A 57,671-nucleotide genomic window follows, 5' to 3' on the forward strand; every position below is an offset into this window, starting at 1 on the left:
AACATCCGCACTATCAGTTCCCTTCCGCAGAAGTTTCCGCAGGAGAAACCATTGTATACCACTGGCGTTCCGTCGAAGAAGGTATCTGCGATGAACTGACCGCTAAAACCGTTTCCGGCGGAACGCAAGCATGTCCGGCTGCACGCGATTTTTGGGGGCCGTATACGAGTATTCCCAAACGGAACGCAAATGTCATTCTGATAAAAACCCGAGCGGACGGAGATATTCAGGATGCGATTCTCTACTGCACGGAAAAAGAATTTGCCAAGCGAGAGGCGGCTCCTACATGGAATGATGAAGAGCTGGTACGGGAAGCGGAAGCAGCGGTTGCAAGCGGTGTATGGCGAGGCGGCGCCGTCTTAAAGGCTGCCGTTATAGCACCGATAACCGCCTCGAAATCGCTGGCGCGCGATGCAAAGACCGGCGTCAATAAAGCCGGCAGCTGGACACTGCGGGATTCGAAGCAAGTTACGATGGGGAAACCGTATTAATTGGTTACCCTTGCATAAACGCATACAGACCCGTAAAATTAAAACCGTGATAAGGGTATCCGTGTGCTGAATTTTCAACGACCGCTTTCTTTTTTCCTCTTGCTGTTACTGCCGACTTTTGTACTGCTCCGGCGGACGGGAAGATTGCAAGCCGTATCGATATCGCTGCCGCTTGGAAATTGGAACGGGTTTGTTCCCGAAAAAAATCTGCGGGTGTATCTTGCGCACCGTATCTCTCAGTACACCCTTGCGGCAGCTTTTGTATTCGCCGTCGCTGCGCTTGCGGAACCGGTACGGCAAACTTCCGAAGCGATGTATGCCGGTTCGGGACAGGCGCTGATGTTTGTCATCGACACCAGCCCCTCGATGGCGGCACAGGACATGGGAACACAGACACGGCTTGAGGCGGCGAAGCGGATTATCAAGTCTTTTGCGGAAAAATATGAAGGCGACTCGTTAGGGCTTACCGCGCTGGGAAGTTCCGCCGCCGTACTCATTCCGCCGACAATCGATCGGCACACCTTTCTGACTCGTTTGGATCAACTGCAAGTCGGTGAATTCGGAGACGGGACAGCAATTGGGATGGGGCTTGCCTCTGCCGTGCTGCATTTGACGCAGTATTCCGCGATTCCCTCACATATCATTCTCTTTACCGACGGAGATAATAACACCGGCGAGGTGCATCCCCGCGCGGCCGCGGATATCATCAAACATAAAAAAATCGGATTTTACGTTATCGGGTTGGGGAAGTCGGGATATGCGCCGGTTAAGTATATTGATCCTATTCAAAAAAAAGAAATTTCCGGTACGCTCAACACCGTGTTTAACGAAGCGGAGTTACAAAAAATCGCCGGTTACGGTAACGGCCGCTATTTTTCGGCACAGTCGCCCGAATTATTAACGGATATTTTTAATCGATTTATTCAAAAGATACCGGCGACGCCTCCTTCAATGACGATGCGTAAATACGCGTACCTTGACGGGCTTTTTTTATTGATTGCAATGAGCTGCGCGGTAGGATCATGGCTACTCCGCAGAATTGGAATGCAGGCGGTGTCATAATGATTGAATTTGAAAAACCGTTTTTCCTGTTGTGCATCATCGGTATTCTGCCTGCCTGCGCCGTTACGTTGTACCGCATAAAAAAATTAAAAGAAAGCTACGCGGCGGCGGGAGAGATTCACGCCATTATACGGACACTGCGAATCCGAACGGCGCTTTGGAGCATCGGATGGCTGTTTCTCAGTATTGCCGCAGCCGTACCGCTCTGGGGCACAAAACAAACCACCGTAGTTAAACACGGAAATGCGGTCATCTTTGCCGTCGATATTTCGCGCAGTATGACCGTCGCCGACATCACACCGAACCGGCTCGAATTTGCAAAGCGCTATGTTTCCTTTTTGATAGAACGCTTACCGGAAACAGCCTGCGGACTTGTTACGATAAAGGGACTGGGTACGCTTGCCGTACCGTTGAGTTTTAATCATCAGAGTGTACTGACCGCAGCGGAAACGCTGTCGCCGTTCAATGCAACCTCGGCGGGAAGCAATCTTGAACACGGGCTGCGTGTCGCATTGGAGGCATTCCCCGAAAATCGATTGACCGGAAAAACGGTTGTGTTGTGTACCGACGGCGGTGAAACAATCGGTTCGGTGCCGCGTATTCTTCCGCGGTATCGGCAAGAAAATGTTCAACTGATTATCATCGGCTTTGGAACGGAAACAGGCGGTACGCTTTCCATCCTGAATGAAAAACACGAATCGGTCGTACAAAAAAGTGTGTTGGAGGAATCTATTCTTAAACGCTATGCGGAGCAAGCCTTGAACGGAAGTTTTTATATTTCCGCTGCCGACCTCGGTTCGGCACAGAAGGTGCTGCAATCGCTGACGGAAGGCGATGCCGAAAGTGAGAAAATACGATATGTGCAAAAACCGGTACGGCGGACATTCGAGTGTACGGCGATGGCGCTCCTCTTTTTTTGTCTCGGTCTTTGTGCGGGAGGTATCCGTGCTAAAAAAATATAGACGTCCGGCTGCCGTCATATCACCCATGTCATCATTTTCAACATTATTATCATCGTTATTTAGATCATCATTTTTGTCGGTGAGTTTTATTTTTTTACTGATGACGATGTTTGTCCTATCGGGATGCAGCGTTGAGCAACAAACAAAACTTGCACACGTAAAAGGAACACTCGCATGGATGCGGAGCGATTGGAACGATGCCGTGTTGTATTTTTATGAGGCTGAAAGTTTAGCGGAGGAATTACCCGATGAGACCATAAAACCGTACACGGATTTTGCGCTTGCCTCTTCATATCTGATGCAGGGAGAGGATGAGGCTGCATCCGGAAAATTACAAAATGGTTTCGAAACCGCTCCGGATATTTTACGGGCGCATCGATTTTATCAACAAGGCATTATTGCATTTCATTCAAAGGATTATGCGGAAGCGGCGGCATTGTTCCGAAAATCATTGGAGCTGTCCGGCCGCGATACGGCAGCTAGGATTAATTACGAGTTGAGTAAAAAATTGAGCGACACACAGCGGGAGATGCAGCATCAAGCTCCGCAACAGACGTCCGAAGATCCCGAAGCCGATCTGACGGATTCGATTATCTTAGATATTATTCGCAAAAGAGAGCAAACCGAATGGAAAAAAACACAACGCGAATCGGAACCGGCGATAAACGATTATTAGATTTCTTACCATGCAGGCTAGTCGCGAAGACGGCAACAATCTTTTTTTTCTTTTGTGCAGCCGTAATCCTCTATGGGCAGCAAAACGATTATGCCGAGCATTTTATTGAACTTAAAATAGACGGTACCGAATTATCAATTGATCGTGAATTTGAAATTGAAGTAATCATCAAACGAGAGGCTCCGTATTTGCAGAAGAATAATGGCGATACGCCGCGATTTATCCTCGAGCGGGAGAACGAGACGGCAGAGGTGATACAAAGCAGTGCAATTCCCGAACGGGACGGCCTGCATTTGCGCTATCGGTATCGGTTTAACAAAACCGGTAGATTCCGATTCGAACCGGAGCTGCAATGGAAACGGCAAACGGTCGAGCTGACACCGCTGGATATAACCGTACACCGGCCGCGGCTTTCGGAACATACGCCGTTTGTGTGGACGCTGTATTCTGTAAGCGGTCTGCCGGTTGCGGACGGCGCAGCCCTTGAACAAGGTACGGAATACATCCTGTGTTTAACCGCAGCCTTTTATTCGGCAGGATATACCGAGCGCTACCGGCATGCTTTACAAACCGCCTCTGCTCAAATCGAAGCCGTCCTCCTCGAAGCCGGTCGATCAAAAGTTTCCGGTTCTGCAGGACTCGGCTCCGAATCAGCCCAAGCCCAAGATGGCCGAAGCGGCGCTGCTATTCGGGATACTCACAGTGAGCTGCCGTTACCGGCTGAAATAGTCCGTATCGAATGCGCGCCTTCCGAAAGCACCGCGCTGAAACCGCTCACTCTTGCCGAACTGCCGTTCGATGCGGCTGTTTTGATAAACTCGTCAGACTTGTCAAATACGGCAGGTTTGCCGGACACCGGTATTTCCAGCGCCGTCATACCGGCTGCGTCCATTCCATACGAAGATTCGGGCAACGAGCGCTATGTTCTTGCAATGTTCAGCTTAATACCGCTGCGGATAGGTGTTCAAAGCCTTCCTCAAGCGCAGATATTTTTTACAGCGGGCGGAAAATCATTCAGCGCTCCTTCTGCGTACCGCATTGACCGGCAGGCAATTACTGAGGCTGCCGATAAAAGCGGCGCGGACGGCTTCACCGCCGCTGCGTTTCAGGCGCTCCCGCCTGAAACGCAGTACAGCGGCAGCACTATGACCGAGCAAGAACAAAGCGCCGCGGCAAAGCAAATAGCCGACTACCGCAAACAGGAAGCCGCGGCGCTTTTTTCTCCCGCAATCCGCCGTGAACGCAGAAAACTGGAAGCTGCGTTGGAGATTGCGCATCCACTGCCGCTGTATCCGCGCCTGCTCGGCATTCTAACGGCGGTAATCTCCGGCTTATTACTGATCGGTGCGGCAGTGTGCGGTTTCCGCAATAAAAAGCGGTTTATGCTGCTTTGTATCATCATCGCATTGTGCAGCGGAACTCTCGCCGCCGTACTGTTCCGGCTCATACTGCGGCCGCAGGGCGTGTGCATTGAGGATGCCGGCGAAATAGCGGTGCGGCGTATCCCGGAAAATACCGGCACTATTATACACCGGCTTTCGGCAGGTGAAAGCGTTATTATCATACGCAAAACACCGCAATGGTATTATATCAAAACCGCCGGCGGAGTTATCGGCTGGATACCGCTGCAGTCGGTCATACAGTACAATTAAGTTAGGATAACCAAGTTGTCTTGAGCCATAGGGATGTTTTAATACCTTGTTGCAGTACGACCTTCACTCTGCATCAGGGTTGTTGATTTCTCTCATAAAAAATGATAAAAAGAAGGAGTATTGCTTTTTACAGGAGTTTTTTATGAAATGTAGATTTTGTGAGCAAGATATAAAACCGGTCGGTCATAATTTAGCATCCGCAACCGGCGATATGGTTTGTACCAGGAACCCGACAAAAAAGCACGTTGCCGTATATGACGGTGTTCACTGTATCCACTGTGGACGTCAAGTAAGCATTCTTGGTGATAGAATTGTTACCTCAGCCGGAATAAGCTGTCCGGCATCCCCATCAGGGCGGCATGTTGTAAAATAGCGAGGAGCTATCTAAAATAAAATAGAGACAAGCCGCAGAATGTATACAGCCTATACATTCTGCGGCTAGAAGTTTGGCTTACCCCTAAGCTCGTTTCTGCCGGGAAACGCAGTCCGCCTGTCAGAGCAGTAAATACCCACATATATTTTTAAAAGAAATATTGACAGCCCTATAAACTCCTTGTATCATACTATATATAATTTTTTTTATAGTTTTATTAAAAAAACAAAAACTGGAGGAGTGAAATGAAAAAACATTTCATGGTAGCACTGACAGGCGTATTTATCGGTATTGCGGCTGTCGTATTGGTTAAATTCGGAAACCCGGGGAATATGGGCTTCTGTATTGCCTGTTTCTTGCGCGATATTGCGGGCACCTTAAAACTGCACAATGCAGCCGTCGTACAGTATATGCGCCCCGAAGTCATCGGACTTATCGTCGGTGCGTTTGCAATCGCGCTCATAAAAAAAGAGTTTAAGCCCCGCGGCGGTTCGGCTCCTTTTACCCGCTTTGTGTTAGGCTTTTTTGTAATGATCGGTGCGTTGATGTTCTTGGGATGCCCGCTTCGTATGTTCTTGCGTTTAGGTGCGGGCGACTTGAATGCGGTATTCGGCCTTGTAGGGTTCATCATCGGTATCGCTATCGGAGTGGTATTCCTCAACAAAAACTTCTCATTGAGCCGCGCGTATCCCCAATCCGGACAGGAAGGTATGTTTGCCCCCATCGTGATGATCGTATTCTTCATTTTATTGGTTGCATTCCCCGCCGTTCTTGCCTTTAGCGAAAAAGGCCCCGGTTCAATGCATGCGCCGATTGCGCTCGCACTCGGTATCGGTCTTGTCGGCGGCGCATTGGCACAGCGCAGCCGACTCTGTACCGCAGGCGGTATCCGCGATGCGATTATGCTCAAAGACTTCCACCTTTTAACGGGCAGCATTGCTATTTTAGTTGCCGTGCTTATCGGAACGCTCGTAACCGGGCAGTTTAAGCTCGGACTCGCGGGACAAGCAGTTGCCCACACCGATGGGTTGTGGAACGCGCTCGGTATGGTGCTGGTCGGATGGGCGAGTGTTCTGCTCGGCGGCTGCCCCTTACGCCAGCTCATTTTAACCGGTGAGGGTAACACCGACTCGGCTGTAACCGTAACCGGTTTGATTGCAGGCGCCGCTTTCGCTCACAACTTCGGCCTTGCTTCTTCCGGTAAAGGCCCGACAAGCGCGGGGATGATTGCCGTTGTTATCGGATTAGTTGTAACAGCCTGCGTCAGCGTATACTACGCAGCAAAAAATAAATAATGTTTTCGCGGCATCCCTAATCATCGACCTCTTAGGGATGCCGCTTTTTTTAACATAGAAAATATTTCAGAAGGAGACAAAAATGGCAGATTATACGGTAGATGCACGGGGACTTTCTTGCCCCGAACCGGTGGTACGGACAAAAAAAGCATTCGATGCACATCAGAATTTTACGGTACTTGTTGATAATGAAACCTCAAAAGAAAATGTTATTCGCTTTTGCGATAAGATGAAGGCAAAAACCTCCGTTTCAGCCGACGGCAGCGACTGGAAAATCACTGTTTCAAAATGATTGACGGCTACGTAATAACGTTTCACACTCATTACGAAGCGCTCGTTTGTATGCGCAGTCTCGAAAAGAGCGAGGCTGTGCAAAACGGCGTGATTACCGTTAAGCTTATTCCCGTGCCGCGCGAACTCAGCTCCGCCTGCGGTACGGCGGTTAAAGTTATGATAAAAGACGGCGCTGTGTTCGGCGCAGAGAACTTTGCAAACATTGAACGCGATGAAGTGTTCAGCTTTGACGCCGCCGGCACATATACCGCAGTGGACAATTAAGAGGCAAACATGAGCTGTGCAATCCCGGATAAAAATTTCAGTTTAATTAAATCTTCGTCCTATTCCGGATGAGGGGCAAAATTAAGTGCGGGTGCACTGGACGGATTATTAAAAAGCTTTCCTATTTGCTCCGATCCCCGGCTTTTGGTCGGTTTCGATACATCGGATGATGCGGCTGTTTATAAAATCAATGACGAAACGGCATTAATTTTTACGGCTGACTTCTTTCCGGCCATTACGGATGATCCGTATATGTTCGGGCAGATTGCTGCCGCGAATGCGCTCAGCGATATTTACGCAATGGGCGGCGTTCCGAAACTGGCGCTCAATCTTCTTTGTATTTCGGAAAAAATGCCCGAACCTGTTATCAAAGAGATACTGCGGGGTGGCGCCGACAAGGCGTTTGAGGCGGGGGCAATTATCTGCGGTGGGCACACCATTTACGACAGCATTCCGAAATACGGTTTAGCGGTAACGGGTTTTGTGCATCCCAATAAAATACTCCGAAATTCAGCATGCAAAACGGGCGATGTACTGATTTTAACCAAGCCCATCGGCTCCGGTATTTTAACGACGGCAGCGAAAGCTGATATGCTCGGCGCGGATGAGCTTAAAAGCGTGTATGACGTTATGGCCTTTTTAAATGCCGCCGCCTGCACTGTGATGACCAAATACGAGGTTCACGCCTGTACGGATATCACCGGCTTCGGACTGTTGGGGCACTTGTATGAAATGGGAAAGGGAAGCGGCCTTAGTATTGAGCTTACCTGTAAATCGCTGCCGATTTTTGACGCTGCCGTTGAATATGCCGAAATGGGCTTTGTTCCCGCCGGAGCGTATTCAAACAGAAGCTTTGTCGGCGATAATGCTGCGCTGGACGGAGTGCCGCGCGCCTATCAGGATATACTGTTTGACCCTCAGACGTCAGGCGGGCTTGTTATTGCGGTAGCGCAAAAAGATGCGCAACAGTTATACACAGAACTCTGCACCGTCCTTGAAAATACCGTCTGCGGAAAACCGGCAATTATCGGCACGGTTGTAGAACGCACCGATAAGGTTGTCCGAGTAAACTATTAACTTAAACCGCACAGATAGTGCGATTTAAGTTAAGTTCAAAAGCCCGACGATAAAAACTTTTCCTAATACGCAAACTCTGCGCTTAACCGAATATAGTGGTTGAACTGCTTGCCGATAGCTTTGGCACGCCAGTCTGCAAGCTGTCTGGCGGCTTCTTTCCGAATCGCAACTTCTCCTGTATTGCCATCATCATCAGTAATGTTACTAAGTTTTTGGCCATACCAATTGGTTTTAGTTGCCTTATAGATATTTTGCCCTACACCCGGGTTGATATTTGCCTCAAACACATAGCCGAATTTAAACAGCATATACCCGCCTGATTTTAAAATCGGTAAATGGCAGCTGATATCCAATGCAAGCTGGTTAACATATTGGATGGTCTGTTGTCGCATAAAGGGCGTGGAATATAAGAAGGCATGATTTTTCCAGTCAGTACCGCCATTTTGAGCCCTGCCTGTAATCGTAGGATGATTAAATACCGATCCATCCGTTGTATACTGTCGTGCAAGGTAGTCTTTTATCATACTGATATCCGTAATACTTTCAGTTATATTAGCATGGCGGATAAAGGTATTGGAAAGGTTGATATCAAGCCCATGGAGCGGACGAAATTTAAGTTTAAGATGAATTCTATCAGAGTTCGGGTCGAGGTTTGTTCCAAGCGGAGAACCGTGATGCGTATAATTTTGATAATTTGGTTTATTATAATCATCATCGTCAACATGTGTATACATATACGGCATCACAAACGTGTAATTTAAATCGACAAAAGAGAACCAATGAGTATTCGGCATGGTATATGAAATTCCAAATTCTCCTGCTAAACGCCATTTTGCATCTTTAAACTTTAGTATTTCATTTAAGCCGATATCATCAACATAAAACGCTGAATCAATACGTAAACCTCTTATAGGTTTGACAGTTGCGCTAAGCCCTATTAAAGAATTATCAGGGAAGCTATAGACACTTTGTCCAAGAAAAAAAGCTGAGAAAGGAATTAAATACATCGGCTCAAATCGCCCGCCATAACTCATTGTATCAATAATAGAAAAAGAGAGCCAGGTCAACGGCCGAATATCAATAGAATGAGATGCTAAAAACTTCTGCGGTCCAATAGAGCCTTTATGATCATTGGTTGCAGCAAGTAACAAAAGAACTTGATTATATGCCCACTTTTTCTTGTTAATCGTTAAAATAAAATGCCCTGCATGGAATGCATCACGGGAAATAAAAATACCGCTGTCATGGAAGGGACCATAAGAAGTCCGCCCTAAGCCGGCAGTAAAATAATATTCTGCAGTACCGAATGTTGCCGAAGTATTAAATGCAGGAAGTAGTTTGAGTTTACCGATATTTCCTGCATCATCGGCAATATCTTTTTGCGAATAGGAATATGCAGGTAACAAACTTTCATTATCCAGCGTATTCATAAGATTAACACTCAGATACGCGGACATAGTTAAAAACTTCATTAGCGAATAGTTAAGCGTACCGAAAGGCGTTATAAAAAATTGTTTTTGGTTATCGGGTGAAGCAAAGTTAAACTCAGCTTTTCCACCAAAGTGAAAAGGCCGCTGAAAAAAACGTGCTTGATATTCAGCAGCTTTTCTACGCTGACCGGCATCTCCTTTTTCCATAACTATTTGCAGTAAGCGCTCAATTTCTTGCAGCGGATATGGTCTGATACTTGGTGCATCATTGATTAAACCACTTCCTTCCCATATCGATAAATCTTCATAGAACGGATCGAACAAATTAACTGGAGCTTGCGCCTGAATACATACCGTATGGAACGCGACGAGTAATAATACAATGCATAAAAGTTTTTTCATACACACCTCATCTTTTTCATAATTATTTCTATAACAAGTGCGAAAGGTATCAAAAATCGGCGATATGCTCAAGCAGGAGCCTACCATATAAGCACATATTACCGGATTGTATATTTAACCGAAGAATAAATATCCACCGCGTGTCCGTTTTTTCTACCGGATACAATTGTCCAGTTCAGCCCTGCATTCAGTTCAAGCTGTTTAATCACCCGGTATGTGCCTTCCAACGAAATCGTATGAAAATATGCAGGGTTCCCATACGGGGTCTTTGCCTGTGCTATTGCTTCATAGTGATCGGCATCAGGGTAATAGATCCCAGGCTTTCCTGGTTTTTCTTTACTGGGATCAAAAAAATTATCTTCGTTTTCTCCCTTCGCCAAAAAACGGTACCCAAGCTTTGCACGGTATTTTTGGGGTTCCGTTAACGTAATCTGTAAAAAAGCCCCGATTGTATCAGGACCATACGGATTAGCAACCCATTGCCGGATGTACGAATCCGTCATTTCCTTGCCTGCAACAGTATCCTTCCGGCGGTGGTAGAGGCTGATATGCTTATTTTCCATTATATACATCCACGGGTTTGCGTATAAAAACTCACCTGTTACGGAAAGATGTCCAAAACTGAACGGATGGATATACTCAATACCGGCTAAACCGCCGAGGCTGTTAGGAATATTCCGGGCTTTAGGATAGTTTTTCAGCTCAAACGAGGTCTGAAATTGATTTTGACCGTATTGACCATATAACCGCAAACCTCGTATCGGAACTATATCAACACCGACACCGAATTGGCAACCGAGGCTTGATTTGCCGGCTTCTTCAGAAGCATTTCCATTAAAAGTCTTCTCTCGCCAGCCGAAAAAATTATGAAAAATCATCATCGGGTTTAAGTATTTAGGATCAAACGGAGCATTAAGCACGATTCCTTCGTAAAAGCGGAGTGTAATCCAATTAATTGGGCGAAACGAAGCTTCGTGAGAAAATACAAATCGAGTAGGCTCTAATTCCAATACATTCAGTGCTAATCGCACCTTCTTATAGAAAAATGAGGCGGTTATGTAATCCATTCGGTCTACGGTATCTGCAAGCAGCATACTACCTGCTAGCGACCTGCCAATATTTAAAGCCCCACGTCCGATGGTAAGATTAAAGATGCGTCCTCCAAGAGACAGTCCGGCTTGCGTAGGAACGGCAGCCTCAAAGGCATTGCCTTCCAACGGCAGATTGGTATATGGATAGGATAATACCGCCGCCCAGTAATTTTTCTTTAAGCTGAGATTAGCAAAAAAATCAATGTATGGGGTAAACATCATATGCATTGGGACAGAAACAACAGCAGGCGTTCTATTATACCGTAAAAAACTATCCAGCCGCACTTCATTTTCACGGTTGTGTACATATTGCCCTTGCAGCGCAAAAATACCGTTCACATCAAATGCAAAATATTTACGAGTAAATAAAAACGAATGCCCGGAGAAATAATCGTGCATCATACGGTACAGCGGTTCACTCGCCTGAGGTATAGCAGCATTCTCAAAAGTAGAAAAGTATTCAGTAAGTTCTCCTTTAGAAAGCGGCTGACGATCTGCAAGTGTTGTCTGTCGCGATTCGACCGAAAGGATGTGCATTGCATCATAAATCCAATGATCATTTTCTACAAATAGCGCATAAGACGTGTCTGCAAAACAAAATAGAGCAGGCATTAACGATAATAATAGAACAATGATAGAGCGTTGCATTTTTTGACCCTGAGAAATAATTGGTAAATAATAATAGATAAAACAAAGAAAGATGTCCACAGAGTATATCAACAGCTCAGAAAATATTGGATGTATACTACAAGCTCTCACAAAACAATAGGTTTTCCTTAGATTTATTTGCGATGTCTGCCTGAGGTTTCGATATTAATTTTGACATACTTTTGATTTTGCTTGCTTTTACCGCCTAACTGTGCTAGAGTGCCGGAATACAAGCTAACTTATAAAGGGCATATCTATATGCGAATTGCTATTATCGCCGAATACTACCTGCCCGCGATCAATGGTGTTGTATACCACATGGAAGCCTTGAGGACGGGCCTTATAGAAGCAGGACACGAAGTATTAATTGTAAAACCGGATTTTAACACAAAGCATCATCATATTACCGACGGTATTTTATATAGTCCCGCAGTAAAATTACCTAATCTGTATGATTACTGTGTCTCGTATCCATACAGTAAAAGTGAATTAAAACTCTTACAGGAATGGAAGCCGGATATTCTTCATATCCACACGGAGTTTAGTCAGGGTATGTTTGCTCTTTATGCAGCACGCAGGCTCAATATACCGATTGTATACACCTGCCATACCATGTATTACGACTATATGCATTATTTAGGGATATTTAAGAATCTTAAAGCGGCAAAAAATTTTATTAATTGGAGCATTTTAAAATATACCAATGCCGCTAAAGCGGTTATTTGCGCATCAACAAAGATGGAAGATTTTTTAAAGCAATGCAAAGTAACGACCCCTATTTATAAAATCCCAAATGCGTGTATTACATCCGACTTTTCCGAAGAAACACTCAATCAAGAAGTTATTAACAATCTTAAAATCCAGTACGCCATTAAACCTGAGGATTTTATTGCCTGTTTTTGTGGGAGACTTGCCTCCGAAAAAAATCTTTCACTCACACTAGAATATTGGAAACAGTTTGTAGACAGGATGCCGAATGCCAAATTATTTATAATCGGGAACGGTCCTGCCAGAGCAGAACTTGAACAGCAAGCACAGGATTACGGTCTTACCCATTCGGTTATCTTTACCGGTGCGATTCCGCATGAAACCGTTAAATATTATTATCACTTATGTGATGCATATATTATGACCTCGCTTTCGGAAAACCATTCAGTTTCGGCGTTGGAAGCGATGGCCTGCGGTCTTCCCGTTGTCCATTTGTATGACAAAGACAATGAAGATCAATATATTGAAGGATTAACAGGGTTTGCTTTTAAAGATTCAGCGGCATTCGTTAAAATCCTGCATGATATCTATGATAAAAAACAACATGCCGAGGGCGGCGAAACACTCAAAGAAGAAATAAACTCGGCTATGGCCCAAGACAATTATCAAACGATGGCACAAAAAATTGCAGAGGTTTACCAACGGGTATTGGCAGAAACCCATAATCCGTAACAGCCCTTCTGTGCGAAATTTTATCTAAAATTTCGCACATTTTTCCCACAAATGGATAAACGCATCAGGTAGACTAGATAAAAACCGCGGAAAAACTGAGACTGTGAGACCATTTGAACCGCGAAGAGGTTCAACTCTGGTCGAATAGTCTCAGTTTTTCCGTGGGGGTGTTAAAAAACGACCTGATGCGTTTATTCATCCATCCCGTTCACTCTTTTTTTCTTTTAGGCTATACTATCCTTTATGATTACAGTAAGCGATGTTAGTTTAAAATTTTCGGAAAAACCTCTTTTTAAAGATGTCAATTTAAAATTTACCCCCGGGAACTGCTACGGCATTATCGGAGCAAACGGGGCAGGCAAGTCAACATTCCTCAAGCTGCTTTCCGGCGAGTTGGAGCACGACAGTGGAGAAATCAGCATTACACCGGGTGAGCGGATGGCGGTACTGCGGCAGGATCACTTTGCTTTTGATGAATATTCCGTCAAAGACACCGTATACATGGGACACCCGCAGCTCTACAAAATTATGAAAGAGCGGGAAACCATTTACGAAAAAGAAGATTTCAGCGAAGAGGACGGTATCCGCGCCTCGGAGCTCGAAGGTGAGTTTGCCGATATGGGTGGCTGGGAGGCAGAAAATCAGGTAGAACAGATGCTCTCCGGGCTCGGCTTGGAAGAGGCAAACCACGAGCGCATGATGAGCGAGCTTGACGAAAGTCAGAAAGTGCGTGTGCTGCTGGCACAGGCGCTGTTCGGCAATCCCGATATTCTCTTGTTGGACGAACCGACGAACGGTCTCGACCTTGAATCCATCAGCTGGCTTGAGGAGTTTTTAATTGAATTCCCGAATACCGTGATCGTGGTATCGCACGACCGGCACTTTCTAAACACCGTGTGTACGCATATTTGCGATATCGACTTCGGAAAAATCCGTATGTACAGCGGTAACTACGACTTCTGGTATCAGATGAGTCAGATTATGCAGCGGCAGGCACGCGATCAGCAGAAAAAACGCGAAGAAAAGATGAAAGATCTGCGCGAATTTATCCTGCGCTTTGCTTCTAACGCGGCAAAAAGCCGGCAGGCAACCAGCCGCAAAAAAGTGTACGACAAACTTGCCCTGGAAGAACTGGAGGTTACCACTCGGAAATTCCCGTATGTCCACTTTAAACCGGATAGAGAAATCGGGAATAATGTTGTCCGCGTAGAAAAGCTCAACTATATTTCTAAGGAAGAAGGTTCGGGCAACGGCATTACGCTGCTCAAAGATTTCAGCTTGACCGTGAACCGGACGGACAAAATCGCCTTTGTCGGACAGGAGCATAACTCAAAATCGGCTTTCTTCGATATTATCGCCGGTGTTAAAACCGCCGATTCGGGGGATGTGTATTGGGGACAGACCGTTACGAATGCCTACCTCAGCAAAGATAATTCCAGCTACTTTGAAACTGATTTGAACATTACCGACTGGCTGCGGCAGTTCTCTACAGAGCAGGACGAATCATACGTGCGCGGCTTTTTGGGCCGGATGCTTTTTACCGGCGATGAATCGCTCAAACCCGTTAAGGTGCTTTCCGGAGGTGAGAAGGTACGGTGTATGCTCAGTAAGCTGATGCTTTCCGGCGCCAATGTGCTCATTATGGATGAGCCGACTAATCACCTCGATTTGGAAGCGATTACCAGTTTGAACGAGGCGCTCATCGCCTTCCCCGGCGTCGTTCTGTTCAACTCGCATGACCATGAGTTCATCTCGTCTATCGCAAACCGCATCGTAGAAATTACTCCCGGCGGTGTTATCGACCGGATGATGCCGTTTGACGACTATATCCGCGATGAACACGTCCACGAACTCCGCAATGAATATTACGGCGGCACAGCAAAAAAGATATTGATTTGAGCAATTTGTCTATGGAAAAATGTGATAAATCACCATAAAATATCTGGAAAAATGTGATTTTTACCTCAAATAATGCTGGAAAAATGTGATAAAACGTGATAGTATACGGTCATGGATTACAAACTCCGCCGTAAAGATGCCGGAATTGTAAATGTGTGTTACAATCTTGCGCAGCCGGAACTTCCTTTAAGAGGCAATTATAATCCGACGGAATATAAAATCTATTATCACGATACGGGAATTTTGATTGCAGCCCTGGATGAAGAGGCGCAGGCAGATTTACGGCAGAACAAAAATTTCAACACATACAAAGGCGCAATCTTTGAGAACATTGTCGGCGATATGCTGGTAAAACAGGGATATGAACTCTTTTATTACAAGAATGAAAAATCTACCGTTGAAATGGATTTTTTTATCCGCGATGCCGAATCTCTTGTTCCTGTAGAAGTAAAGGCAACTGACAGCGCTACGGCTTCGCTTAAAAATCTGATAGAAAAATATCCGGATATTCATTACGGGATAAAACTCGGCGCAAAGAACATTGGATTTAATGGTAAATTTTATACATTCCCGTATTTCTGCACATTTTTATTAAAACGATATATGCTGGAAAAAATCGGTTCAAAATAAAAATATTTAAAGGCGCAATACTTGACATAGCACTTAATATCCTATATACTCGTCCTGTTATTTCAAGATATGGGCTATTAGCTCAGTAGGTAGAGCAACGCCCTTTTAAGGCGTGGGTCGATGGTTCGAATCCATCATAGCTCAAAAGACTGCAAGGGTACTTGCAGTCTTTTTTTTTACGCTATTACTTTCGCTATGATAAATCACAAGGAGGACAAAAATTATGATAGCCCCAATAGAAGTAGAAGTTCGCAGCTACGAGCTGGACGCATATAATCACGTAAATAACGCCATATATTTAAACTACTTGGAATACGCCCGTATGGAATACCTGCGCCGTATCGGCTTTGATTATGTAGGGCTTATCGAAGAAGGCTATATGCTCTATGTAACTCATATCGATATTCACTACAAATATTCTGCGCGGCTTTACGATAAGCTCCGCATCGACGTTACGCCTATCAAGCTTGGCAAACTTTCGGGAACATTCCGGCAGGTAATCACAAATCCCGAAGGATATGTCTGCGCTGAAGCGGAAGTATCATGGGGCTGTGTAGATAAAACCGGTAAGCCCGCAAAACTACCGGACAAGTATTTAGTCGAAGGCCTTGCGCCTGAGAAACACTAATACAAAAGGCTTCTTTGCACGGCAGATTTAATATCCCGAGACATTGAAGCAAGGCATGTCAATTTTATCTTTCATAGTATTTATTGTTGCTCAAGTCTTACCTAGACACCGCGGAACAAAAGGGTTATACTTTTTTTGTATATAAGCAATATACGTGCGGATCCGCTTATTTTATCTTTCAAAGGCGGACAAGATAGGCGGATGTCTTTTTTATTCATTAAAAGGAGACTTGACAAAATGAATGAAAAAAGTATAATACCCCAGCATACCCACCACCTACCGTTTAATTGGTAATACTGAATGGGTGATTGGTAATCGAAATTCCTACAAAATAATCTACTCTTTAGCTTCCTTCTCTGGGAAAGAATTTTATATGCGGTTGTAAGGTTACCACAACCAATACCCTGCAGCATCATCTCAAATTACTATATCCATTATTTTATTGGGAGGTTTACAATGAAAAAACGTTTTTCGTTAAAAAAGAAATTCATTCTTATTTTCGGGATTCTGATTGCCGCCGCGGCTGTAATCGAAATTGTATTAGCTGTCGTAATTGCCAGAAAAGCCGTAACCGAAAAAATCGAAGACCATCTTATCGACAAAGCAAATGATACGGCCGAAATTATAAACGGAAGGGTCACATCACTGTTACAATTTATCGAAGGCATTTCCCGTATGCCGATCCTTCGAGATACAACCGCATCACCCGCTGCAAAACTGGCTTTTCTTGCTAACGAAGTGTCTTTTAATGAAAAAATAATAGAATTGAATATGACGGACGCACAAGGACAGTGTTTACTTGCCGATGGAAGCGTATTATCCGTTGTTAACAGAGATTGGTTCCGTGCCGCCATTGAGGGAAAGTCTTTTTTTTCGGAACCATACATTTCGCGTGCAAACGGCCAATTAATCAATACACTTTCCGTGCCTGTATACGATGACAACAAAACCATCGTAGGCGTGCTATCTGCCGATATTTCAGGCTTGTTCCTATCCCAGAATATTGCCGATATTGTCGTAGGAAAAACCGGTAACTGTTATATCATGGGGTCGACCGGAATTATTATCGCAGATAGGGACACCGATTTAGTACAAAGCCAAGATAACATTATCGAACAAGCAAAAACAAATCCCTCGCTTGCATCAACTGCTGCCTTTTTACAGTATGTCCTTGATAGTAACGAAGGCGAAGTCTGCTACTATGACTATCAGGGAGTGGATTATATTGCATCATTTTCTGCAGTTAAAACTACTCATTGGTCAATCGTTATCCGTGCACCCGTCAATGAATTCATGGGAACTATCAACACGCTCCGTAATACGATGATAGGAATTGGCATCAGTGTGTTGATTGGAGCACTGATCATTGTCTATTTTGTTGCTCGTACAATGGTAAAACCGATCCAAACGACTGTTTCCACACTACAAAATATTTCGCAAGGGGATGGCGATTTAACGGTACGTTTACCGGTCGGCGGTAATGATGAAATTACCGATATGTCCGAATATTTTAACAAAACGATCGATAAGATCGGTACATCGATACGGACTGTCGGAATCAATAGCCACACTATGGAAGAAATCGGGAACGAACTTGCCTCCAATATGACCGAAACGGCAAGCGCAGTAAACCAAATCAGCACAAACATTGACGGCGTTAAACAGCAGGCATTAACTCAAGCAGCCAGCGTTACCGAAACAGCAGCAACTGTTGAGGAAATTGTTCGAACCATTAAGCAACTCAATACCAGTATTGAGAATCAAGCAAGTAGTGTTGCGCGATCTTCCGCTTCGGTAGAACAAATGGTAGCAAATATCGCTTCCATCAGCCAGACACTCGGTAAAACCGACAGCGTAATCGGAAATTTAACAACAGCAACCGGAGATGGCAAAGCCACACTTGTTACCTCAAATACCGTAACGCAAAAAATTGCAGAAGAGTCCGGTTCATTAATGGAAGCGAGTAGTGTTATTCAGCATATTGCTTCGCAAACAAACCTTCTTGCAATGAATGCTGCAATAGAAGCTGCTCACGCAGGTGAAGCAGGCAAAGGGTTCGCCGTCGTTGCGGATGAGATACGTAAACTTGCAGAGGAATCCTCAATGCAAGGCAAGACCATTACCGCTACCTTAAAAAACTTGAGCGGAGAAATAGAGATGCTTTCCAGCTCATCAAAAACCGTAGAGGAAAAATTCAATACGATTTTTAACTTTGCCGAACAGGTAAAAGAGATGAGCAATAGCGTTACCGAAGCGATGCGAGAGCAAGAAAACGGAAGCCGGGAAGTATTAACCGCAATTAAAGATATCAATATGATAACGGCCGAAGTACAGGCAGGTTCCGAAGAAATGCTGAAAGGCGGTGAAAGTGTTGCAGAAGAAATGCGAAAACTTGATGAGCTTACCCGTAACATTACTGACAACATGACCGAAATGGCGTCCGGTGCAGTACAGATTAACAATGCAGTGCAGGAAGTGAGCGAAATTACGCAGAAAAATAAGCATAGCATTGAGAATCTGGCAAAAGAAGTCTCAAAGTTTAAAGTGTAATATGTAAAACATAAGGTACCGCCACCGGATTGTTTTACTACATCCTGACATAGAGGTGTTTGAAATGTATAGTCAGAAAATTGATCTTAAAAAGACGAGTGTCCTTATATATGCACTGGTCTGTATTATGCTGTTGGGAAATGCCTGTACAGCGCAAGAAGGCAAAAGCGATTCCAAGGGCACGACAGCTATCACGAACATGAAAGGCGCCGAGCTCGACACCATTATGAACGACAAGACGGAAAAAGAGCAGTATCTTGTTATCGATGTGCGTGAAAAATACGAGTATGAGGCAGGGCATGTCCGCTATGCAATCAACATCAGCCTTAACGATATCGGTAACAGACTGAGTGATATTGCCGACCTCAAGGATAAAAATATTATCGTTATTTGCAGAAGCGGAAGACGGAGCCGGGCAGCTGCAGAAATCTTACAAAAGAACGGATTTAAAAAACTGTTCAATGCGGATGGAGTCGGCAGCTACTCTTATAAATCGCTCACCAAAGTCGCAAATGTACGGGGAAAGCAGATGCAGGAGTTGGTAAATACCGGAAGCTATTCGGTGGTCGATGCCCGGGAACCTGCGGACTATGCCGTTTCGCATTTAAAGGGCGCAATATCGGGAAATGTGGATACCCTTGCTGAATTACTCCCCAAACTGCCTAAAGACAAACCGGTACTGACTTACTGTTATTCCGGCAACCGCTCTTTTGCCCTTGCGGAAAAATTAGCGGCTGCAGGATACACAGTGATAAACAGTTTAGACGGAACCAACGAATACTCAGCCTTTGAATTGGTAAAATAACGAAAGATTCCTTGATAGCCGCTAAAAATTTTACCTTTTAGCGGCCTTTCCTCTGTTTAACTTACAATTAACGTATGGTAACTATGCGCTGCGTTTATTTACACTTCTCCGGGGGCAAGTTGAGTTAAAATTTCGGTGTGGTCTTCAAAGATGGCAACCGTGTGCTCCATGTGGCAGGAACAGGACTTGTCAGCGCTGACAACCGTCCATCCATCGGCGCGGGTTTTAACATCCGCCGTACCGAGGTTAATCATCGGTTCAATCGCAATCACCATACCGGGTACCAGCCGCGGATTTGGCCCGCCGCGCTCCGGTACGTTCGGAATATTCGGTTCTTCATGTACTTTAAGCCCGACCCCATGGCCGCAGTATTCGTATACGACGCCGTATTTATACTGCCGTGCCAAATCGTACACCGCGCGGGATATTGCATTTACACGCTTTCCCGCCTGACAAGCAGCGATACCCGCATAGAGGCAGTCCGTGGTAACCTTTAAGAGCTGGGCTCGTTCAGGGCTTACCTTTCCGACCGGTACCGTTACGCACGAATCACTGATGTATCCGTTGAGGTCAATACCGATATCCAACGATACGAGGTCTCCTTCCTGCACGATTTTCTTTTTGCTGGGAATGCCGTGAATAACTTCTTCGTTGATGGAGATACAGGCTGCCCCCGGAAAATCTTCTGCATACCATGCGGGAACGCCGCCAATGCTCTTAATGTACTCAACACAAAAGTCATCCAGCGCTTTAGTAGTTACGCCCGGCTGCACGCGAGGTGTCAGCTCTTTAAAGAGCCGCGCCAATGCCTTACAGGATAGGCGGATACCGTCTATCTGTTCCTTTGTCTTAATCCGTATCATATATTCCTTACCTTTTGTGCAGCCTTATCGTCTTAGGAGGATACACCGGTTATCTTGTGTTAAGGATATCCGGCACACCGTTAACGCCAAAGCTGCTGCTGATAGTTTTTTTTCAACTTCGTTATACCGCGGATACGGGGATTCATACGCACAGACGCCGCCGCGCATCCGTCACCGGTGCTAAAATCACCCATCCGGTAATAAATTTCCGCCATCTTTTTTAATATCTCTGCATTATCCGCTTTACTCAACCCAAAATCCAGCGCGGCTTCGCAGCAATCGAGCAGTAAATCATCGGCAAGAGTATAGATGAGTTTCTCGCGGATAAGCTTGCGGGCTAAGATAAGCACTTCGGGAAAAAAATGGCGGAAATATGCCTGCTTCTGCTCTTCGCGGATAATCCGGTCAAGCAGCAAAAAAGACTCATAATAGTGATCGCGGAAATACAATTCCTCTGCAAGAACAAAACCGCAATCCATAAAATCTCCCCTGCTAAAGTAATGGCGGAGCGAAAACGAAGGCTGTACCGACCGGAGCCGTAAAAACTCCTGTACTGCTTCGTCTTCTGCATTATGGAAAAGGTCAAAAAAAATCAGCGTAGCTCTGCTTTCAGGATCCGCCCGCTCTTTTAACCATGTGCGGTAATCAAAACTTTCACCTTTTTTGGCTGTCTTATTATAGAAAAAATCAAACTCCGCCCGACGTTTTACATCAAGCAATGCTTCATAGGCGCGGATAAGCCGCATCAGCGCCTGCTCATTTGCTTTTTTACCGCCGGTATTCCGAATATTATGCGGAATATCGGGATGCAATTCTTTAGCTTTTTTTCTAAATGCCCGTTTGATTTCTGCGGTCGAAGCAGAAGGAGAAATATCTAAAATCTTATAATAATCTTCTATTTCTAGAACTTGATGAGCTGATCGATTTCTGCGTCCTTCTTCGCTATCCTGCTGTCCGCTTTCCGCCTTACTACCCAATATTTGCCCCCGCACGGCGAGCATCCGCAGCATTCCGCAATGTATCGAAGTAGTCAATCATAAAACCGCAGCTTTCCAATGCATTCATCACATTCCGGGTAAATTTATCCGAAAACAAACCGCGGCTTACGGTCAGAACACAGCCCTTACAGCCTTCTTTTAGGCCGTGTTCTTTTAGGATAGTTACAACAGCAGGATCGGGTTTGGAGGTAAAAAGAGGTTTTTCGGCACAGAAAACGGCAACATACCCGTACATATTAAGCCGATCGGTATCGGTCAGTGCATATCCGTCCAAAATATGGAACTCATCGCACCGACTATGAGCTCCCTCTTTTAAGGCTTCCAGAAAAAGCTTGGTTTGTGCTGTTTTCCCTTTATCAAAATATACCAATACTGCTGTCATAAGCGATATAATAAAAAAAATAAATCTCTTGTGCAAGCAACCTTCATTATCCTGCGATTTTTATCTACTCTGCCAGATACGGTTGCTTATCGTATATCAGCGTTTACTTGCTGCGAAGGTAGGCATCGCGGATTTCGCAGAAATAGACATAGTGAAAATCTTTCTTGGGATAACAGTCGATAATAACCTGCGGATCTAAAAACAAGTCCATATCGAATTGACTTCGATAGAGTTTCCGGCATGATATGGTAAGCTTGGCTTCCTCAAATCCGATAACGGTATTGTCATGGAATACCGGCGTAAGCCCTGCACGCGCTGCCTTGTCTTCATCTCTTCCCGAAACAGTGCCGCAAATTTTAAGGGCTTCGCACATTTTTTCATCGGCAGTATCCAAAAAGGACACGCTCAAGTAATCTTCTTCTTCGGCAAATACCGCGGTATGCCGCTGAGGTCTGATAAACAAAGCAGCCATCGGCCGGTTCCATAAATGCCCCATCAATGCCCACGATGCGGTCATAGTATTCCACTCGCCGCGCTCCGTTCCATGTCCGGCACTGACCAATACACCGTGCTCCGCTAACGCAGAAAAAGGTTTGATTACCTTGTCTACTAATTCAGGTGTTACTTGTAAAGATTCAAACATACATTCCTCCCACTCAAAAAGATATACGGTTATTACTCATCGGTGACATCTTCTTTCTGTTCCATTGCTTCCCCTCTTTTAGAAAAGAATGAGACGATTATATAACCGATAAGAAATACCGTTCCGGAAACAAGCCGCATCGTAAAAGGCTGACAGCTGGTACTCGAATAAAGATAGAGTATTGAACCTGCAACCAAGCCAAGAATAAAAGCATACATCGGTGCAGGAAAGCGTTCCAGCAATACGGCAATCAGCTGTGCTCCGACAACGAGCCCTGCTCCAACGCCAAGCGCAATAGGTATAAGCAATAGCATATTAAAATCCGCGACCGCTTGCAGCACTGTCGGATATACGCCTAAAATCAACAACACAAATGAGCCGGAAATACCCGGAATCAGCATCGCAACCGCAGCCAAAGCTCCCATTAGCGCTAATTTAACCGCAAACGGCAGCGAAAAAACAGTAACAACGGCAGCGGTCTGTACACCGCGGCGCTGTAAGAAAAACATGCCTAGCATCAGCGCAAAACCGGCAGCTCCGCAGCATAGCGTTCCATACAACCAGCCGGATTTTAGGGAACCATTCTCTGCAACTGCTGCAGCGGGAATGCCGGCACGAACCTTGCGGAACAAAAACGGTATACTCCCAGCCACAATCCCGATAAAAAAGGCACTGGTCTGCGCCGGATACGCACGGTATAGCAGTGTAATCACCTTTGCAAACAGCACAATTCCCGCACCGATTCCCAAGGCAAGGCAAAGGATATCCTGCCACGCCTCCTTTATCCGTTTAAAATTAAGCGAACTCAATATAATTAGTTTATCGTAGACATTACAAATTACCGCAATCGTGCCGCCGGAAACTCCGGGCACAACATTGGCAATTCCAATGAATACTCCGATGCAGAAAAGTTTTAGTAGTGAAATCATACCGTATAAACCTCCTTATATTTTTTCATATTGATACGAGAGCAGCACATTTCTACTGTGCTAAGCCGTACATACACGGTTCCGGCCTTGTTCTTTTGCACAGTACAATGCTTCATCGGAATGCTTGAGTATATCTTGCACATTATCGTTATGGGTACAAGGAACTAAGCCGATTGAACAGGAAACAGCTAGCTCAGGATGCTCGTTAAATCTGATGGCGTTTACACCCTCGCAAACATTTCGGCAAAGCGTTTCGGCACGTTCAAATTTTCCTCCGACAATAAAACAGAACTCATCGCCGCCGTACCGTATCAGTGTATCCTGATGGTCAAAGGTTTTCTTAAATACATCGGTAATTGCAAGTAAAATGTTGTCGCAGAATACACTCCCATAGGTCTTATTCAAAGTGCCGAAACGGTCAACATCCACCATTGCAAAACTGGCGCCGGTGGTTTCAGTGTTCCGGCGGATAAGGTTTCCGATATTGTCATCCAGATAACGGCGGTTAAAGAGCCCGGTAAAGGGATCAGTAATAGCGCGCTTTTTGGCTTCGTCACCCCACTGGATAACCTGCGTTAAAAAGCTGTTTGTCCGCAAGAGGCGGGAAACCGTACTCGACAGCATTTGCTGTAAGATGGAAACGGCAATAACAGGATCGTTTACAATAATCTGAGAAAAGTCACGTGCTTTGAGCATAAAACAGGAGGTGTTTTCCACCGCCGTACAAGAAGCTGAACGGGCTGTTTGCTCCAACAGCGACATTTCACCAAAAAAATCACCGGAACGCAGCCGTCCCAGTTCGATGTTTTCTTCTCCCGATTTTACCGAAATCGATATACACCCCTGCGCTATAATAAAAAGCTCCGAACCGATTTCGCCCTCATATACGAGGGTCTGACCTGCTTCCACCTCACAATAAAAGAGGGAGGAAAGAACAACTGCCATTTGATTGGGGGTTAAGCGTGAAAAAATAGATGTTTTGCGCAAAACTTCAAGCCACCGCTGTTTTACTTCGAGCATTATATATCCTCCGGAAATAAAATCATCGAACCGCCGCGTTGTCTGCCTATGAGCGGTATACCGGAACATCGCGTTACAATATCGGTATAAATTTTACCGTGCTGGGGGAAAAGAACAACACCGAGGCTCATACTTAAAAAGATTTTCTCCCCGTTAAAAATATGAGAAAGATCCAATGTTTCCAGCTCATTTTTAATTTTCTCTGCAAATGCTCGCGCAGAGTCCTTATCGGTATACACATGGGTAAGAACCGCAAATTCATTCCCTTCGTAACGCACTAAAACGGTATTTTCCGAAAAAGCTTTTTTTAGATGGCCGGCAATAAAGATAAGCGCAGTATCACCTGCTTCATGCCCGAAACTGTCGTTGATCTGCTTAAAGTTGTCCGGTTTCATCATAATGAGCGCAAAAGGTTCTTTGCAAAATTCTGCAAAAGATTCTTCTAAATATGTACGGTTAAAGAGACCTGAAAGCTTATCGCTATAGACCTGATTCCTCAGTTCGCGTACAACCGGCGAATTCTCTTTAATGAGCATATTAGCGGCTCTGGTACGTTGAGAGGTAAAAATCAACAATGATTGAAAGAGATGAGCAAGTATCCGCGGATTATCGTGGAATAAGGCTTCGAGCGGAACCCCATCTTTGGGAAATTCCAAAACACGGGCTTGTTTGTGTGCTATTGCATACGCATCATGCGGTTTACCGGTAAGCAAGGTGATTTCACCGAATAATTCCCCGGCAACAAATTCAGCCAATGCGGTCTTTTTATCGGGAGAAAGCACTTCCGCACTGCCGTTCAGCAACAGATAAACCTTCGATCCGTTCTCTTCGGGGGTGAATATTATGCTGCCGTCCTCAAACTCATTTGCCTGACAATGCATCATAATTTCGTCTAATTCTTCATCAGTCCACCCTGAAAAGAAAGAAGTCTTTTGTAAAAAAGTTTTTGCTTGAAGAGCCAAGTCCGCTGATAATGGTATTTCTTGCATACCCTGTACTATATCACAAAACGAACAGGGAGTCATTAATAAAGCACGCAATTTTTTTATTGTAACTACGTTTTCCAATTTATCGGTATGGATTATAACCTTATTTCCGTACCTGAAGCGTCATGCCCCCCCTACTGTACAGATATCAAATATATGTTACAATGCGTTTACAGATATTTCTAAAACCGTGGGAAGTTCTTTGGAGATTTTCTTTTCTTTAACTTATCTTAAACCCTGATAAAAAAGGAGCATTATATCTTTATGGATCACTTTGGAATGTGGGGCATCATACCGCCCGTTTTAACTATCGCGCTTGCTTTCATCACAAAAGACGTTATCGTTTCGCTTTTTTTGGGGATTTTATCCGGTTGTATTATTGTTGCCGGCGGAAATCCTGCTGCGGCGCTTATGAGACTAACGGATCTACTCGCCGGTTCCTTAGCTGACGGCTGGAATATCCGCATCTTCCTATTTTGCGGATTGCTTGGGGCACTGGTCGGTATGCTATCAAAAACGGGAGCAGCCCAGGCGTTTGGATTGTGGATGTCTAAAAAACTGAAAAACAAAACTGCTTCTCAGTTTGCAACGTTTATATTCGGTCTAATCGTTTTTATAGACGACTATTTTAACTCTTTAACCGTTGGAACGGTGATGCGCCCGATAAATGATCAGCATAAAGTACCGCGCGCAAAGCTTGCGTATATTCTGGATTCCACCGCAGCCCCTGTGTGCATTTTAGCGCCTGTTTCAAGCTGGGTTGTTACCGTTATGTCCATCGTGAGAAATTCCGAAGGATTCGGTAAACTCGGCATGAGCGATTTTGAATTTTTTATCCGCGCTATTCCGTACAACCTTTACGCGCTGACGACGATTCTGATGATTCTTGTCATCATCTTTTTTAAATCGGATTTCGGTGCAATGAAAAAATCCGAGGACTTAGCAAGAACATCCGGTCTCCTCTGGAACGAAGAGCTCTACGGCGTTATCTCCGGTGATATTCCCGAAGAGCAGACGACCCGAGCAAAGCCGATCGATATGCTGCTGCCCATTTTGCTTCTTATTGTTTTTGCCATTGCCTTTTTTCCTGCCGTTTCGTGGATTAACGCTATAGACGGCACGACAATTACCAATATATCGCAAGCAGCCGCATCGATGAATCTCCGCGACGCTTTCATTAATACCGATTCATCCTATGCGCTTTTTTATGCCATTATCTTTACCTTAGCCGTTACATACCTTTACTATCTTGCACGCCGCCTTATGAATCTAAAAGAAGCCAGTGAAGCTGTCCGCGACGGTATAAAATCTATGGTTCCCGCCCTCATTATTTTGACGATGGCGTGGTCAATCGGAACGGTTATACGCTCATCTCCTGCAGACGGCGGTTTAGGGCTGGGGCGCTATCTTTCTGAGCTGGTTGTGAGCAGTTCCTTCCCGCTGTGGATACTTCCCGCCATTGTCTTTGCGTTATCAGCGGTTATTGCATTTGCAACCGGCACGAGCTGGGGTACGTTCGGTATTATGATTCCGATTATTATGCCGATCGCCGTCGGATTGACGGAAAACGCCGGATTAGCGCAAAACGCCGCGTTTAATGCCGTCTTTATTTGTATTTCAGCTGTTCTCGGAGGAGCCGTCTTCGGCGACCATGCATCCCCGATTTCAGACACAACGATTTTATCTTCCACCGGAGCAGCCTGCCCGCATCTGGAGCATGTCGCAACACAAATGCCCTATGCGCTTTTTGTCGCAACGTGTTCGTTAGTAGGATTTATCACCGGCGGAATCTTTATGAACATTCTTTCCGCATGGCTCGCCGTTTTAGTGGTATTTATCGGTGGCATGATTCTTCTACCTAAGATAACGAAAGCATAAAGCAGCAAGCAATATGCCGGACTAAGCTTGGGGATGGCTATAACTACTTCCCCAAGCTCGCCGATGGAAAAATCAACACACCTCGATGCAACGTGTCGGGGTATCAAACTCTCCTTACAAATAAAGGAACCGCAAACAGGAGCAGTATCATATTGATCCTGTGATTATTCAGCCTTCCCTGCATAAAGCTGTTTTAAAATCCGATATCGTAAAGATCAATGTACTGTCACATATCATGCTTTTTACTGTTTATTTGCAACGCACTTATTGGAAGCCTTGTTTCATTTAATGAAGATAGGCCTAATCTGTCTGTCAATGATATGTTCCGGCGGATATTATGGTAGAAAAATATTATTGTTTTAATTCCCAATAGTTTAGATTGCAAATAGGTCGTTCTCATGATATTATAAGGAAAGGTCGAAAAGGCGTTATGCTCACACGCCACTGGCGTGGTTGTTGGAAAGAGAGTATTTAATTATTATGATTTAGATTTAGGAGAAAACTATGGAAAACGAAATTATAATTAGAGATCCAGACAATAAACGAATTAGAAAAATTATAAAAGTTGATATTTCGAGAGAAATTCAGAACGAATGCAAAAAAAACATGGAATTGATTCTTTTTAAACAATCTCAACAAATTACACAGCTCTTTTCTTTATTAGATGTTAAGCATTCATGGGGTATTATTTCTGAATTGGGAAGTGCCGCTCTTGGTATCGATGAATACGATCAAATTGATGAAAAGCAATTTAAAAGATATTCAACACAATGTCAGAGGTGTTATGACAAACTAAATTATGGTTTAACTAATATTTCTAATCAATTGATATTTACATTAGAGAATCTACCTGATAATTGCTTAGACCAACCATTTATAAAAAAAACGATTGAAACAATTATATTTTTACAAGAAAAATATATAAATAATACTAAAAACAATATTTTGCCAGTGCAAAAGGAACTCTTAAATGGATATATAAAAAAGCTCATTGAAGTATATAACAAGAGACTTGATAATGCAATTTATTTGTGTGAACAAAATAACTCATGGTGGTCAAAAGCTATTATTTTTAGCCAGTCAATAAATAGTGGTTATTCTTGGTTACATGCTTGCAATAATGTTTTAGTTTATTCAGAAAATCAAAATCAGTTTAAAAACTATTTAATAGCTAATAAGTTAAATATAAATTTTATTGAAAGTCCTAATTTAGAATATGATAAAAAACATCAAATTCCTAATACAAAAATTTTATATTAAAGAACCTAAAAGCGTAAATTTAAAAGAAACAAGAAGAATTGCATTACAAAAACATGCTACAGAAGTAGAGAAATATTTAAAATATGATGATAACAATAATTTTCTTGATTTAGTATATGATTAATAATATTGTAATTTTTTAGCATAACACCCACTTCAACCTGACATTGCGGACGAGCCGCAAATGCAGGTTAAGCGGTAGTTAAACGGACACCCCTGTGGGGTGCATTATATTTTAATGGAAAATTTATGAATAAAAGTGTAAGGGTATATATTTTTTTATTGTTCAGTTTGTTTTCTCTAAATTCAAAATTATTTGCAACAGCACAGGCTTCTGACATATTGATTCTTGAAAATGAAATAAAAGAATTGTTTACAAATCCATTGGGGCAGCTGTTTTTACAAAAAGAAGAGGTAAGCAATAAATTTAGTAAAATTTTTTCTAATTACAAAGCACTGATTTCTAGTGCTTGTTGGCGTGGATATATCGCAAAATTCGTGATAAAAAATGATTGTTTATATATCATTGATATTTTTATAACGATTCCTATATCTCCAAAAGATAAATCTAAACTGTTTGATACGGAAGAAATTTCAATTTTTTCAGAACTATTTGAAGCAGATATACCGGTTGTATGTGATTTTTTTACTGGAGTTCTTACTATACCTCAAGGTGATATGATAAATTATATTCATGATGGGTATCTTTCAGAATTTGAAGAATACATCTTAATAAAGGTAAATAATGGGAAGATAATTGAACAAGGAAAATATAATTTAGAAAATTATAAAAATAAAAAACACCAAGCATTCGAAAGATTTTATGGTTCTGCTAAGTGTAACGAATCTTGGAATTTCATAAAAAATAATTTTGAAGATATTGTTGAAGAAAATTCTAAGAAAGAAATACTGAAGGATTGTGAAGATTTATATTTATATGATTTTTATGAATTTTGAGATTAGCGTCGAACACGCGCTTCAACGCTGACAAACGGGAAATGGTTTTTAATGGTTTTTAATAATTTTTTACTAATATCATTTTATTTTTTCGTATTCATTCTTCCTGGAATCGGAATAATTTTTGGTATTATAGAACTTAAAAATAGAGTCTCAAATAAGAACGCTGTTTCTAAAAAGAAAAATAATAGATTTGGTATTTATGGTATTGTTTCAATTCTTTTTATAATTTTTCTTCTTTTTTTTCCTATCCATACAGTTCTTTCTTTAAAATATTCAAAACCTGAATCTTTATTAAACTATTTTGAAAAGAACTTTGATTATTTTGAAAAATACAGTTTTGGTTATATGCCATATACCGCAGGAATATCATGGTGCCGTCTTGGAAAAGAAAGAACTCCCAATGAAAAATATGATGGATACATGAAAATTGAATTGGAATATAGAGTAGGAACATTATTTAATATATATCCGGATAAAAAGTTTAATAATATAATCGTTTATTCTGAAAATGATATAATTACAAATAATCCAAGACCTGAATTATTCAAGAAAATCGAACCGACAAGTCATGAGAATTGGTATTTTGTTTATGTAACTGATGCCTATATTTATTTCTAATGAAAATTTGTTTTAATTAGAAAATGAAATTGAACTTTAGAGTTTGAACGAAGTTATAAAAAGACTGGAAATTATGATAAAACTGCGATATTATTATGATAGTGATAATTGGTGATAGATGGATTTCGTATTCATCTTTGCGGCAATGCAGGTTAAGCAAGTATTATGTACATGCCCCGAAGGTTTAGACAGAAAGAGAAATGGAAAAAATATCCTTACAGAATAGAACATTTATTTTAGGATTGATAAGCTTTTTATTAAGTTTAACCTATATATTGATATGTATTTATGTTTTTCTTATTAGTAAGAAAAACAGTGTTGTTATAACTATTTTAATAAGAGTAAGTGTTGTATTGATGTTATTTTCATTTGTTTTTGGAACAATTGGACTTATAAAAGCAAAAAAAGGATTGCTAGGAAAAATATTATGTTCTATTTCTGTAAGTTTAGCAGGTATAATTATACTTTCCTGTATTTTAATGTTCTTAGAAATAGCATATCCTCATAAAATATCAAAGAAAAAAGACTTAGAAAGAACAGGAAAAATCATTGAACTTGATCTTACTGATGGAAAGTATTTACAAAGAATTGAAACACATTGTGGACTTTTATATAAAGGAGACTATTATGCTAAAATTAAGTTTTCAGAAAACAGTAATATTTTGAAATTAATAAAGGAAAATCCAAATTGGAAAGATTCCGATTTACCAAAGAGTCTGTTATTTTTATTTTATGATACAGAGCCGGAAGATAACATTAATTTTATACATGATAAAAGAATGGTTTTCCCTAAAACAAAAAACTATTATTATTATTTCATAAATCGTTTAGATGAATTTGAGAATCCTGAAAATAAAAATCCAGATTTTATATTACATTGGAAATACTCATTTAATTTTACAGTGGCTTTATTTGATTTAGATAGTAATGTTTTATATATCTATGAATTAGATACATAAATAATCACATAATATCGTTTTCGAAGCCGATATTTTTACGTATGCGGCAATGTCAAATCAGATTATGGAACCGGAGCAGATAAATGAATAAATTAACACAAAATAAAGTTAGTATTATTAGCATTTATTGCTTTATTTTTTTATTCTTATTTGTATTATCCTTATGTATTTACAAAATATCTGATGGATCAATTACATACATCGAAATGTTACAAGAGGACTATTTAATAATTTTACTTGGTGTTCCATTATTTATTCTTTCAAAGCATAGTTTACTTGATAATTTTGTGAGTATTATTATCATTTTAGGTACAATAATTCCAACCGGGTTTTCAGTTAAGAAAAAGAAGTTACTGCCATTTATTATCATTAATATATTATCAGTAGCGTTATGGTTCTTTATCGGAATGATTGCGTTTGGTATTAGAAAAGGAGAATGATAAAACTTCTAACACTTGCTTCAATACTAACATTTCAGATAAGCCGTAAATGCAGGTTAAACGAATGTTAGACGGACACCTGTAGTACAGGATAAAAAAATGAAATCAACTGAAGTATATAAAATTATAAATCTATAGCACAAAGGGATAAAAAGAAGAAAATAAAAAAAGCTATTTCCATAATAGGAACTATTTTACTATGTATTTCTTGTCAAGAAGAGCAAAGAATCATTGATTATATTTCTAAAAATATTATGAATAATGCTCAATCTGTAATTGTAAAAACCACAAATGAAAATTATGATGCATCTAAAATAAAACTAAGTGAAAAATTTGGCGAGGTTGAAGATCCTTTTACAGGGAAAAAATATTTTAGAAATTATGTAGCATATCCATATTATAGTATTAAAGAATTCTGTTCCGTTCTTGATGGAGAAATTATTCAGATTAATAAAAATAAATCTGAAAAAGGAAATACTTCTATAATTATAAAAACAGAAGAATTGGAAATTGAATATTTTGGGTGGATAAACTTAAATACAGAATTAAATATTGGAGATAAAATAAAAAAAGGAACGTTTCTTGGGATATTATTCGGTGGAGGTGAATCAGGAATGAAATTACATATAAGAATGAAATATAAGAATAAAATTATAAATCCATCTATTTGGTTGGAAAGTTATTAACTAAAAGTATTAAAAAATTTGCTTAAAATACTATACTTTTCACACCCAACAATGAAGTCTGACTTACGTCGCGCGTCAAAGTAATGTTAGTCCAATATCAGTGTACATTTGATACCACTTTTATTCGTGCGGAGGCTTTAATATCCCGATGCTCTGCGCCGAGGTTGTTGATTCCAGCAAAAACCATAAATACAGATTTACTCCCGTTACCCTTTCCTTCTGCCGTAATATGCAGCGTTTTCTCTATCTTTAAGAGGAACGGTATCGCTTCCGTTTTACCGACAGCATCTTTGGAATTATCTACGGGCACCTTTATTTCAAACGGATTATCATTTGACCACACCACAACCGAAAGTGTAAGGGCAGCATCTTTTTTACCTGAAAAATGAATAACAACCGGAAAATTCGGGCGAGGAGAAGATACAAACGTTGCCGTATCGCCGGAAGCATTTTGTTCAAATCGAACATCGGATTCAAAAATTGCAATATCATTCACTGCGCTCAAGGTTACGGCAAATGCTTCAATTTTTAACGGCGAATCAATGGTAATAGCCCCGATGCTGCGCTCAAAGTAATTTTCAAATGAGGTACGAACAGTTAAAAAACTATCCGCAGTTTCCGCTGTACCCTGTGTATTGCCACGGGTATAATCCGTTATGCTTTCTTCCGCCGGAGAATCGATATATTTTTTTACAACACTGCTTTCATCACCGTTAAGGTGTTGAATCAACATCCAGCGATTATGAACGGTATTCCTTGTTGCCGGCATAATAAATACCCAAAGCACTAACACAAGAAACAGCCCGCCCATAACCTTACATTGAATCGGTATCCTAAAAAACGGTTTAGTAATTTTTCTTTTCTTATCAATACTGAGACCAAGCCTGATTAAAAACAGATCAAACGGAACAAAAATACATGCTGATGCAAGGTTGATAAAAAATATGATATGAAACATATATTCGCGATAAAGAATAATATGCGTTACAAACGGCATAAGCGGTAAAAAAAGACATACGATAAATATAATTTGCAGTACAATATTTTTAAAATGATAGGCAGCTAACGATACAAAATAAATGGCCATAAAGATGATTGAAAACGAAAGGTTAAAAAATGAAAAAATAAAAATATTTAATAAACAAACCGCGTGCGCAATAAATCCGTAAATAAAACGATTTGCCGGAAGTGGAATAAATTTATTAAATGCGGTAACGGTAAACATAAAAAACAATGCAAACACATATTTAATCAATAGCGCTGTCAACGGGAATGAATTCAGCTCACTTATAGACGAAAAACGCAGGTAAAAAAGTGCTTCCGTTATCTTGGAACCTAAGAAAAAACTAAGCCAATTGATCAAGAAAAAATAGAGCGGCATCCACCACAATTTAAATAAATCTTTTACATGTTGATCCCGTTTTTTCCCGAATAAAAAACTAAAAAATACCAACCATAGCAAGAATATAATTGACGATACGATAAGCGTTATAACTATATGCTGCTCATTAATGACAACAAGTTTTTTATGCAGCTTAAAAACAAAATAATGAGTATCCCATTCGTTACTCATACTCTGAATAACTGCAGGCGCAACCGAAGAGAAAAAATCCGATAAATCCGCACCGGTTTCTATTTTTATCGCTGGAATATTCGCCTCATTATAGAGCTGTAAAGCAGGGTCATCAGGCAGCCAACCGAGACGGTGAAACACAACCGCATTAGTATAAAAGTCAATAGGAATATTTTTTTGTTCCAAAGAGGCGTATACCGCTTTTAGAAACCATGCAGGGGTTGTACCTTTCGATGTTCCCGTAACAATCCGCGCGCCATCGGATTTATCGGGGGCAACAAGACATACAGCGGCATTCGGATATGTGATCAAAGTCTGAATTAACGTCTTAGTCCCCTCGTATCGCTTTACGGGAACATCAACCGGTAATTCGGAAATATCATTTTTCGTAATAGCAACAATGATATGAGTATCCGGCGCCTCAGCGGATAATTTTTGCGCATATTTTTGCAGTTGCAGGGTTATAGCAGTAGCTTGATTATCACTACCTGCCGATGCGGTAAAGACAATAACCTTATCCGTTTTAGGCCCGAATTCATAAAAGATATTTTCTGCAATCAGCCCCTTCGCCGGTAAAAGAAGAAAAAAGAATATCCAACACAAACGTACTGCCGGTAACAATACTTTCTGAAATAAATAGTTATACACGCAGCTCATAAACTGTCATAATCCTGAACCTTACCGGTTGAAAACCATATTTCGATACGCTTATAGGAACGATTTATCCTTCGGACAATAGACGCAGCTTGTTGCCGTGCAGATTCCTCGGCAATGACATCGGGATGGTATTTTTTCAATAAGTGTTTCCATGCTTTTTTGCAATAATCAAGCGGAACACCCGGAAGCACTTGCAGAACGGCAAAATCTTCCGTTAAAGCATCGGGAACGGGTATACGTATCGGTTCAACCTTTTGTTCAGGTTCTTTGTATGTTCTTTTTTTAGGAACACGCCGTTCTATTTTATTTCCGGCACTTCGGTATCTACCCTGCCGGCCTTCTACTGCTTGTTCAAAGGGATCATCATCCGTGCCGAGCCGATCACGCAGCAAACTGCCGAGGGTTTCGTAATAATCCGACATTATCGCATTTTCCTCTCTATAATATCATCAAACACAGCACCGGAACCTCCGGTAACATCTTTCTGCAAAACCGATCCGATAAAATAATGTAAATACTCAGGAGACTCTCCGGCCGTTAAATTCTTTTCGGTTCGTAAAACGGCAATATCGCTATTTTTCAGCACGGCACCTTTCTGTAAATCTTTTACATAATGCAGCGAACGATTCGTTTTACCGTAATTTTCTTTTTCCGCAGCAGCAAGTTTTTTTTCACCGTCACCGATAATGCGCTGTAGAAAATCTTTAGAATAGCCGTAAGCTTGTGCCGCCTTAAAAATATCTTCATCGGATTTACCGGTTAATTCCCTTACTATTTTTGACATTTGCAAAAACTGTGCGGGTTCCAATGCGACAGGATCATCAAGACCGGCATCACTGCGGGAAAGACAAATATGCTTTTCAAGAATACAGGCGCCGCTCAATAACCCTGCTATCGGAACTGCAGCAGGATCAAGCGAATGATCGCTAATACCGACGGGACTGTTAAACAACATCGATAAGGATTGCAGCACAGCCGTATTATAATCCGTTTCCGGCGCAGGATACGCCGTTACGCAATGGAGCAACGCCCGCATATTGGCAGGCAAGCCGTTGCTTTCCAAACAGCTTATGGCACGTTCAATATCGCCAAGCCGAGAAACACCGGTCGAAAGAATAACCGGCAGTCCGAATGAAGCAACGCGTTCAAGCAGCGGAAAATGATTGAGTTCCGGCGACGCAATTTTTATAAAAGCCGGATTAAGCTGCCGCAATTCATCGGCGGAACGAAGCCCGAATGCCGAAGCTGAAAAAAGCATTCCAAGCTTATGTGTGTACTGTGCCAATTCACCGTAAAAATCAATACTGCACTCCAGCCCTCTAAAGCGTTCATAGAGGGGAATCCTTCCGGTCGGTAAATTCACAAAACCGGTATCGGGATGCAAAATTTCATCCGCATATACAATCTGAAATTTAACCGCATCTGCTCCGCTTTCTTTAGCAGCCGCTACCAATTCTTTCGCCTTCTGCAAGCTGCCGTTATGCCCCGTCCCAATCTCCGCAATAATCAACACATGCTCTTGCGATGAAAATATGTTTTTTCCTACCGTAAACGCTTTTATCATACTGAGCTTAGTATAGTAAAAACCGCCAATCCTGTATATCTCAAAAAATTTTCAGTAGCAGAGCTTTTCAGTCAAGCTATTTCAATCGTCAATTCCTTATTTTCTCCACTGTTCATAACCTCTGCATAATCGATGTAAAACTTGTTTATAAGACTCATTCTACTGTGTATATCTTTTTCAGCTGTGCATAATGATACAAATTGTGAACAATTCAAACATCATTATTCAAACGCTAACTAACGGCTAAACAATGCTTTAACCTAAATATCAAGAAATTCACAGTGCCTACTATTACTATTACTAAATTTATATTATAATAAAGATAACCTCTTTTTAGGAGAAATCATGAAATTTACATTTACTAAAGAAGTTTTACTAAAAGAAATGGCTATTGCTCAAGAAATCATTTCAAACAAAACAGCAATATCCATACTATCAAATGTCCTGCTCATAGCAAAAGAAGGCAGCTTGACAATCCGTGCAACCGATATAAAAGTAGCCTTTGAAACAAAAATCCCCGTCGATGTTGCCGAAGAAGGTGCAACAACCGTATTCTGCGATAAATTCACCAGTATTATCGCTTCAATGCCTTCCGGCGAAATAGAAGCGGAACAAAAAGATCAAAAACTCATTATCCGTTCTATCAGCAAAAAAGCAAAATTCTCTCTTAAAACCATATCAGATAACGACTTTCCTCCTTTTACCGATTCTTCAAATACTCAATTCTTTGAAGTTCCTGCAAAAGAATTTAAAGAAATGATAACTCAAACGATTTTCGCTGTTTCCGATGATGAAACACGTTACTTTATGAACGGCGTCTACATGGAAAAGAAAGAAAACAATCTGATTTTTGCAGCTACCGATGGCAGAAGATTAGCATTTATTCAACATGATTTTGGGATTGCTTTACCTGATTTTAAAGGGAGTATCATTCCTCCTAAAATTCTTTCTATTGTGCAACGTCGATCTTCGGAAGAAGGTATGATTTCTATCGGAATAAGCGAAAAAAACATATTCTTCCGCTTCAATGCTTATAACTTTTCTTCGGTTTTAATAGACGGTCAATTCCCGAACTATGAACGAGTTATTCCCGAATCTCAAGAACATCACTTTGAAGCTCAATGTGATGATTTCTTACAGGCTTTAAAAAGAGTTGCCTTACTTGTAGAACAAAAATCCAAACGGATATTCTTAAAAATTTCTGCCGGTACGCTCTCCATCACGTCAAATGAAAATGAACTTGGAACAGCAAACGAAGAAATTCCTTGTAAATACGAGGGTGAAGAAATAACCATCGCCTTAAACTATATGTATCTTGAAGAACCGCTCAAGGTACTTGGTTCGGAAAATATCCGCATAGAATTTACCGATCCGATGCGGGCTATCACATTACGGCCGGAAACAGATACTCATTTCTTCCATATTATTATGCCGATGCAAATGGAGTAGTATTTGTGCCGTTTTTGTCGATCTCTCCTTACAACTTCAGGAACCTTGAGGATAAGGCAATTGACCTCTCCGCTCCTGAAGTTTTTTTAGTCGGTCAAAATGGGCAAGGTAAAACAAACCTACTGGAAGCGTTATACCTTGCCGCTTATGGAAATTCCTTTAGAACCAGAAACGAAGCGGAAATATATAAAAAAAATACCAATGAATATAGTATCCGTGTCTTATTTAAAGAAAATGAAGAACGGAGTCATAGAATATCAATTATTTCAAAAGATAAAAAAAAAATCATAGAAAAAAACTTAAAGAAAATTCACGACAGAAAAGATTTTATCTCAACTATTCCTTGTATTCTTTTTTGTCATGATGATTTGGATTTTGCGACAGGAGCGCCGGAGCGCCGCCGTTTTTTTATCGATCAATCTCTTTCTCTATATGATCCTTCGTATATCGATATTCTACGGAACTTTACAAAATTATTAAAATCGCGAAATCTCGTATTAAAAGAAAAAAAGAGTGAAATACTGGACGTTATTGACGCGCAACTTATCCCAATCGGCATACAAATTATAGAAAAACGCCGTGCACTTATTGAATCGTTCAATAATATATTCTCTTCGTTATATGAAAATATTGGTGGGATAGATTTCGTGATGATCGATTACAGCCCTTCGTGGAAATCGACGAATTTTGATGAAGTGTTAATATCATTAATAGAAAAACGCCAGCTTGATTTTACAATGAATACCAGTATGTCGGGGCCTCATCGCGATAAGATACGCTTTATCCGCAATAAAAAGCCTTTTGTACAAACCGCTTCGATGGGGCAGCAACGCTTACTTTCGCTTGTTTTGAGAGCTGCTCAGGCATTTTTTTATACGGAAAAGACAAAACGGTTGCCGGTATTGCTGATGGATGATGTTCTTTTGGAACTTGATCCTGAAAAACGAAAAAATTTTACCGAGCATTTACCTCGTTATGACCAGCTTATCTGTACATTCCTTCCGGGTGAGCCGTATCAAAACTACATACGCGAAAAAAGCCGTGTGTATATTGTCTCGGAGGGCAGCTTTCGTGCAGAATGACGTAAAAAAGCTTTCAGAGTTGATTATGAACTATCTTGATAAGGTAGGGCTTTTTGAACAATCAAAAGTATTGGAAGTATATTCGTCATGGTCTTCTATTGTCGGAGAGAAGCAAGCTACCCATTCAAAACTAATCGATATAAAACATCAAACGGCGGTTATTGAAGTTGATCACCCCGGTTGGAGTCAGCAGATTTTATTAAACAAGAAATATATTTTGCGAAACTTTCAAAAAAGATATCCTCAACTGGGAGTTAAGAATATTTCCGTTATTGTTTCATCGCATTATGAGACTTCTCATCAGTTTCGAAATACTGAAAATAGCGGTAGAGCGGTTCCCGATAAGCAACAGGTGACTGAAAAAGCTGACAGACTATCAATACAGCAGGAAACGTCGATAGAAACTGATGATGTTGTAAAAACAGAATTACCGCAAGAAGTACAAAAAGCCTTTGAAAGATTGAGGATGTCTATTAGAGAAAGAGATTAGAATAAATAACAGCGGATGAGGGGAGTCGGACCCCCGTCACGAGCTTGGGAAGCTCGGGTAATAGCCGTTATACGACATCCGCAGAACTTTTAAAGAGTATCACCTATTAGTATAGTACGTCAAGATATCAATTTAATAATTTTAATGAAGAAATGGTAAAAGAAGTAAAAAATTTAATGGGGATGTCCCGAAAGTAACCAACTTTGGGAACATCCCCATGGTAATTTAAGTTTTTTACTTTTTACCTGGAATACGGTATCTTAAACCAATACCGAAGCGAGTAGCATACCATACAGAAGTGTGTATCCTACCATCATAATAATCCGGATGGAAATTAATGGAAACACCGACCGGAGCCCAATCAATGAATATATTAAAATCAGGGATATTTCCAAAATTTAATTCCCATCTAACCGGTAATAAAACGTATATTGAGCCACCTTTGTAGGTTCCCCCATAATATGGTACGGTGTAGAAGTCAAAACTACCTCCAATAACCGGACCTAATGATAATGGACAGTGTTGATTGCCAAGACCTGATAATACCGGATCCCATACCGTAAAAAGAGCTCCAAGTTGAATATCAATATGATTCCAGCTAAAAAGACCGCTATAACCGGCAACTAAATCGAATTCAACCAAATCATTAAATTCATGTGAATAAGATAAACCGAACGGAGAACCGATATATCCGCCTATTTTATCCTTTCCTCCGTTACCATTACCGCCGCCGGTACCCTTTGCCGCAGCGAAGGTGAATGAGCTCGCTAAAAGTGCAAACATACTAATAAAAAGTAGCTTTTTCATATATCCTCCTGATATATATTTTTTTTAGATTATCTTCTCTTTATCGAAATGTCAAGTAAAAAAAGAGATTCAAAAATTAGCAAGATAAACTTTTTAACAATAATGACTTATATTGTTACTATTATAGTTAAATTGACGAAAAGCGTGCTAAAAAATAAAATAATTAATGAATAGATATTTTATTACAATCTTTTATCAAATGTTTCACGTGAAACATTAAGAAAAGCTGTTTGCGAAACTTATAAAAAGAAATAGCCTTGATACAGAGCATATAGTGTACAGTGACGAGAAGTTAAATCCTCCGCACAAATAAAAAAGCCCCTCAAATATTTGAAGGGCTTTTTATTAATATTACAGCTAAATTTAAAGTTCTTGGAAATAACTATGAATTGATACGTTCTTGATATTCATTCGATTCGGTGTTAACCAGTATCTTTTCACCCTGTTTGATAAAGAGCGGAACACGAACTACAAGGCCTGTTTCAGTAGTGATGGGCTTTGTTGCTCCTGAAACGGTATCGCCTTTTACATAGTTTTCGCTTTCTGCAACTTCAAACACCATTTTTGCAGGAATTTTTACATCGATAGGGTTACCTTCCCAAATAAGGATTTCGTATTCATCACCTTCCCGCAGATAGTATTTTTTATCATTTATGATGTCTGAAGGAACTGAAATTTGATCATAGCTTTCGGTGTCCATAAAGAGATAGCTTTCGCCGTCTTCGTATTGATACTGTCCTTTGTGTGTATCTACTGTTGCGTCTTCTACGGTATCGGCCGTTTTGATTGTTTGGGTTAAAACAGCCCCGTCTTTTAAATTCTTCATTTTAACACGAGCAAATGCAGCTCCCTTTCCGGGGTTTACAAATTCCCGTTCGACTACTAAATACGGACTACCTTTGTGTAATAATACCGTTCCTTTTGCAATATCGCCGCCTCTAATCATATTTCACCTCATATAAAATAAATTAGTATTTCAAAATCTGTGTGAAGGGAAGTTCAAAAAGTGATAATTTAAAAGGATTTTCTTTTCTGAACTATCTGTAAATTTTATAAATCATTATTGTATAATGATTTATTTAATATACAAGTCTGTTTCACAAATAATTTTTTTGAATATACCGAATAAAAAATAATATCAGTTTTTTTTAACTTATACAAGATTGGCAAAACACCGCTGAAAATATTTTTAATGCGGTTGCCCTGAAACACTATCCCCCATAGGCAGCATAGAGTTTCATCCCTCTTTTCCACACCATTGTACACGATATACCAAGGATCGTTATCCAGCCGAATGCTTTGCATAAAGAAAAAAGAGCGGAATGCATCGGCATATCATCAAGTAAAAGGCTTACCGGAATATGAGAGATAAAGGCAAAGGGGAGGTTTTTTAAAAAGGTAAATACGGATTTTGGTAAAAGGACGAGCGGGAAAATAATACCGGCGGAAATATTTTTAAGTACCCGTATTGAGGTATACAGTGAAGAAACTCGAGAAAAATAAAAACTATAGAGCGCTATCAAAAAATCAATTAAAAAGTTGATAAGATACCCTGTAACTAAAAAAGCTGCAAAAAAGACAATCTTCCATACGGATAGCATAAATACAAAATATCCGTGTAACACAAAATATAAAACCGTAATCGGAAGGGCATTCATAACAATAAAAACAAAACGATACGGTAAATCGACGGCAAGTTGATACAATGTATAGTTATACGGTTTTATCAGATACTGATTGAGAGAACCGACTCTTATATCATCTGAAATTTTGAATACGGAAGTTGTCGAAGTAATATTGTATGTAATTAATGTTAAAAAGTAATACGACACTATTCCGCTTGCTTCAAGAGGAATGGTGCTGCTCTGAGCAGTAACGGCAAGCCACAATAAGACATTAACGGTAAAAGGAACGAGCGAAAACAAAAATCCGGAAATAAAATTTGCTCGGTATTCCAATTGATTTGCTAAGCTTATCTTAAAAATTTTATAATAGATATTCATAATTTTTTCCTATAGTGAATTAAAAATAGTGTCTTAAAAAATCACTCATCTGGCTTGTACAATTTTCTGATGACATCTTCCATGGATATATTTTCAATGGTAATATCGCTTAAATCTTCAATAAACTCATTGGAAATATTTTTTAGTATATCTAAACTTTCAGTTGAATCCGCAGAAATTTTTACCGTATCGTCAGCTGTTTTTTCTGCAGTGCCGATTCCTTTTTGTTGAAGCATAGTTATTATTTTTTCAGCTGTCGGAAATTTTAATTTGAGGATAAAATATTTTTTATTGAGAAACCTTGTTTTAAAATCGAGAAAAGAATCCGAGTATATCTTTTCTCCGTTATTTATCAAAATCAATTCGCTGCAAAGGGAAACAATATCGTTAAAATTATGACTTGTTAGTATAAGCGTCGCATGATACGTACTGCAATAGTGCTTTAAAAAATCCCGTATGTTGTATTGCGTAATGACATCAAGGCCTATTGTGGGTTCATCAAGAAAAATGAGTTTCGGTTTATGAATTAAAGCCGCTATCAATTCCATCTTCATCCGTTCCCCCAACGACAGCCGTCTCACTTGAACATTTACCTGTTTTTCTACACCGAGTATTTCAATCATTGTGTGCAGTGTTTTTTGATAGTCGGCATCTTCAATTTCATAAATTGTTTTATTAAGTTCAAAAGAATCGACGGCAGGTAGATCCCACCAAAGTTGACTCTTGTTTCCCATCACCATCGAAATTTGCTGCAGATACTCTTTTTTCTTTTCAAAGGGATTATGCTGCAAGACACTCAGATTTCCTGTCGTCGGAAGTATTAAACCGGATAGCATTTTAAGGGTCGTCGTTTTTCCCGCGCCGTTTAAACCGATTAACCCCGTTATCGAGCCCTGATTAATTTGAAAAGAAAGATTTTTTACCGCAGGCTTATACAATTTTTCACGTTTAAACAAGTTTTTAATACTGCCTTTCAGCCCTACCTCTTTTTTATAATACGTATAACTTTTGCAAATATTTTCTGCAACAATAATCTTTTCGCTCTTAACTGCCTGATCCGACATAACGCTTTACTCCTTTTTTAAAAATAAAATTCGATAATAACAAAAACAGTATATTTAAGATAAAAGCATAGAACATAGCGCGCACAGATAATTGTTTAACGATGAACAGAACAGGGAAATTAAAGCAAACAAACAAGGGAATAACAAAGGTTAGAATTTTTTGAATCACGTTCGGATATATTTGCATCGGTTTATTTCCAATAGTAATTAATTCCGAGCCTATCCCCATGACAATATCCATCCGCATAAACCAAAAAGCAAGGCTCATCAATATAAACATAATCGAATAAATTAAAAAAAGGCCATTCAGTGAAAGCAGAATATACAGCACTCCTTTTAACGGTGTGATAGGGATATTCAATTGTATAAGGCAATATATCAAACCGATAGTGTTGATGGCGATGTTTTTTATTTGCGGAATGTCGAATGCATGGCATGAAATATTAAAGCGCGGATTTAACGGTTTTAATAATATAAAATCCAAGGTTCCGGTATTGATCATTTCGGGCAGTCTTTTTAATCCCGGTACTATCGCAAAAGTAAACACAGAGTCCGTCAAGCCGCCCTGAAAAGTCAACATCAGCATTTGATATTTATCCCACCCGTTTATCGTGTTAGTATGAATAAAAATCGTGTCTATAAAAATGATATACATAAAAAGCCATACAAGCTCAAAGGTGCCGCCGCTTATAACATCAAACTTATATTCCAGTAGGTTCATAAGGGAACCTTTAAAATATAATAGTAGAAGATATCTTTTCATTACGCTGTACGTTCTTTCCGTAAGAAGCCGGCTTAAAATAAATTGCAACGAATACTATCACAGCACGGCGACAGCTATCTGTCGTAATTGGATAAAAAAAATTACATTTTTTTATAAAAGTTTTTTCATCAGCTTCAAGAAAGCCGGTATTAATGATGCTATCATAACAACATTGTAAATAATGAAAACCGGAAGAATTTTACGAATATTTTTTTTATTAAATACCAACATAGCTATACCTAGTATAAACAAAATAATTGCTACATAGCAAAACATTATTAGCTCTTTCATTGGTAAAGAAAGGTGAGCAAAATAAAACAATATCATTACAATTGCAGCTAATAACGCAAAAAAATATAATAGTATACCTAACTGATTTGCGACCGATTCAATATCATATTGTGCCTTTTCTTCATCCGGCATAGTATTGTACCCTGCTATTAAGTCGTATGCTTTTAATTCTCTAATTATAATACCGCCGCCGGCGAATGAAAGGAATATTAATACTAAAATAATATATAACATAAAGCACCTCCGAGCACTTTAGCGTGTTCATTCATTTCATAAGCAAAATCGAGCATTATCATAATTAGCTAAAAAATTTTTTGCTGTTTTTACAAGTTCCGCTTGATAATCTTTTGGAGATACGACGGTAACCGCATTCCCGAAGCTGAGGAGTAAGGCCTTCCACAATCGTTCTTTTGCAGGAACACGGATATGGGTTTTATATTTTTGAGACGGCAGCGTTTCGATAACAGAGTCGGGAAAATACTCTTCGATAAGTGGAATTTCCGCTTCGGAAAAAACGATTTCTATATCAATGCAGGTCTTGTAATACGCAAGTTCGGCTTCTCTCATCCTCTGCTGTATATCGCCGTGATTTGCAGCGGCAGTTTCTTTTGAGAGGGCAAGCGTTTGAATCCGTGCAACTTTAAAAGTTCGATACTCTTTTGTTTCTTTAAGGTATGTAAACAAATACCACGCATACCATTTGTAATGAATGGCAAGCGGTTCCGCACAAATATGCGAACTTTTTCCTTCTGAATTACGGTAATCGAATACGATATACTTTTTATCGCTTATAGCTTTTTCCAACAGTAGATTGAAATCTTGTACTTTTTTATTTTCTTTTGTAACACTAAAATCCCAAAAGACTTTTTGCCCGTCTCCTTTTTCGATAATTGCATTGTATTTTTTGATTAAAGAGTTTAACCTCTCGTTTGTGTATGACGTTGCAAGGCTTTCCAACGCATTGACAATGATTTGCTGTTCGCTGTTTTTGACGGTGAGGTTCTTTATTTTATAATGTTCTAAAACGGCATAACCGCCGTACCTTCCGCCTAATGTATACACCGGTATACCGGCTTCAGCGATACTCGCCATATCACGCTGAATAGTCCTCACCGATACATTAAAATACTCGGCTAAGTATTTTGCAGAGACTTTTTCATGATTTAATAAATAGATAATTGTTTCAAGAAGCCGTTCAAGTTTCATAAATAAAATTTCAGTCAACATTCTCGGCGGTATAAAATCATCCGCACGAATAAAACCGTGCTTGTTACCAAATCAATCTCAGCACTGCGATTATTCCGATCAGAATTATAGCAACAGCAATGGCTAATTTTCGGCGTCTGCGGTATTCTTGCTCGGTTTTTGATCTTCGTTTGAGGAAGAACCGATCAAATAAGATGATTGCTGCTATTCCAAGGATCATTAAGATGATAAAGCCTATAAGACCATAGCCGGTTTTATCTGAATATCCTATAAAGATATCCGAGCCTGATCCGTCACCGATAAATATATCTCTTTTCAGCTTTAGAAGAATTGCAATAAAAGATATGATAAGGATGATTAAAAAAATAAGCGCAGTAAAAAAGTATTGTCGGTGTAGCGGGTCGTCTTTTGCCTTCATATTTAAAAAGTTTTTGACGGTAATTGAGCCGAGAACTGTAAGCACTAGAGCATATATAATGCAAATAATGATAAACTGCATTTTTTCTCCATTTCTACTATAAAAGATTGACTTTTTTAGTCATTGTTAGTATCGTCATAAAACTTAATTTTATTATTTTTATGGATGTGAAAAATGAACAAAAAGATTTTATCGATTATTGCCGCAGCACTTCTTGTATTTTCTTTTACAATAAGCTGTAAGAAGCAATCAGCAACCGAAACTGCTACTCCGGCGGAAGGCGCTAATGCTGCAGAAACAAAAACAGAGGAAGAAAAAGAGCTTCCTCCTCCGACGAAAAAAGAAGTCGGCTATGCGTTCGGCGTTATGATGGGTACATCGCTTAAGGACTTTAAACTGGATGTTGATTACGGTGAATTGGTAAAAGGTTTAAAGGATGTCGAAAAGAATAAAGAAGTAGATATTGCTGCTGCGCAGAAGGTATTGCAACGGGCAAGCGAAGCTTCTTATAAAAAAGAGGCTGCAGAAAATTTGGCGAAAGAAACCGAATTTTTGGAAAAAAATGGAAAAAAAGATGGTGTAAAGACAACCGAAAGCGGTTTACAATACGAGGTCGTAACTGAAGGAACCGGTGCTGCTCCGCTTATTACCGATACGGTAAAAGTACATTACAAAGGAACCTTGCTTGATGGTACGGTTTTTGACAGTTCCTATGACCGCGGGAACCCCGTTGAATTTCCGTTAAATGCAGTTATTCCCGGTTGGACGGAAGGCTTACAGCTGATGAAGGTCGGTTCAAAATATAAGCTTTATATCCCCTCTAAGAGTGCTTATGGAGAACGCGGTGTTTCGCAGGTTATCCCTCCGAATTCAACATTAGTTTTTGAAGTTGAATTATTGGAAATCCTCCCGCCGGAAGCAGGAAAACCGGCAGAGTAAGCATAAAAACTGACAGAAAAAGCCGTCTGATATCAACAGGTGTCTCTTGATATCAGACGGCTTTTTTTTTGTGAATTACTGCCGATAATCAATAACAGAAAGGCTCGGTATAACAAGTAAATAATGTGATAAAGCCGTGTCGATATTGGATAGTCAAATTATGAATATTGCAAATTTTTTTACCGCAACAAGAATGGTTGCTGCTCCTCTTTTTATTTGTATTTATTATCTTCCGCGTTATGTAGGAATATCTGAACAAACGGTAATGCTTATTCTTATACCGCTGTTTATTTATATGGAGTTTACTGATTTTTTAGACGGATATTATGCCCGTAAATTGAAACAAGTAAGCGATTTCGGTAAGTTGTTCGATCCTTTTGCAGATGTGTTTGCCAATCTGACTGTGTTGCTGGCGTTTATGTTGTCAGGTTATGTGCCGCTGCCTGTGTTTATCATTATTTTATATCGTGAGTTAAATATTTTATTTTTACGGATGCTTGCACGGGGCAACGGTATTACCATCGGTGCGAAAAAAGGAGGTAAGACTAAAACGGTATGCTATATTCTTGCCGAAGGTTTTACGCTGCTTATTGAACTGCTAATTGCATTTTCGCTTGCAGAAAAAACCGTTACCGATATGATGATTATTATTAACAAAGGTATTTACTGGATTGCTGCCTTATTGTCGGTCGGCTCCTTTATCGATTACCTTGTATCATATAGGAAGAGTATCCGTGGCAAGTCCAAAAATTGACCTCATTGTTACGCCGTACGTAGCGGTTCTGCATATCCAGCGCTTTTGCAAATAGGCGGGGCAGATACAAGGCGCGAGCAAAAATTAACCGCAGGCGTATCTTTGATACGTTGAGGATTAATTTTTGCGCAGTAACGCAGTAGATGCCCCGCCTATTTGCAAAAGTTCCCTTGATTTTTTTACAATGCCAGGTATAATTACTATAATAGGCCTAAGTGATTATTACAATGAAAGTAACGCGTATTTTTATTTTTGGTATTATATGTTTCGCTTCCGTATTTTTCGTTTTATGGTTATCCGATAGCGGCAAAAATGATGTTTTTGACCATGGTGTAGGAGGCGGAACTTCTCTCCCTGCTGAACTGCCGGAAGAGCAAGACTCACCTTCCACCCCTCAGTCGCTGTATTATCGGGCGTATTCGGTAAAACAAGGCGATATGGTCGGCACCATTGCTGCTGAATATGGGGTGAGTCAGGATGCAATTATCAGCCTTAATAAACTGAAAAACACGCGGGCATTACAAATTGATCAGATATTAAAGATTCCGTCGATAGACGGTATTTCTTACACGGTAAAAAAAGGCGATACGCCCGAATCTATTGCCGATAAATACAAAATCTCCTTGGAAAAACTCGCGACAGTCAATACTCTGACTGATAATACAATAGAAGCAGCCTCGGTTATCTTTTTGCCTGATGCAAAGCTTGATTGGGCTACCTTGCAGGAAATTAACGGCGACCTTTTCCGAAGGCCGTTGCATAGCAGTTACTATATCACTTCCCGTTACGGCTGGCGTGATAATCCGTTCCTAAACGGTCAGCGGAGCTTCCATAACGGTATGGATATGGCTGCTCCTAAGGGTACTGCCGTTTATGCGGCATTGAACGGACACGTTATTGCGACCGGATACAGCACCGTATATGGAAATTATGTAATGATTCGTCATCATTCGGGATATCAAACATTGTACGGACATCTTAATACGATTCTCACTTCCAAAGGGAGTTTTGTCTCTGTTTCTTCAAAGATTGGGACGGTTGGAAACACCGGAATGAGTACGGGCCCACACCTTCATTTTACCGTTTATCGAAACGGAGCGACGCTTAACCCTGCCGGCCTGTTAAATTAGCCTCACGCTATTGAAAGATTGCAACTTCAATAATTATTGACACATGACTAATACAAAATCCCATAAAATCGGTTTTTATATTCTCATAGCCGTTGCCGTAGCGGCCGGTTGGATCGCTGCTTCGGGTATTGCACTGTATATTCGAGGCACGCAATTACTGACTATACAGCCGGAGGGACAAGTACGGCAGGGCGTTGTTTTCGACTCTGTTCATACCCCTGCTCTATTACAGGCTGCATCTTGTACGCAAGGTATCCCGCAGCCGGCCGCAATAAGCGCCCGTTCCGCTGTTGTGATGGATGCGGCGAGCGGAGCTCTTTTGTTCGAAAAAAATCCCGATCAAAGTATTCCGCCGGCCTCATTAACAAAGCTCGTTGCGATGTATACGGTGATGCAGGCTGTTGAGCGGGGAGAAATCAGCTTGACCGACACTATCACGCCGCCTACAGAATCGTGGGCGGTAAATATTCCATCAGGCTCGTCCCTAATGTTTTTGGGAAAAAATCAACGAGTAACCGTTGAGGAGCTGATGAGGGGTATGGCGGTTGTTTCCGGTAATGACGCGGCGGTGGCACTTGCAATGCATACCGCAGGTTCTGTGGAGACCTTTGTTCGGCAGATGAATGAGGCTGTCGCGGCGCTCGGTTTACAAAATACGCACTTCGAGGATACAAACGGCTTGAGCGAATATAACCGCACAACGGCTCGCGATTTTGCCCGCTTTTGTGCGGTGTATGTGCGGAAATATCCCGACCACCTTGCACAGTTTCATTCGCTGCGGGAGCTCAGCTATCCGCAACCGCATAATATGCTGAAACCGCAAGCAATTATCCGTCAGCCGGCGACAAATACGCTGTTGGGTAAACTGGACGGCTGCGACGGCATTAAGACGGGATTTATTTATGAGTCCGGTTTTAATATTGCGCTTACCGCACAGCGGAATGGTGCCCGATTTATTGCGGTTATTTTAGGCGGCGCCGGTAAAAGTATGGAGGAAGGAAAAGCTCTCCGGGAAGAGAACGGTTCAATACTGATGGAATGGGCTTTTTCTCATTTTTCCACAAGATATGCACAGAACTTTCCGTTAGATATTCCGGCTATTCCCGTTGTTGGGGCAAAAGAGCCGGCTCGCCGAACGGCTTTGCTGCCGCTGCTGAACGATCCGAGCGGAAATAACGGAGCTTTTACCGTTCCGCTTTCCAATACTGAATTAAACGGTATGGTACAGAATACTGCTGAAATTTATCCACGTATACTTGTGCCGGCTGGCCTTGCTGCTCCCATTGCAGCAGGACAAAAAATCGGAAAGGTGCAATTCTTGACGGATGTTGACAAAAAAACGCTGGTGCTTGCTGAATTCCCCCTTATTGCAAACAAAACGCTTGAAAAGGGTAGCACCCTGCGCTGGAAATATGATAATCTTGCGTTAAAATTACATCGCTTTTTAAACCGTCGCTAAAATATGAATAGGACGCTTTTAATATTCTTTTTAGAGACTTTTAGGAATACATATTTTGAAATACTTTATTGAAACGTATGGATGTCAAATGAACTTTGCCGAGTCTGCGGCATTGGAACAGCTCTTGCGGGAACGCGGCTGGGAGGCTGCCGAAGATATACAGCACTGTAATTTGCTGATTGTGAATACCTGTTCGGTGCGGATAACCGCTGAAACCCGTGTATTCGGGCGCCTTGGTCTTTTTTCCGCGATGAAAAAGAAGCAGAATTTTACTATTGTCTTGATGGGCTGTATGGCACAGCGGTTACATGATCAGATAAAGGAAAAATTCCCGCTGCTTGATTATGTCGTCGGGATGTTTGAACGGGATCAATTTACGGCAATCTTCGATGCGGTTGAAAGGGAAACTCTTTGGGAAGGCACGGAGGAAGGTGTCGCTGAGCTTATGGCGCTTAACCCGCAGTCCAGTAATGAACAGCGCTATCATTTTTCCAAATGTTCGTATACCGAAGGCGCTTTTCAAAGCTTTGTACCGATTATGAACGGCTGTAATAATTTTTGTACGTACTGCATTGTGCCCTATATTCGCGGGAGGGAAATTTCTCGTCCGGTTGAAAGTATTTTGGATGAGATTCGATTTTTAAGCGGGAAAAATGTGCGGGAAATCACGCTGTTGGGGCAGAATGTCAATTCGTATCATGGAGTTGACCCTGCTACGGGAGCAGCCGTGAGTTTTCCGTCTTTGCTTCGTGCTGTTTCAGCCGCGTGTGCAGAGCAGGACGTTATTAAATGGGTACGCTTTATTTCAAACCATCCTAAGGATTTGTCTGATGAGCTGATTGAGGTAATGGCGGAGGATTCACGGGTATGTAAATCGCTCCATTTGCCGGTACAAAATGGCTCTAATGAAATTCTTGCGCGGATGAATCGGCGGTATACTGTTGAGCAATACCTCATCATTGTTGAAAAGCTCCGTAAGCGGATACCGAACATTGCACTGACAACCGATATTTTAATCGGTTTTCCGGGAGAAACACAGGCAGAGTTTGAAAAAACACTCGACTTGATGAGGGCGGTACAGTTTGATTCGGCTTTTATGTATCATTATAACCCGCGTGAAGGGACAAAAGCATACGATTTCCCCGACCGGATTCCCGATACCGAGCGGATTAACCGGCTGCAGCAGGTTATTGATTTGCAGCAGCGTATTACCGATTTTAAAATGCAGCAACGGGTTGGTTCAACCGTTATGATGTTGGTTGAATCGCAGTCAAGAAATAATCCGGATGAATTATTCGGACATACCGAACAGGGTGAGATGGCTGTGCTTGCGGAAAAATGCGACCCGAAACATATTGGACATTTTATGAAAGTTCAATTACAATCCATAAAAGGGAAAACGTTTAGGGCTGTCCCTGTCGTGTAAGGATTTCCAGGGGAGGATATAATGCCGGGAAAGTTATTGTATTTTATTATTGTAATGCTGATGCTTGCGCTGTTCATGGGCTTTAATCTATCGAATCGGTGTGATATTTCCGTAATTTTTCACGTATTCAAAGATGTGCCGATTTTTTTAAGTATGCTGTTTGCATTTTTGCTTGGGAATATTGCGGTTTTACCCTTTCTTATCAGCAGCCGTCATAAGATGAAGAAGGCTGAAAAGCAAGCGGCCGTATATCATGATGTTGCAAAAGTTGAGTTAAAGCCTGAAAAACGCCGTTGGTTCGGGAAAAAGAAGAATTCCGAAGAGAGCGGAGCGGCAAAGCAGGATGCGTAGCGGCTGTTCCGAATTCAGAAAAATATATTTTTCTTTTATTGTCGCCGGAGCAATGATGATTATAAATGCCGGTACCGGAGCCTTTGCAGAACCTTCAGAACCGGCTTTACAGTCCAGCGTCCAGACTTTGGCGCAAAAAGCTTTTGCACAAAAGACGGATGCGGCTGTTCGACAGTTCTTTGAAAAAAATTTAGCAACACTCCCGAATGCTCAGGCAAAAGTTCAAGCGCTGACGCTTTTGGCGGACTATGAAGAGCATAACGGGAATTATTCCAATGCCGCGGAGTGTTATCAGCGTGCCGCGGGGTTCGATACTACCGATAAAAAGACTGCGCTTTTATTGGATGCGGTTCGTGCGTTGCTCTGCGGCGGCAGCCTGGATTCTGCCCGCAGCCTGTTAAGTGAAATTGCTGCCGCGCTACCGGTGAGCGACGAAGATCCATATTACCGGAGAGCCGCCGTGTATGACACGTGGAGACTGCTCGCCGAAGACCGAGCTGATCGAGCAGTGCCGCTTATTACTGCCTATACCAAGAAAAAATCTTTTTCGGAATATCATCCTGCATTGCTGTTTACACTCTGGTGGGTTAACGGTGATGAGGATGCAAAGCAGCGGCTGCTGAAAGACTTCCCCTCCGGTATGGAAGCGGCGGCGGTGAATGGAACCGTTACCGTACAGCCGTCAACTTTTTGGTATTTAATGCCGAGAAGCGGACTTGCTCAACAAGCGATAGCCGGCGGTTCAGCTGCTAAAACAAGCACACCCTCTAAAACAAGCGCCTCATCGGAAGCGACAAAAGCTTCAGTGCAATCGAGCGCTGCATCAAAAACCGAGGCCGCTTCTGCACAATCCTTAAAAGCAGCAGCGGGTTCCGAAACGCAGGCTAAACCTTCCTATTATCAGCTTGGATTTTATAAGACAAAAAAATATGCGGAAGCGCTTGCCGCTGATTTGCAAAAAAAACATTTTACTCCCATTATAAAAGAAGAAACGCGTCCCAGCGGCACCGTCTATTTTGCGGTACTTGTTAAAGAGAACGCTGCCGGAGATATGGGGCTCCGGTTAAAGGATGCCGGATATGAAGCCTTCCCGATTTTCCCATAGAGTTTCTCTTGAGCTATTTAGTACAGTTGTTATCATTTCTTGGGTTCTCTTCAACCTTTTAGGATGCGCTTCTACTTCTGCCCGTAAAACTAACAGTTTATTACCTGTCGATATGGCAGGAATGATTGAAGCAGTATTTTCTGCTGATGCACAGATGCAGGTTGAGCAGACTTTTCCGATTCCGATGAAGGACTACGATGATTCTATTTTGCCGAATAATTATCTTGCATTTACCGCATATAAGGGGCAGGCTTACATTTATTTTTGGGCGCATGGACTTGCTTCTTTCGATTTATACATCAATAATAGAAAAGTTCCGGCAAAATCCATTTGTACGGATAAACCGATGTGCTTTGATGTATCACCGTATATTCAAAACGGTAGAAATATGCTCTATATTGCGGCGCTTACTCCTGCCGAAAACAGTACAGTTCAAGGGCAGCATTCATTGCAGGTAAAGATCCCCTACCCTGTTATTTTGCCGCTTTCAAATTCACAAAAAGGTTTAAAGAAACAGCAGAAAAATGTGTCGTATTCGGAAGAAACACTCGAAATAGTCGATCAGCTGCTTACTGCAGAAACGGAGGTGGGATTCCCCGGAGCACAACTCGTTATTATTAAAGACGGCATGATGATTAAAAACAGCGCTTATGGCGCCATCAGCAAGGTTGACAGCGCAGGCAATCTGCTGGATGAGGTTACTCCGGTAACGGAAAAGACTTTATTTGACCTTGCAAGCAATACAAAGATGTATGCGGTTAATTTTGTCGTTCAAAAGTTGATTTCAGAACAGCAGCTTGCATTAACCGATACCGTTCATCACTTTTTTCCGCAATTTACTGATGCTAAGAAAAGCAAAATTAAAGGAAAGACGGATATTACGGTGTTTGATCTTCTAACCCATCAGTCGGGATTTCCTGCCGGAAGACCCTATTCGCTGAAAATAGAGAAACTTAAAAATGCTTCAGAAAAAAACAATCGTGAACATACCTTTGACTTGATTATGGAGACTCCGCTTGTGTACTCGCCGCGGACGGCAATGATCTATTCCGATATCAATTATATGCTGCTCACCTATATTATCGAAAAGATAACAGGGATGGGGCTGGCGGAATATGTTGTCAACAATTTTTATCATCCACTTGGGTTAGATAGGATTTGCTTTACACCGCTCCGTCAAGGTTTCACACTTGACGAGATTGCTGCAACGGAAATCCGTGCAAAACCGCGCTCACAAGCGGCTATTGATGGTGTGCAAACAACGGAACTCATTCATGGAACCGTACATGACTCTGAAGCATATACTGCGATGGAAGAGATTAGCGGTCATGCAGGATTATTTGCAAATGCGGAAAGTATTGCGGTATTGGCACAAGTTATGCTGAATAACGGCGGATATGGCGTCAAGCGGTTTTTCGATCCGGCCGTTGCAGGGTATTTTACGGCGCAGCAATCCCTTGTTTCAAGTATCGGGCTTGGGTGGCGGCGGCAGGGCGTGCAGGAATACAGCTGGGCGTTTTCTCCTTTTGCCTCTGCCGGAACCTTCGGACATACCGGCTGGACGGGAACACTGACGGTTATCGACCCTGCCGAACATCTTATTATTATTTTATTAACCAATGCAAAAAATACCGTTCCGGCGCATAACACCCGTAACAGCCGATTCGAGGGCGATTATTATTTGGCAAAACGATATGGAGCGATCACGGCACTTATTTACGAGGCTTTTCGTCAGCCGACGCAAGCGCAGCTGGAGAGTATGCTCATCGAACTTGCCGAAAAGAAATATGAAATGCTGCAACAAATTTCAGCCTTTAACAACCAAGGCTATATCAATGATCTTGCGGCAATTATGAAAATCGTAAAGCAACGCGCTCGAAAGTCTGCCGGCTTGCGAGCATTTCTAAAGACTGAAACCACAGCACAGATTCTGAAAGTTGTTGACGGTCGGATATAGAAATGGGAGCGCGTTTACACGTACGCCCCCTGATATTTCTTTTCAAATTCAATTGTCGTATTTGAGCCGTGCCCCGGATACACCTGCGTGCTTCCCGGTAATTCATTAAAAAGGCGCTTGAGCGACTGGCATATCTGCATCTCATTGCCGCCAAGTAAATCGGTTCTGCCGCGAGAGCCGTAGAAAAGGGTATCCCCGCTAAAAAGGATGCCGGCTTCCTTGTTCCACAGACAAACAGACCCTTGTGTATGGCCTGGTGTATGCAGTACGGTAAAACCGTTGACAATATCGCCGTCTTTATAGAAATTCGTCGGTTCGGGGAGCGGATTTTTTTCCAACGGTTCAATCAATTTTTGGACATGAAGCGGACCGAAACTTTTTAGATGAGTCGCCGTAGCTGCTTCACCGAGGTATGCAGCATCTTTTTCGTGAATCCATAAGCGGTAATCAGGATACTTCCGTACGAGAGCAGGCAAGCCGCCGACATGATCAAAATGTCCGTGTGTCAGCATAATTTCAAGATGCGTAGGATGAAGTTTATCTAAATACTGGGATAATTCGGGGCTCAATCCGCCGGGATCGATGACGGCAACGCTTTTTTCGCTCAACGGGAATACCCATGTATTGACCATAAGGTAGCCGGTTTCAAACTTTTCTATTGAATATTCCATGATAAAGTCCTTTTACAAGCTTTGAGGATGTTTGAGAATAATATAGGCGATTTTATGGATTAAAACAATATTGAGTCCTTTTGAAATATACGGCACATCTGCGACGTTTTTGCTTTGCAAAGACTCGCCGCCAGCAAATGTGCACGGATGTACATTTGCTGGCAAGGTATCAGTACCGCCACGGATGGTGAGTGTTTTTTGTACACTCCTAGCATCTACCTACATCTTTTCAAAAGAAAGATAAATAAAAGTATCAACTATATCTTTTTTGGGCACTAAAATAGAGTAACTAATGTTTAGAGGAGAAATGTGATATGAAAAGAATTATTTTTTGTGATATTCCAATGAAAAAAGACCTTGATGCAATGGTCTATGCCGGAACGGGAAATATCAATTCAGGCTATTCAAAGCCTGTTGTTTTTCCAATCAATGCAATTATTGCTGAAACTCTTAAAAAAAATGATGATATTAAGGTTGTCTTACTTCGAACCATTGATAAAGCAGGAAACAGTGGTAAGAATTGCGGACTGTTTATGCAAGAGTTGGATACAATAAACGAAGATATTGGTGCAAAGATATCATACGAAACATTGGATTTAGAATTCAAAGAAACAAAAGATAATCACGAGATCAGATTAAAAGCGATGCTGGATAAGGTCGAAGAAAACAGTCAAATATTTGCTGACATTACTTTTGGTCCAAAACCGTTGCCGATGATTCTTATGTGTGTACTTTCATTTGCCGAAAAATTTCTTAATTGTGATGTTAAAAGTGTCGTATATGGAAAAGTAAGTTTTGGCCAAGACAATAAAGCTTGTTCACCGGAACTATTTGATGTAACATCGTTATATTATTTGAATAATCTTACAAATTCTATGGTTGCCAGTGATGGAAAAGAAGCTAGAAAAAATTTAGATGAATTCTTTTCTTTATAGGATGTTTTATGACGAATAATGAAAGAAAAATAAGGAAAGAGGCAGAGATTCTGAACCTTCTTACTTATTTAAGTAATGTTGAGGATAAAAAATCGTGTGAGTATGAAAAACTACTGCAAAAAATATATACACCAATATGGGATTGGATCCTTCTTTGTTTTAATGAAACAGATGTCCGCAATGCCGGTGTTGAAATCTTTCACTGTATAAAAAGAACTCTTTTAAAATACGATGATGGCTTAGGTTCATCTTATATGGGATATTTATATTCCAGTTTAGAAAATGAAATACGCCATAAAAAAGAAAAAGGGGAAGTTAAAAAATTTCGAATGTGTACAAGAGATGATTATAATCGTGCAATTCGACTTATAAAAACGGCAAAGGAGATCGGTAAAAATCCTTTTAATGAAAAGGTTCAAATATGGCTGTCGAAACAATGCGAACTGGATTTGGATAAAGTAAAGGATTTAATTCTTAAATATTATCAATCTCAGATAGTTGCAGAACAAATAACGAACAATGCAGGCGAAGAAGATTCTTTATTCAATACAGATGCAGTTCAAAATAATTATCTTACACCTGAGGAAAGGGTTTTTAAAACAGAATATGCGCTTGATGATTTGAAAAAGATCGAGAGGGCATTTGATGAATGTCAAGAAAGACAGAAAATTTATTTATCTTCATTTATTACCCTCAAGGTACTTCAGGCTTTGGAACGTACTTTTCTGATAGGTCAAATAGTAGACTTGCTGCAAAAAAGGAATTTTATAGACCTTGAATTACTTAATATTTTTACCTTACAAGCGGAAATGCCGACACAAAGTCAATTAGCCGTAAAATTCGGCAAGGATGAAGGATATATCAGTAATAGAATTTCAGATTTTTTTGAAAAAGTTCAACAAAAAAGTATCAACTAAGTAAATTACAATTACTAATTATAGTAATAAATTATACAAGGGAATACCCTATAAGGAGAAAACGATATGGCATTCGATCCGTCAAAGTACACAGTAGCAAAAGCAAAACCTCTTCCGGTGGTTTTATTATTGGATACCAGTTCCAGTATGAGCATCGGTGGAGAACAAACAAAAATTGCAGAACTTGAAAAAGCCGTTCAGGAGATGATTAAAGATTTTGCCCATGAAGAACAACTGGAAACGGAAATCCTTGTTTCTGTTATTACTTTCGGGAATAATGGTGTACAATTGGCGCTTCCGTACACAAATGCCTCAAAAGTTGAATTAATAAAACTTGAAGCCGGAGGCAACACTCCTATGGGAACTGCT

Annotated in this window: 58 protein-coding genes and 2 tRNA genes (2 of these 60 cut by a window edge); 38 read left to right on the forward strand and 22 right to left on the reverse strand. The window is 41.1% G+C overall.

From position 1 onward, the window contains the following. From E4N66_RS00205 to selD, 10 genes are all read left to right on the forward strand, one after another. Positions 1-491: the final stretch of a lipoprotein TP_1001-related protein gene (locus E4N66_RS00205; RefSeq protein WP_253728446.1), read on the forward strand. 565 nt of this gene lie to the left of the window's left edge; the window shows 491 of its 1,056 coding nt (coding positions 566-1,056); the start codon falls outside the window, past its left edge; it ends in the stop codon at positions 489-491. A 63-nt stretch (positions 492-554) separates the two neighbouring features. Next, positions 555-1,553, forward strand: coding sequence for a VWA domain-containing protein (locus E4N66_RS00210; RefSeq protein WP_253728447.1), 999 nt, complete (start codon positions 555-557; stop codon positions 1,551-1,553). After that, entirely contained in the window at positions 1,553-2,515 is a 963-nt protein-coding gene (locus E4N66_RS00215) for a vWA domain-containing protein (RefSeq protein ID WP_253728449.1), read from the forward strand. Before E4N66_RS00210 ends, E4N66_RS00215 begins: the two co-directional genes overlap by 1 nt. Then, the gene (locus E4N66_RS00220; protein ID WP_253728450.1) at positions 2,499-3,191 is read left to right on the forward strand and encodes a tetratricopeptide repeat protein; all 693 of its coding nucleotides are present in this window, start codon (positions 2,499-2,501) and stop codon (positions 3,189-3,191) included. Before E4N66_RS00215 ends, E4N66_RS00220 begins: the two co-directional genes overlap by 17 nt. Beyond that, the gene (locus E4N66_RS00225; protein WP_253728451.1) at positions 3,143-4,843 is read left to right on the forward strand and encodes an SH3 domain-containing protein; all 1,701 of its coding nucleotides are present in this window, start codon (positions 3,143-3,145) and stop codon (positions 4,841-4,843) included. The genes E4N66_RS00220 and E4N66_RS00225 overlap by 49 nt, the downstream gene beginning before the upstream one ends. Positions 4,844-4,985: 142 nt before the next feature. Further along, positions 4,986-5,216, forward strand: coding sequence for a hypothetical protein (locus E4N66_RS00230; protein ID WP_253728453.1), 231 nt, complete (start codon positions 4,986-4,988; stop codon positions 5,214-5,216). A gap of 245 nt (positions 5,217-5,461) precedes the next feature. Beyond that, entirely contained in the window at positions 5,462-6,511 is a 1,050-nt protein-coding gene (gene yedE, locus E4N66_RS00235) for a YedE family putative selenium transporter (protein WP_253728454.1), read from the forward strand. Between the two features lie 82 nt (positions 6,512-6,593). Continuing rightward, positions 6,594-6,803 (forward strand): sulfurtransferase TusA family protein, encoded by a 210-nt coding sequence (locus E4N66_RS00240; RefSeq protein WP_162661966.1) that lies wholly within the window; start codon positions 6,594-6,596, stop codon positions 6,801-6,803. After that, positions 6,800-7,069 carry a putative Se/S carrier protein gene (locus E4N66_RS00245; RefSeq protein WP_253728455.1) on the forward strand — a complete coding sequence of 90 codons (270 nt, stop codon included), beginning with the start codon at positions 6,800-6,802 and terminating at the stop codon, positions 7,067-7,069. The genes E4N66_RS00240 and E4N66_RS00245 overlap by 4 nt, the downstream gene beginning before the upstream one ends. Positions 7,070-7,078: 9 nt before the next feature. Further along, complete coding sequence (gene selD, locus E4N66_RS00250) at positions 7,079-8,146, forward strand: selenide, water dikinase SelD (protein ID WP_253728456.1); 1,068 nt, start codon at positions 7,079-7,081, stop codon at positions 8,144-8,146. Positions 8,147-8,208: 62 nt separating this feature from the next. On the opposite strand, the gene E4N66_RS00255 is transcribed toward selD, so the two are convergent. Together E4N66_RS00255 and E4N66_RS00260 are read right to left on the reverse strand one after the other, a co-directional pair. Then, positions 8,209-9,978: a hypothetical protein gene (locus E4N66_RS00255; RefSeq protein WP_253728458.1), complete on the reverse strand. Its 1,770-nt coding sequence runs from the start codon at positions 9,976-9,978 to the stop codon at positions 8,209-8,211. Positions 9,979-10,076: 98 nt separating this feature from the next. Next, complete coding sequence (locus tag E4N66_RS00260; protein ID WP_253728459.1) at positions 10,077-11,717, reverse strand: hypothetical protein; 1,641 nt, start codon at positions 11,715-11,717, stop codon at positions 10,077-10,079. A 258-nt stretch (positions 11,718-11,975) separates the two neighbouring features. Here E4N66_RS00260 and E4N66_RS00265 point away from each other — a divergent pair, with 258 nt between their 5' ends. The 7 genes from E4N66_RS00265 (at position 11,976) to E4N66_RS00295 (ending at position 19,669) form a co-directional block, all read left to right on the forward strand. Then, on the forward strand, positions 11,976-13,157 hold the full coding sequence (locus tag E4N66_RS00265; protein WP_044014434.1) for a glycosyltransferase: 1,182 nt from the start codon (positions 11,976-11,978) through the stop codon (positions 13,155-13,157). A 243-nt stretch (positions 13,158-13,400) separates the two neighbouring features. Next, complete coding sequence (locus E4N66_RS00270) at positions 13,401-15,056, forward strand: ABC-F family ATP-binding cassette domain-containing protein (protein WP_253728460.1); 1,656 nt, start codon at positions 13,401-13,403, stop codon at positions 15,054-15,056. A gap of 111 nt (positions 15,057-15,167) precedes the next feature. Next, a complete protein-coding gene (locus tag E4N66_RS00275; protein ID WP_253728462.1) occupies positions 15,168-15,686 on the forward strand; it encodes a DUF4143 domain-containing protein in 519 nt (172 codons plus the stop codon). A gap of 71 nt (positions 15,687-15,757) precedes the next feature. After that, positions 15,758-15,830 (forward strand) — tRNA-Lys (locus E4N66_RS00280). Between the two features lie 79 nt (positions 15,831-15,909). Continuing rightward, complete coding sequence (locus E4N66_RS00285) at positions 15,910-16,314, forward strand: acyl-CoA thioesterase (RefSeq protein ID WP_253728463.1); 405 nt, start codon at positions 15,910-15,912, stop codon at positions 16,312-16,314. A 456-nt stretch (positions 16,315-16,770) separates the two neighbouring features. After that, on the forward strand, positions 16,771-18,864 hold the full coding sequence (locus tag E4N66_RS00290) for a methyl-accepting chemotaxis protein (protein WP_253728464.1): 2,094 nt from the start codon (positions 16,771-16,773) through the stop codon (positions 18,862-18,864). 64 nt (positions 18,865-18,928) lie between these two features. Beyond that, on the forward strand, positions 18,929-19,669 hold the full coding sequence (locus E4N66_RS00295) for a rhodanese-like domain-containing protein (protein WP_253728466.1): 741 nt from the start codon (positions 18,929-18,931) through the stop codon (positions 19,667-19,669). Between the two features lie 98 nt (positions 19,670-19,767). On the opposite strand, the gene map is transcribed toward E4N66_RS00295, so the two are convergent. From map to E4N66_RS00330, 7 genes are all read right to left on the reverse strand, one after another. Beyond that, positions 19,768-20,532, reverse strand: coding sequence for a type I methionyl aminopeptidase (map, locus tag E4N66_RS00300; protein WP_016522675.1), 765 nt, complete (start codon positions 20,530-20,532; stop codon positions 19,768-19,770). Positions 20,533-20,612: 80 nt separating this feature from the next. After that, entirely contained in the window at positions 20,613-21,533 is a 921-nt protein-coding gene (locus tag E4N66_RS00305) for a J domain-containing protein (RefSeq protein ID WP_253729460.1), read from the reverse strand. Beyond that, on the reverse strand, positions 21,502-21,912 hold the full coding sequence (locus E4N66_RS00310; protein ID WP_253728468.1) for a hypothetical protein: 411 nt from the start codon (positions 21,910-21,912) through the stop codon (positions 21,502-21,504). The genes E4N66_RS00305 and E4N66_RS00310 overlap by 32 nt, the downstream gene beginning before the upstream one ends. A 103-nt stretch (positions 21,913-22,015) precedes the next feature. Continuing rightward, a complete protein-coding gene (locus tag E4N66_RS00315; RefSeq protein WP_253728469.1) occupies positions 22,016-22,555 on the reverse strand; it encodes a flavin reductase in 540 nt (179 codons plus the stop codon). A gap of 32 nt (positions 22,556-22,587) precedes the next feature. Continuing rightward, positions 22,588-23,484, reverse strand: a complete 897-nt coding sequence (locus E4N66_RS00320; RefSeq protein WP_253728470.1) for a DUF368 domain-containing protein — start codon at positions 23,482-23,484, stop codon at positions 22,588-22,590. A gap of 60 nt (positions 23,485-23,544) precedes the next feature. Further along, on the reverse strand, positions 23,545-24,504 hold the full coding sequence (locus E4N66_RS00325) for a GGDEF domain-containing protein (protein ID WP_253728472.1): 960 nt from the start codon (positions 24,502-24,504) through the stop codon (positions 23,545-23,547). Next, a complete protein-coding gene (locus E4N66_RS00330; protein ID WP_235619790.1) occupies positions 24,504-25,493 on the reverse strand; it encodes a GGDEF domain-containing protein in 990 nt (329 codons plus the stop codon). Before E4N66_RS00330 ends, E4N66_RS00325 begins: the two co-directional genes overlap by 1 nt. 261 nt (positions 25,494-25,754) lie before the next feature. On the opposite strand from E4N66_RS00330, the gene E4N66_RS00335 reads away from it, so the two are divergent. The 7 genes from E4N66_RS00335 (at position 25,755) to E4N66_RS00365 (ending at position 32,291) form a co-directional block, all read left to right on the forward strand. Continuing rightward, complete coding sequence (locus E4N66_RS00335) at positions 25,755-27,368, forward strand: Na+/H+ antiporter NhaC family protein (protein WP_253673346.1); 1,614 nt, start codon at positions 25,755-25,757, stop codon at positions 27,366-27,368. Positions 27,369-27,872: 504 nt separating this feature from the next. Beyond that, positions 27,873-28,628 (forward strand): hypothetical protein, encoded by a 756-nt coding sequence (locus tag E4N66_RS00340; RefSeq protein ID WP_253728474.1) that lies wholly within the window; start codon positions 27,873-27,875, stop codon positions 28,626-28,628. A 249-nt stretch (positions 28,629-28,877) separates the two neighbouring features. Further along, positions 28,878-29,585 (forward strand): hypothetical protein, encoded by a 708-nt coding sequence (locus E4N66_RS00345; RefSeq protein WP_253728475.1) that lies wholly within the window; start codon positions 28,878-28,880, stop codon positions 29,583-29,585. Between the two features lie 51 nt (positions 29,586-29,636). Next, on the forward strand, positions 29,637-30,206 hold the full coding sequence (locus tag E4N66_RS00350) for a hypothetical protein (protein ID WP_253728476.1): 570 nt from the start codon (positions 29,637-29,639) through the stop codon (positions 30,204-30,206). Between the two features lie 200 nt (positions 30,207-30,406). Beyond that, a complete protein-coding gene (locus E4N66_RS00355; protein ID WP_253728477.1) occupies positions 30,407-31,165 on the forward strand; it encodes a hypothetical protein in 759 nt (252 codons plus the stop codon). Between the two features lie 83 nt (positions 31,166-31,248). After that, a complete protein-coding gene (locus E4N66_RS00360; RefSeq protein WP_253728478.1) occupies positions 31,249-31,605 on the forward strand; it encodes a hypothetical protein in 357 nt (118 codons plus the stop codon). Positions 31,606-31,859: 254 nt separating this feature from the next. Next, positions 31,860-32,291, forward strand: a complete 432-nt coding sequence (locus E4N66_RS00365; RefSeq protein WP_253728480.1) for a peptidoglycan DD-metalloendopeptidase family protein — start codon at positions 31,860-31,862, stop codon at positions 32,289-32,291. Positions 32,292-32,388: 97 nt separating this feature from the next. Here the strand turns inward: E4N66_RS00365 and E4N66_RS00370 are convergent, their stop codons facing one another. Genes E4N66_RS00370 through E4N66_RS00380 form a run of 3 tightly spaced genes read right to left on the reverse strand, consistent with a single transcriptional unit; the run spans position 32,389 to position 36,085 of the window. Beyond that, on the reverse strand, positions 32,389-34,521 hold the full coding sequence (locus E4N66_RS00370; RefSeq protein WP_253728481.1) for an LTA synthase family protein: 2,133 nt from the start codon (positions 34,519-34,521) through the stop codon (positions 32,389-32,391). Continuing rightward, positions 34,518-34,943 carry a J domain-containing protein gene (locus E4N66_RS00375; protein WP_253728482.1) on the reverse strand — a complete coding sequence of 142 codons (426 nt, stop codon included), beginning with the start codon at positions 34,941-34,943 and terminating at the stop codon, positions 34,518-34,520. The genes E4N66_RS00370 and E4N66_RS00375 overlap by 4 nt, the downstream gene beginning before the upstream one ends. After that, on the reverse strand, positions 34,943-36,085 hold the full coding sequence (locus E4N66_RS00380; protein WP_253728484.1) for an N-acetylneuraminate synthase family protein: 1,143 nt from the start codon (positions 36,083-36,085) through the stop codon (positions 34,943-34,945). Before E4N66_RS00380 ends, E4N66_RS00375 begins: the two co-directional genes overlap by 1 nt. A gap of 345 nt (positions 36,086-36,430) precedes the next feature. On the opposite strand from E4N66_RS00380, the gene dnaN reads away from it, so the two are divergent. The 3 genes from dnaN to E4N66_RS00395 are packed head-to-tail and all read left to right on the forward strand — an operon-like array spanning position 36,431 to position 39,106. Further along, positions 36,431-37,534 (forward strand): DNA polymerase III subunit beta, encoded by a 1,104-nt coding sequence (gene dnaN / locus E4N66_RS00385; RefSeq protein WP_253728485.1) that lies wholly within the window; start codon positions 36,431-36,433, stop codon positions 37,532-37,534. A gap of 5 nt (positions 37,535-37,539) precedes the next feature. Further along, entirely contained in the window at positions 37,540-38,616 is a 1,077-nt protein-coding gene (locus E4N66_RS00390) for a DNA replication/repair protein RecF (protein WP_253728487.1), read from the forward strand. Between the two features lie 25 nt (positions 38,617-38,641). After that, positions 38,642-39,106, forward strand: a complete 465-nt coding sequence (locus E4N66_RS00395) for a DciA family protein (protein ID WP_253728488.1) — start codon at positions 38,642-38,644, stop codon at positions 39,104-39,106. 10 nt (positions 39,107-39,116) lie between these two features. On the opposite strand, the gene E4N66_RS00400 is transcribed toward E4N66_RS00395, so the two are convergent. The 9 genes from E4N66_RS00400 to E4N66_RS00440 all read right to left on the reverse strand — a co-directional run bounded on the left by E4N66_RS00400 (position 39,117) and on the right by E4N66_RS00440 (position 45,739). After that, a tRNA-Gly gene (locus E4N66_RS00400) sits at positions 39,117-39,188 on the reverse strand. A gap of 152 nt (positions 39,189-39,340) precedes the next feature. Continuing rightward, complete coding sequence (locus tag E4N66_RS00405) at positions 39,341-39,913, reverse strand: hypothetical protein (RefSeq protein ID WP_253728489.1); 573 nt, start codon at positions 39,911-39,913, stop codon at positions 39,341-39,343. Between the two features lie 382 nt (positions 39,914-40,295). After that, positions 40,296-40,859: an elongation factor P gene (efp, locus tag E4N66_RS00410; protein ID WP_162664678.1), complete on the reverse strand. Its 564-nt coding sequence runs from the start codon at positions 40,857-40,859 to the stop codon at positions 40,296-40,298. A gap of 265 nt (positions 40,860-41,124) precedes the next feature. Further along, on the reverse strand, positions 41,125-41,916 hold the full coding sequence (locus E4N66_RS00415) for an ABC transporter permease (protein ID WP_253728490.1): 792 nt from the start codon (positions 41,914-41,916) through the stop codon (positions 41,125-41,127). A 41-nt stretch (positions 41,917-41,957) separates the two neighbouring features. Continuing rightward, positions 41,958-42,980, reverse strand: a complete 1,023-nt coding sequence (locus tag E4N66_RS00420) for an ABC transporter ATP-binding protein (RefSeq protein WP_253728491.1) — start codon at positions 42,978-42,980, stop codon at positions 41,958-41,960. Beyond that, positions 42,961-43,743: an ABC transporter permease gene (locus E4N66_RS00425; protein WP_371922425.1), complete on the reverse strand. Its 783-nt coding sequence runs from the start codon at positions 43,741-43,743 to the stop codon at positions 42,961-42,963. Before E4N66_RS00425 ends, E4N66_RS00420 begins: the two co-directional genes overlap by 20 nt. 111 nt (positions 43,744-43,854) lie before the next feature. After that, positions 43,855-44,268 carry a DUF3784 domain-containing protein gene (locus E4N66_RS00430; protein WP_253728494.1) on the reverse strand — a complete coding sequence of 138 codons (414 nt, stop codon included), beginning with the start codon at positions 44,266-44,268 and terminating at the stop codon, positions 43,855-43,857. Between the two features lie 36 nt (positions 44,269-44,304). After that, a complete protein-coding gene (locus tag E4N66_RS00435) occupies positions 44,305-45,240 on the reverse strand; it encodes a helix-turn-helix transcriptional regulator (RefSeq protein ID WP_253728495.1) in 936 nt (311 codons plus the stop codon). A 64-nt stretch (positions 45,241-45,304) separates the two neighbouring features. Further along, entirely contained in the window at positions 45,305-45,739 is a 435-nt protein-coding gene (locus tag E4N66_RS00440; protein ID WP_253728496.1) for a hypothetical protein, read from the reverse strand. Positions 45,740-45,832: 93 nt separating this feature from the next. Here E4N66_RS00440 and E4N66_RS00445 point away from each other — a divergent pair, with 93 nt between their 5' ends. The 8 genes from E4N66_RS00445 to pbp4b all read left to right on the forward strand — a co-directional run bounded on the left by E4N66_RS00445 (position 45,833) and on the right by pbp4b (position 54,779). Continuing rightward, entirely contained in the window at positions 45,833-46,597 is a 765-nt protein-coding gene (locus E4N66_RS00445; RefSeq protein WP_253728497.1) for a BamJ family beta-barrel-assembly machinery protein, read from the forward strand. Between the two features lie 160 nt (positions 46,598-46,757). Continuing rightward, entirely contained in the window at positions 46,758-47,351 is a 594-nt protein-coding gene (gene pgsA, locus E4N66_RS00450) for a CDP-diacylglycerol--glycerol-3-phosphate 3-phosphatidyltransferase (protein ID WP_253728498.1), read from the forward strand. Between the two features lie 227 nt (positions 47,352-47,578). Then, positions 47,579-48,481, forward strand: a complete 903-nt coding sequence (locus tag E4N66_RS00455) for a peptidoglycan DD-metalloendopeptidase family protein (RefSeq protein ID WP_044014504.1) — start codon at positions 47,579-47,581, stop codon at positions 48,479-48,481. Positions 48,482-48,524: 43 nt separating this feature from the next. Further along, positions 48,525-49,940 carry a D-alanyl-D-alanine carboxypeptidase family protein gene (locus tag E4N66_RS00460; protein ID WP_253728499.1) on the forward strand — a complete coding sequence of 472 codons (1,416 nt, stop codon included), beginning with the start codon at positions 48,525-48,527 and terminating at the stop codon, positions 49,938-49,940. Between the two features lie 55 nt (positions 49,941-49,995). Continuing rightward, the gene (gene miaB / locus E4N66_RS00465; protein WP_253728500.1) at positions 49,996-51,366 is read left to right on the forward strand and encodes a tRNA (N6-isopentenyl adenosine(37)-C2)-methylthiotransferase MiaB; all 1,371 of its coding nucleotides are present in this window, start codon (positions 49,996-49,998) and stop codon (positions 51,364-51,366) included. 21 nt (positions 51,367-51,387) lie between these two features. Continuing rightward, positions 51,388-51,717, forward strand: coding sequence for a hypothetical protein (locus tag E4N66_RS00470; protein WP_253728502.1), 330 nt, complete (start codon positions 51,388-51,390; stop codon positions 51,715-51,717). 52 nt (positions 51,718-51,769) lie between these two features. Next, entirely contained in the window at positions 51,770-52,822 is a 1,053-nt protein-coding gene (locus tag E4N66_RS00475) for an SPOR domain-containing protein (protein WP_253728503.1), read from the forward strand. Then, positions 52,797-54,779, forward strand: a complete 1,983-nt coding sequence (gene pbp4b / locus E4N66_RS00480; protein WP_253728505.1) for a penicillin binding protein PBP4B — start codon at positions 52,797-52,799, stop codon at positions 54,777-54,779. Before E4N66_RS00475 ends, pbp4b begins: the two co-directional genes overlap by 26 nt. Positions 54,780-54,793: 14 nt before the next feature. Here the strand turns inward: pbp4b and E4N66_RS00485 are convergent, their stop codons facing one another. Further along, positions 54,794-55,450: an MBL fold metallo-hydrolase gene (locus E4N66_RS00485; protein WP_253728506.1), complete on the reverse strand. Its 657-nt coding sequence runs from the start codon at positions 55,448-55,450 to the stop codon at positions 54,794-54,796. A 314-nt stretch (positions 55,451-55,764) separates the two neighbouring features. Between E4N66_RS00485 and E4N66_RS00490 the strand changes: the two genes are divergently transcribed. The 3 genes from E4N66_RS00490 to E4N66_RS00500 all read left to right on the forward strand — a co-directional run. Next, positions 55,765-56,385 (forward strand): TM1812 family CRISPR-associated protein, encoded by a 621-nt coding sequence (locus E4N66_RS00490; protein WP_253728508.1) that lies wholly within the window; start codon positions 55,765-55,767, stop codon positions 56,383-56,385. Between the two features lie 8 nt (positions 56,386-56,393). Further along, complete coding sequence (locus E4N66_RS00495) at positions 56,394-57,302, forward strand: hypothetical protein (protein ID WP_253728510.1); 909 nt, start codon at positions 56,394-56,396, stop codon at positions 57,300-57,302. A gap of 66 nt (positions 57,303-57,368) precedes the next feature. After that, positions 57,369-57,671, forward strand: the beginning of a protein-coding gene (locus E4N66_RS00500) for a vWA domain-containing protein (protein ID WP_253728512.1). The gene runs 402 nt beyond the window's last position; the window shows 303 of its 705 coding nt (coding positions 1-303); its start codon is at positions 57,369-57,371; its stop codon lies off the right edge, out of view.

Source organism: Treponema sp. OMZ 857, from assembly GCF_024181085.1.
Lineage (GTDB): Bacteria > Spirochaetota > Spirochaetia > Treponematales > Treponemataceae > Treponema.

What these genes read in the sequence shown, in the direction of transcription:
- E4N66_RS00420 (WP_253728491.1), bottom strand. Translation starts at nt 42,980, where the DNA reads ATGTCGGATCAGGCAGTTAAGAGCGAAAAGATTATTGTTGCAGAAAAT.
- E4N66_RS00320 (WP_253728470.1), bottom strand. Translation starts at nt 23,484, where the DNA reads ATGATTTCACTACTAAAACTTTTCTGCATCGGAGTATTCATTGGAATT.
- E4N66_RS00475 (WP_253728503.1), top strand. Translation starts at nt 51,770, where the DNA reads ATGATGATTATAAATGCCGGTACCGGAGCCTTTGCAGAACCTTCAGAA.
- E4N66_RS00310 (WP_253728468.1), bottom strand. Translation starts at nt 21,912, where the DNA reads ATGACAGCAGTATTGGTATATTTTGATAAAGGGAAAACAGCACAAACC.
- E4N66_RS00355 (WP_253728477.1), top strand. Translation starts at nt 30,407, where the DNA reads ATGGAAAAAATATCCTTACAGAATAGAACATTTATTTTAGGATTGATA.
- E4N66_RS00370 (WP_253728481.1), bottom strand. Translation starts at nt 34,521, where the DNA reads ATGAGCTGCGTGTATAACTATTTATTTCAGAAAGTATTGTTACCGGCA.
- E4N66_RS00375 (WP_253728482.1), bottom strand. Translation starts at nt 34,943, where the DNA reads ATGTCGGATTATTACGAAACCCTCGGCAGTTTGCTGCGTGATCGGCTC.
- map (WP_016522675.1), bottom strand. Translation starts at nt 20,532, where the DNA reads ATGATACGGATTAAGACAAAGGAACAGATAGACGGTATCCGCCTATCC.
- pbp4b (WP_253728505.1), top strand. Translation starts at nt 52,797, where the DNA reads ATGAAGCCTTCCCGATTTTCCCATAGAGTTTCTCTTGAGCTATTTAGT.
- E4N66_RS00240 (WP_162661966.1), top strand. Translation starts at nt 6,594, where the DNA reads ATGGCAGATTATACGGTAGATGCACGGGGACTTTCTTGCCCCGAACCG.
- dnaN (WP_253728485.1), top strand. Translation starts at nt 36,431, where the DNA reads ATGAAATTTACATTTACTAAAGAAGTTTTACTAAAAGAAATGGCTATT.
- E4N66_RS00405 (WP_253728489.1), bottom strand. Translation starts at nt 39,913, where the DNA reads ATGAAAAAGCTACTTTTTATTAGTATGTTTGCACTTTTAGCGAGCTCA.
- E4N66_RS00460 (WP_253728499.1), top strand. Translation starts at nt 48,525, where the DNA reads ATGACTAATACAAAATCCCATAAAATCGGTTTTTATATTCTCATAGCC.
- E4N66_RS00305 (WP_253729460.1), bottom strand. Translation starts at nt 21,533, where the DNA reads ATGCTCGCCGTGCGGGGGCAAATATTGGGTAGTAAGGCGGAAAGCGGA.
- E4N66_RS00415 (WP_253728490.1), bottom strand. Translation starts at nt 41,916, where the DNA reads ATGAATATCTATTATAAAATTTTTAAGATAAGCTTAGCAAATCAATTG.
- E4N66_RS00260 (WP_253728459.1), bottom strand. Translation starts at nt 11,717, where the DNA reads ATGCAACGCTCTATCATTGTTCTATTATTATCGTTAATGCCTGCTCTA.
- E4N66_RS00230 (WP_253728453.1), top strand. Translation starts at nt 4,986, where the DNA reads ATGAAATGTAGATTTTGTGAGCAAGATATAAAACCGGTCGGTCATAAT.
- E4N66_RS00330 (WP_235619790.1), bottom strand. Translation starts at nt 25,493, where the DNA reads ATGCAAGAAATACCATTATCAGCGGACTTGGCTCTTCAAGCAAAAACT.
- E4N66_RS00455 (WP_044014504.1), top strand. Translation starts at nt 47,579, where the DNA reads ATGAAAGTAACGCGTATTTTTATTTTTGGTATTATATGTTTCGCTTCC.
- E4N66_RS00225 (WP_253728451.1), top strand. Translation starts at nt 3,143, where the DNA reads ATGGAAAAAAACACAACGCGAATCGGAACCGGCGATAAACGATTATTA.
- E4N66_RS00445 (WP_253728497.1), top strand. Translation starts at nt 45,833, where the DNA reads ATGAACAAAAAGATTTTATCGATTATTGCCGCAGCACTTCTTGTATTT.
- E4N66_RS00335 (WP_253673346.1), top strand. Translation starts at nt 25,755, where the DNA reads ATGGATCACTTTGGAATGTGGGGCATCATACCGCCCGTTTTAACTATC.
- E4N66_RS00430 (WP_253728494.1), bottom strand. Translation starts at nt 44,268, where the DNA reads ATGTTATATATTATTTTAGTATTAATATTCCTTTCATTCGCCGGCGGC.
- E4N66_RS00285 (WP_253728463.1), top strand. Translation starts at nt 15,910, where the DNA reads ATGATAGCCCCAATAGAAGTAGAAGTTCGCAGCTACGAGCTGGACGCA.
- E4N66_RS00440 (WP_253728496.1), bottom strand. Translation starts at nt 45,739, where the DNA reads ATGCAGTTTATCATTATTTGCATTATATATGCTCTAGTGCTTACAGTT.
- yedE (WP_253728454.1), top strand. Translation starts at nt 5,462, where the DNA reads ATGAAAAAACATTTCATGGTAGCACTGACAGGCGTATTTATCGGTATT.
- pgsA (WP_253728498.1), top strand. Translation starts at nt 46,758, where the DNA reads ATGAATATTGCAAATTTTTTTACCGCAACAAGAATGGTTGCTGCTCCT.
- E4N66_RS00425 (WP_371922425.1), bottom strand. Translation starts at nt 43,743, where the DNA reads ATGAAAAGATATCTTCTACTATTATATTTTAAAGGTTCCCTTATGAAC.
- E4N66_RS00490 (WP_253728508.1), top strand. Translation starts at nt 55,765, where the DNA reads ATGAAAAGAATTATTTTTTGTGATATTCCAATGAAAAAAGACCTTGAT.
- E4N66_RS00275 (WP_253728462.1), top strand. Translation starts at nt 15,168, where the DNA reads ATGGATTACAAACTCCGCCGTAAAGATGCCGGAATTGTAAATGTGTGT.
- E4N66_RS00360 (WP_253728478.1), top strand. Translation starts at nt 31,249, where the DNA reads ATGAATAAATTAACACAAAATAAAGTTAGTATTATTAGCATTTATTGC.
- E4N66_RS00495 (WP_253728510.1), top strand. Translation starts at nt 56,394, where the DNA reads ATGACGAATAATGAAAGAAAAATAAGGAAAGAGGCAGAGATTCTGAAC.
- E4N66_RS00290 (WP_253728464.1), top strand. Translation starts at nt 16,771, where the DNA reads ATGAAAAAACGTTTTTCGTTAAAAAAGAAATTCATTCTTATTTTCGGG.
- E4N66_RS00315 (WP_253728469.1), bottom strand. Translation starts at nt 22,555, where the DNA reads ATGTTTGAATCTTTACAAGTAACACCTGAATTAGTAGACAAGGTAATC.
- E4N66_RS00435 (WP_253728495.1), bottom strand. Translation starts at nt 45,240, where the DNA reads ATGAAACTTGAACGGCTTCTTGAAACAATTATCTATTTATTAAATCAT.
- E4N66_RS00380 (WP_253728484.1), bottom strand. Translation starts at nt 36,085, where the DNA reads ATGATAAAAGCGTTTACGGTAGGAAAAAACATATTTTCATCGCAAGAG.
- E4N66_RS00470 (WP_253728502.1), top strand. Translation starts at nt 51,388, where the DNA reads ATGCCGGGAAAGTTATTGTATTTTATTATTGTAATGCTGATGCTTGCG.
- E4N66_RS00350 (WP_253728476.1), top strand. Translation starts at nt 29,637, where the DNA reads ATGGTTTTTAATAATTTTTTACTAATATCATTTTATTTTTTCGTATTC.
- E4N66_RS00255 (WP_253728458.1), bottom strand. Translation starts at nt 9,978, where the DNA reads ATGAAAAAACTTTTATGCATTGTATTATTACTCGTCGCGTTCCATACG.
- E4N66_RS00325 (WP_253728472.1), bottom strand. Translation starts at nt 24,504, where the DNA reads ATGCTCGAAGTAAAACAGCGGTGGCTTGAAGTTTTGCGCAAAACATCT.
- E4N66_RS00395 (WP_253728488.1), top strand. Translation starts at nt 38,642, where the DNA reads ATGAACTATCTTGATAAGGTAGGGCTTTTTGAACAATCAAAAGTATTG.
- E4N66_RS00265 (WP_044014434.1), top strand. Translation starts at nt 11,976, where the DNA reads ATGCGAATTGCTATTATCGCCGAATACTACCTGCCCGCGATCAATGGT.
- efp (WP_162664678.1), bottom strand. Translation starts at nt 40,859, where the DNA reads ATGATTAGAGGCGGCGATATTGCAAAAGGAACGGTATTATTACACAAA.
- E4N66_RS00340 (WP_253728474.1), top strand. Translation starts at nt 27,873, where the DNA reads ATGGAAAACGAAATTATAATTAGAGATCCAGACAATAAACGAATTAGA.
- E4N66_RS00295 (WP_253728466.1), top strand. Translation starts at nt 18,929, where the DNA reads ATGTATAGTCAGAAAATTGATCTTAAAAAGACGAGTGTCCTTATATAT.
- E4N66_RS00485 (WP_253728506.1), bottom strand. Translation starts at nt 55,450, where the DNA reads ATGGAATATTCAATAGAAAAGTTTGAAACCGGCTACCTTATGGTCAAT.
- E4N66_RS00365 (WP_253728480.1), top strand. Translation starts at nt 31,860, where the DNA reads ATGAATAATGCTCAATCTGTAATTGTAAAAACCACAAATGAAAATTAT.
- E4N66_RS00345 (WP_253728475.1), top strand. Translation starts at nt 28,878, where the DNA reads ATGAATAAAAGTGTAAGGGTATATATTTTTTTATTGTTCAGTTTGTTT.
- E4N66_RS00270 (WP_253728460.1), top strand. Translation starts at nt 13,401, where the DNA reads ATGATTACAGTAAGCGATGTTAGTTTAAAATTTTCGGAAAAACCTCTT.
- E4N66_RS00215 (WP_253728449.1), top strand. Translation starts at nt 1,553, where the DNA reads ATGATTGAATTTGAAAAACCGTTTTTCCTGTTGTGCATCATCGGTATT.
- E4N66_RS00245 (WP_253728455.1), top strand. Translation starts at nt 6,800, where the DNA reads ATGATTGACGGCTACGTAATAACGTTTCACACTCATTACGAAGCGCTC.